This is a genomic window from Pedobacter sp. AK013 (genome assembly GCF_014205835.1).
In the GTDB taxonomy this organism is placed as follows: domain Bacteria; phylum Bacteroidota; class Bacteroidia; order Sphingobacteriales; family Sphingobacteriaceae; genus Pedobacter.
The window spans coordinates 1-57,671 of record NZ_JACHCQ010000016.1 but is presented as its reverse complement, the minus strand read 5'-3'; the positions used below and the strand labels follow the sequence as shown (position 1 = coordinate 57,671).

The window sequence follows — 57,671 nt, the reverse complement described above, 5'->3', positions numbered from 1 at the left end:
CCAAATAATGCAGCTCTTGCATCTTCTAATGTACTCCACATATTTACATCGCCGATAGCACGCGTAGAGTTTACATCTAAAATTTTCTTGCAACCTAATAAGGGAAGCAACAGGCTAATGAGCATTATATAACTTAATCTTCTCATTTCTAAAAACTATTTAAAATCAACTTTTAATCCGGCAGCAAACATCGTTGGCAAGGAAAGTCCGTAACCGGTATCAATACCGCTGGTATTAACCAGTTCTGGATCACGGCCAGAGTATGATGTTATGGTGAATAAATTACTCGCAGACACAAAGACATAAAAAGACTTAAATCTTGTTGCCTTATTTGACCCCAATAACTTATCAGTCAGGTCGAAGCCAAGGCTAATGCTTCTAAGCTTTAAAAAAGAGGCATTTTCCAAAAACAGATCCTGCTCTGACCGGTAGGGAATAACCGCACTCCAGGGGTTGTAGGTAGGATATAAAGCTGCATTGCCCTGTTCCTGCCAAAAGGTAAACTCCTTTACCGAATTGATGCTATTCTCTGCTTCCAGGTTAATGAAATTGAAGCGGTTAGCCATATTTTGATTCAGTACCTTTCTGCCTAAATTAAAATAGAAACTGGTTTGCAAGTCCCATTTTTTATATTTAAGGCTGTTGTTCCAACCTCCCGAAACTGCGGGTAATATATTACCTGTTAAAATTTTGTCTTTATCGTCTACGTTATAATCGCCATTTATGTCAGCCCATTTCGGATCTCCTGCCTTTAATTCGGTGCCTTTATAGGTCATTTTATTTCCCGTAGCTGGGTTTACAGGAACCTCGTCATCGGCATTGTATATGCCATTGTTTTTTAACACCCAAAACTGATCAGCGGCCTGGCCAACCTGTAACTTTCTGTCACCTATTATGATTTCGGATAAACCGCCAGGTAAAGCTTTTAAGGTATTGCGATTAAAATTCAGATTGATAGAAGAGTTCCAGTTAAAACTTTTCTTTGCAGCAGATTTTAAAATATCTGCAGATAAAAATAAATCGACCCCTTTGTTATTAATGTCCATACCTGGCTGAAATAACCCTGTGTAGCCATACTCTGCAGCACCCGGAATGTTAATCAACTGGTTTTTTGTTGTTGTTGAATAAAAGCTCAGCTCTCCTACGATCCTGTTTTTAAAAAAACCAAAGCTTGCCCCCGCGCTTAACTGCTCGTTATAACTCCATGGTATGTCATAACCCAGGTATCCATATAAATAAGACCTCATTAATGTGGCAGTATTCAGGTAGGAAGGAATTCTGAGATCATTTTTCCAGCCAGCTTCTGATGCATATTGTGTTCCCAATGAAATGCGATCGGTCAGTTGAGCAATACCAATGCGCCCCACGCTGGCTTTGAGCGTTAAGGCCGAAATTATGGGAGACTTTGAGAGTTTATGTTTTTTGATGTCCCAGGCGCCAGAAAGAACCGGAGAAAAGAACCAGCGGTGAACCGGTTGCATATTGGATGCGCCATCCGTTCTGAGCAATAAACTTGCACTGTAAAAATCTTTAAACTTATAGGTTGTGGCAGCATAAAAAGCTAAAAGGTTTGTAGCGGTTTGGTCAAGAAACTTGAAAGTTAGCTGGTCTTTAAAAGCCCCATTAGAGCTAAAACTACCCGCTTTGAGCAAATTCACCTTTAAATAGTCACTAACTCCCTTATAGGCATAAGAATAGCTGTATCTATCTTTATCCCATTGTATAGAACTACCTACCGAAAAATCAAAAGCGTGTTTCGACTTCAGGTCTATTTTGTAATTGAGTGAATGATCATAAACCAGGCGCTGGCTAAGGCCAAAATAGTTGGATGCATAGTTCGAATTGTCTAATAAGGTACTCGGATAAAACAGGTCTCTTCCCCCTTCATTGTAACTCACCCCGAAACGTGTATTGTAGTCGATTTGTAAAGGCAGCTTGATGGCCACATTTAAAAAACCATTCGCAATATTATTATAATTCTTATCGAACCCTTTGTCAAACTCATTGATGAACGAATTGTAACTGTCAATATTTGGTGCCGGAGCCTCTGTCAGGTCTGGTAAATATCCTACCTCGGCAAGCCGGTCCCTGTTATATCTGTTCCGGTTCCGGTCTAACCTGGTACCTTTTATGTTAGCGCTTACCACTATCCAGCTTCTTGGTATAATATTCAGGTCAATAGACGTATAATATTTATTCAAAGACGTCTCGTCTGCGTTACCCGAGCTTTTTTGAGTTCCAACGTTAAATTTAAAAGTAGCTCTCTTAGATCCTCCAGACATCAGCGCATCGGCATTGTATATTAAGGCATCTTTATAGTAAGCATCTGCCCAGGATGACTCTCCATAATATTTGGTGGTAATTGAATCCCGTAAAAAACCAGGATAAGACTGTAACTGTGCAGGAGTAGCATACCGGCTGTAAAAGCGTTGTCTGAAACTATCTTCGTAGCCCCCGTTTAATGTCGTAATTGAAGGTTTTGCAGCAACACCAAAAGAAGAGTTAAAACTCATATTTGATGTTGTCGATCCGGCTCTTGTTCGGATATAAATTACACCGTTCGCTCCACGGGGTCCGTAGATTGCTGTTTTAGACAAATCTTTTAATACTTCTACCGACTCTATATCAGCAATATTGAGCCCTGCAAGCAGATTAGTTGAAGGGCCAATTCTATTAAAACTATAATCAGGACGTTGTATATCATAAACATATGGGTTTTCGTATGAAAGAACAGGCAATCCATCAATAACCACTAATGGCTGGTTTTTTAACACATCTTCCTGAGTAATCAAAGGGGTAGACGTACCACGAATAAACATATACTGGTAGGTGCCTGGCTCACCACTGGCCTCGGTAGCATATAATCCTGAAGCATTTCCTTTTAGATATTGCTGTATACTATTAGCAGGAAATTTAGATTTTATAGGTACAGAAACGCTCTGAAACCCCTTTGACTTGGTCGGTTGCTTTTTCATCAAGACTTTCGAAGTATCTTCTAAAGGCTTTTTATTCGAAAGTGAATCAGATTGAACTTTTTGAACCGCACTTGCAGTACTTAAAAAGCTCAACAAAAAAACACACAAAACAACAATAATACGCATAGTTTGTTCGTTGATAATAAAAGTTTTTAGGACGGTTAGCTCTAAAAGATATTTTTGAACATTTTAGATTTAACTGGTCTATATTGGTTAGTTATTTATTCGGAGGTAAGTTAAGTCTCCGTGTGATGAATGGTTCTGAATTAATCTGCGCCCAATTTGATCGGTATTTATCTTGTTCCCCGCTGTTTAATTTGCTATTGCAAATGTGATATACAGTATTGTGAAAATTTAAATTTTCAGTCTTTAATATTTCCGATCGTAAGGGCGAAGATCAAAGCTCTTCAACATCTCATCTATAGCTTTTTCAGGCTATTTACCCAATAGACACTACTGATCTGATTTAATACTCTGTTTATTTTAAAAAAAATAAATATTTATCGATAGGTATTCGAAAAGTAACCTGCGATGAGACAAAGTTGATCAGCCCCGGGTATACAACCCATTACAATGCAGGCATTTACCTTGTGGACATATCTTTTGTTAATTCTATATTTGTTTTTAGCACACATTCCTAAGGCGATCGTCATGCTGAATTTATTTTATTAGCAGTTTTTATTGTTTTAAAGGCCTAATAGCTACTTCGTGGTCAGCATCTTTCCTGCAAAATACCCCCTGAGATAAATTACCTTCAGTGAACTCGCTTAAGGCTCGGTTTAATCATAGCTTTCCGCTTTGCTACAGGTCAGGATGACGATCAGAAAAGAAAGCCATTCGTAAAACATTTTCAGAACAGATTATTAATTGAACTCATGTTAGTAACTACAAGACAATTGAAAATTCTATTTCTACTCGTAAAAAAACTCACCATGACGAATTCGTCTAATCAAGGACATTCATTAAACAGTTTTTAATTAATAATTATCGAGTTCAGGTTTTATATGCGTAAAAGGTTACGCCTGATGCAATTATTATGCTTTTTGTTTTACAAAATATGGGCTATTCTATATTTTAGTTTCTTTATGGGAAAAAGTTTTAAACCTTTATCAGCTAAGTGCAGGTGCTCTAGGGTATCCATTCTATTATTTATTGTCTATATTCATAATTATTCAACACTGATGCATAAAAATCTATTTATATCCTTCCTTTTTACCTTCGCTACTTTAAATTGTTTTTCTCAGGTCTCTGCAGTTTTAAAGACCGCCGTGTCACCTTTTGGCGATCAGGAGGTGAGCCTGGGTATTTCTGAGGTTAAACACCGCGAAGAACTGGATATTTCATTTCTAAACGCACAGAAACCCGATAGGTTATTGCATAATTTCAGGCTTACTGCAGGCCTCCCCTCTACTGCCAAACCACTTGGAGGATGGGAAGCGCCCAGTATTGGCCTGCGCAGGCATTTTGTGGGCCACTACCTTTCTGCGGTTTCCCATCTGGTAGAAAAGTACCACCAACCCGAACTTACATCGAGGTTAAAATACATGATCGATGAGCTTTATAAATGCCAGAAAGCTTTTGGAAATGGCTACCTGAGTGCCTTTCCAGATAAAGATTTTAAAACCTTGGAGACCAAGTTTACAGGGGTTTGGGCGCCGTATTATACCTATCAAAAGATTATGCAAGGTATGCTTGATGTTTATATCCACACGCAAAACAAAAAGGCTTACGAAATACTTTTGGGGATGGCTGCTTATGTAGATAAGCGGATGGCAGCATTGCCCAGGGAAACACAAGAAAGAATGATGTATACGGTGGATGCAAATCCTCAGAACGAGATGGGTGCAATGAACGAGGTTTTATATAAACTATATGCTATTTCCAAGGATCCAAAACATCTGGCACTGGCAAAAATTTTCGATCCTCAATGGTTTTTCAATCCACTTGTACAGAACCGCGATATCCTCTCCGGGCTTCATTCCAATACCCATTTGGTGCTGGTTAACGGATTTTCTGAAGGTTACAATACTACCGGCGATATCCGCTATCGTGAAGCGGCGATAAATTTCTGGGAAATACTGATGAAAGGCCATGCATACGTTAATGGCACCAGCAGCGGCCCCAGACCAAATGTTACCACCCCAACTTCCCTTACCGCCGAACATTGGGGTGAACCGGGGCATCTTTTCACGCTTACCAAAGAAATTGCAGAGAGCTGCGTTTCGCATAATACGCAAAAACTAACTTCGAGCCTTTTTACCTGGACAGCTGATGCCAAGTATGCAGATGCCTACATGAACATGTTTTATAATGCGGTGCTCCCTGCGCAAAGCCATAGTACCGGCGCATTTATTTATCATTTGCCGCTGGGCTCGCCCCGAAACAAAAAATACCTCAAGGAAGAAGATTATGCCTGCTGTACCGGTTCCTGTTCTGAAGCTTTCGCCCAGCTCAATACCCGGATTTATTACCACAATGATTCGGCACTTTATGTAAACCTTTACGTGCCCTCAAAGGTTGAGTGGAAGGGGAAAAGTATTAGCCTGGAGCAAAAAGGAGAATTGCCAAAAGATTCCCTTGTAAACTTTCTGGTCAAAACAAAAAAGAGCATTGGTTTTTCACTTAAACTGTTCGTCCCATCATGGGCCCAGGGTACAGAAGTATATATAAATAAAAAGAAGTTATCTGTTAACGCAAAAGCTGGATCTTATTTAGACCTCAACAGGATCTGGAAAGATAACGACCAGGTAGAACTTATATTTCACTATGGTTTTCAGGTAAAACAAATGCCAAACAGTCCACAGGTAATATCCATTTCCTATGGTCCGGCTTTACTGGCCTTTGAAACGGGAAACGAAGTGATTTTGAAAGGTGAGGCAGATGATCTGCTGAAAAACCTTACTGTATTGGATCGCAGCAACAATACCTTCCGACTTAAAAAATTTAATAAGGATTATGTACTCAGACCGCTATATGATATAGATGCGCAATCTTATGGTGTATATGCTACGCTAAGAGATTTTTAACGATGTTGTGATTGATTACAGAAGCAATTTTCTTTGTAACCTGTGGCCAATAACTTAATATCAAATAGGAGAAATACCTTATAGCTTTTCCCCATACCTAAAACCTGTTTTTGCTTCTGGTAGTTCTCTCCTATTTTATTAAGAGGCTGTATCATAAAGTGTAAATTGTCATCCTTAGGGATAATTTATTGTATAAAAATCAATATTAGTGACAGGTGAATTTAAAAGAAATAATATCGTCATTTCGACTGAAGCTTGCCGATTTTTCATCGGTAGCGTAATGGAGAACCCGAAGGCTCTGCGAAGCAAAATCTTTAAACTTTTGGTAACATAGTTCAAAGATCTCTCCACTCCGCTTTGCTTCGGTCGAGATGACGATTTTTCCACTGGGCCTGTCAATGGTAGCTTGTCGAAGGGCCTCCTTTAAATATCTTAATGGCGTTTCGATACTTCGTTGAGCTCAGTACAAGCTGAGCTCAACGTAACAAGTTAGAGCTGAAATTACCCCCTATGATACAGTCTCTGGTAATCTTTTATTTATCAACTATCAATCTTATTGGTGTTAGTTTATTCAGGTAAACGAAATAAACGCCTAAACGATAATTTCCTGATAAACCCACCTGCAATTCACGGTCTGCAGCGCGATAGCTTCCGCTCTGCATTACCCTACCTACTACGTCTCTGATGGTTACCGTAATATTCTGATCTCTGAGATCTGGCGTAAGCCTCACTTTGAAAGACTGCTCTTTAACCGGATTCGGATAAATGATATTGCTGGTTGAAGACTCTGGAGTAAGCGGTTGTGCCGGGATTACACCTGAACGGAACTGCGTACTTGAAAGACTGCCCGATTGGCCAGAACCAGCTGTAGCAGGCTCTGTTCCGTACACCAGTTGCCCCTTATAATACAAGGTAATATGTGCATTGGTGTCCATCGCGGCTTTAGGCAAATACGAATGATCATTCGACTCGTTAAACGCAGACCAGTTGGTTTTATTAATGCGGAACTGGATATTTCCGGTACTGCTTAAAGGATAAAGCTTTCCTGCTGACCCATCGATAGATAATTCGAGGTGGCTGTCGGCCCCGTTTAGCGAAGGATTAAGTTCTGTAAATTGCCCTTTGATCTTGTTATTGCCCAGTTTGGCATAATCAACCGTCATATTTAGTCCGGCCGTTCCGTCTTTGCTAAACCAGTACCTGGCAGTCAGATCACTATAATCAATAGTGCTGTTGCCTGTATTTTTAATGGCTACAAAAGCACTTATGGCATTGCTGTTTGTTGTGAGGTTCTGATTTTGATAAAGTACATTCAGTTTCACAGTAACAGGCACCAGAGCCGGCTCTTCTCCAAATATCAATTTACCGTTGCGGTACAAGGTTATCCGGTTGTTTGTTCCATAACTACCGGTATTGGCCTGGTAAGAGTAATCGTCTGCTTCTGAGAAATTGGACCAGTCCTGGTTGGCAAACCTGGTACGGATTACCCCGCTGTTGCTGTTTGCGTTTAACTTTCCGCCAGATAGAAAACTATATTCCATGTACCCTAACGCTCCCGAAGCAGGGTTTGGTATTTGTACATACGTCATTTTCACGTTGCTGTTTCCCATTTGGGCATAATCTATCCAGGTATTTATACCCGCATAATTTTCTGCTGTAAACCAGTAACGCATGGTAAGTTCATTGTAATTTACCCCGATCGAATCTTGGTTAACCAGGCTGAAATTAGGCCTGATCACATTGTTGGTAAGCTGGCCACCATCGCCATCCATAGATTGTACCTGGATATTGAAAGGGATTACATTAAACGGCTGGGTTACACTGGTTGCAGCATAGGTATTGTTTCCTTCCTGTTTTGCCGTAATAATCGCAGTTCCCTTACCTACCACCTGCAGTTGATCATTTACGATCTTTGCAACCGTGGTGTCTGAACTCGAATAGCTCACCGGCAAATTAGCATTTGTTGTGGCACTTAGTGTTACATCGGCATCTCCTATTCTTTTGGCAGGTAAGCTGGCGAAACTAATGGTTTGTTCAACTTGATGAACAGTTAAGGCCTGGCTTACAGGTGCGGCAGCCACATATGTTGCATTGCCTGCCTGGGTAGCCGTAATGGTGGTAACACCTGCTCCTTTAATCTCGATCCTATTATTGGCAACCCTTGCCACAGTGGTGTCTGAACTCGCATAACTCACTGCCAGGCCTGAACTCGAAATCGCACCAGCGTTAAAACTGGTATCGGTAACCGTTTTTTCTGGTAAAGCATTAAAGGTAATGGTCTGTGCCACTTTATTAACGGTTAATACCTGGCTTACAGGTGTGGCAGCCGCATATGTTGCATTGCCTGCCTGGGTGGCTGTAAGGGTAGTAACACCTGCTCCTTTAATCTCGATCCTATTGTTGACAACAGTTGCCACTGTGGTGTCTGAACTGGCATAACTGATTGCCAAACCTGAACTGGAAACTGCACCAGCGTTAAAACTGGTATCGGTAACCGTTTTTTCGGGCAAAGCATTAAAGGTAATGGTTTGCGCAGTTTTTAAACTTTCAGCAATCTCCACATCACTTAATGCCCTACTGTAGATCTTAAACTCATCAATTGAGCCTTTAAAAAGGGGATCATTAAACTGTGATTTACCCAGGTAATTCAGCGTAGTACCCGTAGTAGTACCCGAAGCAGTAAGCTGCGAAGGTTTAATAGTCAGGTTGGTATTGGTTGCTGCCAAAGTGCCATTAATAAACAGCTTTGCCGTATTTCCTGACTGGGTTACCGCCAGGTGTGTCCAGGTATCCAGCGGAAAAGCAAAGTTAGCACTTACGTTTAATTCTGTGCCCCCGTTTTTAACAGCATAACGAACGGTTGATAGCTTTACACCGTTTACGGTTGGTGTTCCCTGCTGAACGGTCAGGAACATATATTGCGTGGTACCTGTACCAAAATCGAACATACGCATCCAGGTAGAGAGTGCATCCATCCTTACCCAACCAGAAACAGTGAAATCGGATAAATTTTTTACAATTCCTGTTGGCAAGGTAGCATAAGAGGTTGCTGTGCCATCAAGTTTTAGCGAGCTACCGAATTTTCCGGCTGCACGGGTTGCTGTTGTGGCCAATGTTCCGTGGGTAGCTCCCCAACTGTCGATGGCGCGGGTGCCGCTTGCTTCATCGAATTTAAGGTAAGTAAGCTGGCCGGCAGCAGGTTTTGCCGTTACCACTGTGCCCGGAGGCAATTCTCCTATACTATCAACTGCCGCAATTACATAGTAATAAGTAGTTCCGTTGCTTACACCGGTATCGGTGAATTTAGGGGTACTTGTACTACCCACTGCAACATAGGGGCCTCCTAATGCGGTTGAACGCTTAATGTTATAGGTAAAACCCTGAATAACATCCCATTCCAAAACATTTTTTGCATCCCCTGCAGCAACAATAAAATTGCTTACCACATTATTTTTTACCGTTAAGGTGATGGTTTGGGTATTGGTAATGCTGTCTTTAACAGCGCCAATAGTTACCGGAAAAGTACCATATTCCGTAGGCGTGCCTGATATTACGCCTGTTGTAGCATTTACACTTAGGCCTGCAGGCAAACCCGTTGCCGTAAAATTGCTTAATGGCTTATTGGTAATGGTATAGCTAAAAGGTCTACCCATTAAAGTAGTAAGCTGTGTATTGTTGGTAATGCCAACCGATAATGTTCTTGCCTGTGATACCGGCCCATACACTTCATCTCCCGCCTGTGAAGCAGTAATGACTGTTGTTCCGGCCGATACAATATGAACATTTCCTTCTACTATCGTTGCAACAGCGGGATTCGAACTGGTGTATTCTACCGGAAGCCCTGAAGAAGCAACAGCTTCTGGATCAAAATCATCACTACCTACCTGTTTTGGTGTAATGGTATTAAAGGCAATGGTTTGGAATACCTTCATGCCCTCTACAATTTCCGAAGCACTTAAAGCCCGTTTGTAAATCTTAAACTCATCAATTGAGCCTTTAAAAAACGGATCATTGAATTGCGATTTACCAAGATAGTTTAAATTTGTACCGGTAGTAGCACCCGTAGGGGTAAGTTGTGAAGGATTAATACTAAGTGCCGTATTGGTTGATTTCAGCACGCCGTTGATATACAGTTTGGCTGTGTTTCCGGATTGGGTAATTGCCAGGTGTACCCAGGTATTCAACGGGAAGGCATAAGGAGCAGTTATGCCTAATTCTGTCCCTCCGTTTTTAATTCCATATTTAATGGTCGATAAAGTTACCCCATTCGCTGTAGTGGTTCCTCCCTGCACGGTAAGGTACATATACTGGTTAGTACCGGTACCAAAATCAAATACACGCATCCAGTTGGTAAGGGCATCCATTTTTACCCAGGCCGAAATGGTAAAATCAGTTACATCACTAACAATGCCTCCAGGTAGTGTAGCATAAGAAGTGCTTGCCCCGTCCAGCTTAAGTGCGTTTCCTGTTTTCCCAGTATCACGTGTTGCTGTAGCCGTCAGCGTACCATAAGTAGTTCCCCAACTGCTCACACAACGGTTTCCGCTGGTTTCGTCAAATTTCAAATAAATCTTCCCTACATTCCGAGAGGCTGAAACTTCCGGACTGGATGCAACACCATCTGGCGAAGCAACGATATAGTAATAAGGTGTTCCATTCAGAACAGCGGTGTCAGTAAAAGTTGTTGTATTCACTGTGGTAATATCGGTATAAGGCCCGCCAGGTGTTGTTGAACGTTTGATGGTATATGTTAAATTCGCAATTGGATCCCATTCCAGGATGTTTTTTCCATCGGTGGCCGAAGCAGTCAGGCTTATCGGAACAGTTCCAACGGGTACAAAACGGAAAGGAAAAGTATAGGGAACCGGATCGTTATCATTTCCAAGTACAGCAAGTATCTGATTGCCACCTTTATACCAATACCCGTTTCCGGCATTTTGTGCCCGTTGAACCGCATACGAAGTACCGTTACCATAAATATTAAATGAATTGTAAGCGTCGTTGTAGGCAATAACATTACGGCCAAATAATGCATCCTCATAGATATAATTGTTAAATGCTGGAAGTGGTGAGCTTAGACAAATAATTTTATACCTGCCGTTCGCTTGCTTTTTCACATTCCACATTTGAGTTAAGGGATTAGGATTCGACACATCAAATAAAGGCCTGTTCGTCTCGTTCTTCGTCCATAACGAATCGCTGTCAAGCGGTTTAAGATAGTAATTCCCGTCAGCAAATGTATTCGTATAGTAGTACATGGTGGCCTTATACCGTTCCATTGCATTCTCCAATATGGTAACATAGTCACTGATCTGAAAAACCGTTGATTGGGGATTGTACAAGGCTTGCACATGGGTAATGCTATCGTTTAACTGTACCTTGGCCGCCACCGGAAATTTACCTCCCTCAACTGTTGTACTCGTTTGGGTGGTATCGCGTAACTTGATGGCTTCAGCCAGTGTTTTAAGGTAAGCAGAAGACATGTCTGATTGCGTAACCGGTTCTATTCTATAAATCTGGTTAGGATTATCAACCCATCTGTTCAGGTTCATTGCGGCACCGTTTAAAGTGCTTGAACTGGCAACCTCAAGCGCTTTCTGGCTCTGTTTTCCCACAATATTGAAAGTTCCGTTTTCTTTATCTTTAATAGACCAGATCTGGGCTGAATCTGTAGCCGAGTAACTCCGCTGCTCCACAAGCGCATTATTGGTTACGGCATTGCCCACCACGTCCATTGCTTTTCCACTCCGCAGGTTGATGATCTTATAATCGGTACCGGATATAGGCGTTATTCTCCAATGCTGGTTACTTGAAGAAGAATAGGTGTTTTGTCCCAATAAGGCCCCTTCAGCCATAGAACCGTTTTTAACTTCTACTGCCTTATTGCTATGTGTGGCTATAATTCGGTACACCCCGTTAAAACTATCTGAATTTAATACCTGCGGAACAGGTGGTGCCTCTGGTGTATCTGAATCTGCTGGTGAATCAGGACTTGTACCGGCTGTATTTACCGCACAAACCTTGTAATAATAGGTCTGTCCGTTGGATACGTCTGTATCCAGGAAACTATTTCCGGCAAGGCCAGAAGCAACAGTGGTATAATTTCCATTTTCGGATGATGCTCTTTTAACCGTATAGCTATCTGCACCGAAAGAAGAAAGCCAACGGAGATTCATCTGGTTATTTCCGGCATATGCATACACGGAATGCGGTGCTTCAGGCAAGGTAACCACTCCACCTTGTCCGCCGGTAACACTTACATTTTTGAATACAGCGGTATTTAAAACACCGTTTGCATTCGAACAAACTGCCAATCCGATATAAGCCGTACCGGTAAAACCTTCATACCGGCCCTGTACTTCAGTAGCCCAGCTGGTACCATCTGGTGAGTAGTACGTATTAATTACATCACCTATGCGTTCAATTTTCACCCAATAATCATCCTGGGGGATTGCTCTTTCCGCTTTTTCCCAGTTAGAGCCCCCCCTAACCTCCGTCCACCCATGCATAAATGACTCGGCACGCTTGCCAGATTTAACGGCAATCCATATCCGCTGTGTAGAATTAGGGGTAAGATCTGAACGCAGCATTACACCTGCCCTGGCATTGAGCGCGCCACCTCCGGCTGTTTCTACTTTGGCAATGATAGAACAGTTTCCCGTCACTTCTTTATACACGAAGTGAAATCCGTCAGCCCCATGGGTCAATATTTCTGTCCCGCTTCCCCTTACCGTCCATACATTATTATTGTAGGCGCTGCTGCCGGCTGGTGAAGCAGATCCAATGTCAAGATCCGTTAAGCCGCCAGTTCCCACTTTTGTAGCTGAAGGGACAATTTGGGTTTGTGCCGGAACCGTAGCGGTAGAATTGTCTTCAGATTTATAAAACCAGGTATATACGGGATCAAACCGCCTTGGGATGGCATTAAGCCTTTTAGTGATGTAAGGGGTAGGTATATTTTTACGTAAATTATAGGCACTTTGCAGTAGGGTTAAACCCCACCTCCCTCCATCCCATCCATAGGGCGCAGCATTAAAATAGTACCAGTCTGTAGTACCAAAGGGTACAAAGCCAATGGGTTTGCCCGTGTTGGTCTTAGCAAAATATTCCCCTAAAACAAGTAACCTGTTATCCAGTTCAGAATAAAGGTCTATACCTTGCTTCCAGAACACTTCTGCGGTAAAGGCCATGCCACTCCACATACCATGAGAATGCCCCTGGTCTCTTCCACTTTCCCCATGTTCTCCACTGGGCAATGTATTTTTAAATCCGGTAGAACCGATGTACCTCATCAGGTGAACAATATGCGCCATTTTTGCCGGATCATCAGAAAAGGCAGCAATAGCGGCTCCGCCGGCTATACTCAATGTGCCTTTATTGGCAGGCCCTAAAGCATAACCTGCACAACCGGTACGCGGCCAGTATACATTGTTAAACAGGTTTTTTACCGCGGTAGTATTTTCGGCTGTCCAGCCGCTCCAGGTTCCACGAAGAATAGACGCGGCACCGCCATAGGCATAAGCATAATCGCCTAAATCGAGGTTTGATTCAATTCCCCCAAATTCTGTCTGGGTAGTGGCCCAGGCCATTAGAATGTCTCTCGATTTTTTAGCATATGCCTCATTGCCCGTTAAACTCCACATCATGGCCTGAAAAAATGCAGCAGTCATATCGCCTCTCCACTGATTAAGATTTACATTCGGATTGCGGCTAACCGTGGCAAAAGGGCTTGGCATGTAGGTCAGCTGCGACTTACCATCGGCAGCCAGGATATCATAAGCCTGTTTCCAGGGATAATCTCCGGCTTGTACATGGGCTTTCAGGGTATTCAGATCGGAAGCTGATAGCGGAATACCCGGGTGCACGAAGGTCTGGGACCGTGCGGTGAAGCAGACACTCAAAATGAATGAAAGCAACATAAAAAAGTACTTGTTCATCATATTCAATAGTTTAGGTTGTTAATTATTTAAAAACCTTAGTTCGATTAATATTTACGCGTTGTGATCCATTTTTAGTCTCTTTTTCCTAACGCGATCGTCATGCCGAACTTGTTTCAGCATCTTTCCTACTAGATAGACCCTAACCACGAAGTAGCTACAAGGCAATTGAAAACACTACTTCTACTTGTAAAATAAATTACCTTCGGTGAGCTCGCTAAGGCTCGATTCAGGGTGACGACGGTGAGTTGAAAATATCTACAAAAGATCTTTAAAGACATGTTATTAATCGAGTTCAGGTTAAAAGGTTGCAAAAAATGAAGCGCCACATAAGGCTTTTAACGGGTTCTTCGCTAAAAAATAGCATCTGATCGGTTTTATCAGTTGAAAGGTGCCAAAAGCGGCATAGGCATATCACCTTCGCGTGTGAGTTCAGGAGGATCATTACAGGCAATAGCCTGGGCATGAGGTGTTTTAAGTGAGATCATCTGTTAATTTTTTGGACAATAGTTTAGCATTAGGCACTGATGATGAGTCAGCCCTGTTTCATTTATCACATAGACAAATGAAACACAAAAGACTGTTAAACAGCCTTTTGCGTTCATATATTCTTATTTATTTATCCACGATCAGTCTGATTGGTGTCAGGTTATTCAGGTACACGAAATAAACACCTAAGCGGTAATTTCCGGAAAGGCCCACCTGCAGATCACGATCTGCAGCACGATAGCTTCCGCTCTGCATTATCCTGCCCACAACATCCCTAATTATTACTTTAATGTTTTGATCTCTCAGATCAGGTGTAAGCCTTACTTTAAAAGACTGCTCTTTTACGGGGTTAGGATAGATGATATTGCTGGCTGAAGACTCCGGAGCAAGGGCTTGTGCCGGGATTATACCTGAACGGGGCTGCGTACTTGAAAGATTACCCGATTGGCTGAAACTGGCTGTACCTTCGTTAGTGATCTCCGTATCACTTAGTGCCCTGCTGTAAATCTTAAACTCATCAATTGAACCTTTAAAAAGCGGATCATTAAACTGTGATTTACCCAGGTAATTCAGCGTAGTGCCTGTAGTAGTGCCCGAAGCAGTGAGTTGTGAAGGGTTGATGGTGAGGTTGGCATTGGTTGCTGCCAAGGCACCGTTGATATACAGCTTTGCCGTATTTCCTGACTGGGTTACTGCCAAATGTGTCCAGGTATCCAACGGAAAGGCAAAGTTAGCACTTACGTTTAATTCTGTCCCCCCGTTTTTAGCGGCATAACGGACGGTTGTTAGCTTTACACCATTTACAGTTGGCGTTCCCTGCTGAACGGTGAGGAACATATATTGTGAGGTATTGTTCCCGAAATCAAATACACGCATCCAATTGGAAAATGCATCCATCCTTACCCAGCTTGAAACCGTGAAATCGGATACTGTTTTTACAATTCCTGCTGGTAAGGTAGCATAAGAAGTAGCTGTACCATCGAGTTTGAGCGAAGTTCCATCTTGCCCGGCTGCACGGGTTGCTGTTGCGGCCATTGTTCCGTGGGTAGCCCCCCAGCTGTCAACAGCGCGAGTGCCGCTGGCTTCATCAAATTTAAGGTAAGTAAGCTGGCCGGCAGCAGGCTTTGCGGTTACTGCTGCGCTGGGAGAACCTTCACCCTGACTGTCAACCGCTGTAACCACATAATAATAAGTAGTTCCATTGCTCACACCGGTATCGGTATACATATTGGTCGTTACATTTGATAAAGTGGTATAAGGACCACCCGGTGTAGTTGAACGTTTCACATTAAAGCTAAAACCCGGAAGAGCATCCCATTCAACCACATTTTTTGCATCCCCCGAAGCAACAATAACGTTACTGACCATATTCTGTACCGTTAAGGTAATGGTCTGCGTTCCCGGGATACTGTCATTGACGGCGTTAATAAATAGCGGGAATGTACCGTACTCGGTTGGGGTACCGGATATGATCCCGTTTGAGGCATTCAGGCTTAAACCAGCAGGTAAGCCTGTTACCATAAAATCGCTCAGTGCATTGTTGGTAATGGTATAGATAAATGGCTTGCCTATCACAGCAGTTGGCTGGGTATTATTGGTAATGGCAACCGACAATACTTTTAATTGTGGCGTTGCAGGCCAGTAAACCGAATTCCCTGCCTGTGAGGCCGCAATAACGGTTGTTCCGGTACTGAGAACGCGAACTTTGTTATTTACAATTTTTGCAACTGTAGTATCTGAACTGGTATAGGTTACCGCAAGCCCTGATGTTGTAGTAGCAGCAGGATCAAAATCAGCATCGCCCATGAGTTTAGGCGCAATGGCATTCATCGTGATCGACTGGCTGGTAAATGCCGAGGCAATCTCTGCTGTACTTAAAGCCCTGCTGTAAATCTTAAACTCATCAATTGAGCCTTTAAAAAGCGGATCATTGAACTGCGATTTACCCAGGTAATTCAGCGTAGTGCCGGTTGTGGTGCCTGAAGCGGTCAGCTGAGAAGGCTTAATCGTGATCCCGGTATTGCTGGCCACCAAAGCCCCGTTGATATACAGGCTGGCCGTATTTCCGGATTGGGTAACGGCAAGGTGCGTCCAGCCATTCAGTTGCAAAGGGTAATTAAAACTGACGATCTGATCTGATCCCCCATTTTTAATTCTATAGCTAATGGTTCGTGTAGTCACACCATTTACCGTAGAGGTCCCGGCCTGAACAGTCAGGAACATATATTGTGTAACTGGGGTAGCACCAATACCAAAATCGAATACCCGCATCCAGGTAGAAAGCGCATCCATCTTCACCCAGGTGGAAATGGTAAAATCATTTAAGCTACTCACAATACCTGCCGGTAAGGTAGCATAAGCATTGGCCGAACCATCCAGTTTAAGGGCTTTTCCGGATTTCCCGGTGCCCCGGCCTGCCGACGATGCTAACGATGCATGTTTAGCTCCCCAACTATCAAAAGCAGTGCCGCTTATTTCGTCAAATTTCAGGTAAATAAGCTGGCCAACATTAGGTGAAGCCGTAACTACAGGGCTGGAAGCCGTGCCATCCGATGAACTTACCTGATAATAATACGTAGTTCCGTTATTCACACTAACACTATCGATGTACCTGATGGGATTGGCACTGGCGCTGATCGTAGCAATAGTGCTATAAGACCCACCTGCTACAGTGGAACGTTTTACGACATAGGCAAGGTTCGGAATAGGATCCCAATCCAGGACGTTTTTACCATCTCCTCCTGCAGCTTTCAGGTTTAAGGGGATAATTCCCACAGGCACTAAACGGAAAGGGAAATTATAGGGTATAGGATCGTTCGTATTGCCACCTATGGCCAATATTTTATTACCGCTTTGGTACCAGTAGCCGTTTCCGGCACTTTGCGCACGCTGAATGGCATACGAGGTTCCGTCAAAGTAAATATTAAATGAATTCCAGGCATCCGAATAGTTATTGGCACCAAACTGTACGCTCTCGTTTATATAATTCTTATATGATACCGGCGCACTCAGACAAGCAATTTTATACCTGCCATTTCCCTGTTTAACAACATTCCAGACCTGTAACTGGGGCTCAGGACTTGCTACATCAAATAAAGGTATATTGGTATCGTTCTTGGTCAGTAATGAATCACCGGTTAAAGGTTTAAGATAATAATAGCCATTGGCCAGCATATTCGTCTGATAATATTTAGCCGCTAAGTACCGTTTCATCGCATTATCCAGAACGGAAATATAACTGCTTATCTCGATAGCTGTAGATTGTGTATTATACTGAGACTGAACATAGGTAATACTATCATTTAACTGCACATTGGCCGTTACCGGAAATTTACCTGGCACATTGGTGGCACTCGTCTCCGTAGTATCGCGTAATTTTATGGCTTCTGCAAGTTTTTTCAGGTAAGCCGTTGACATTTCAGAAGCCGGAACCGATTCTATTTTATAAATCTGGTTAGTATTATCATTCCACCTGAAAATGTCTATTGAGGCGCCCTCAGCAGTACTTGATCCTGCAACCTCCAGCGATTTTCCGCTCTGTTTTCCTACAATGCTGAACGTCCCGTTAAACCGGTCTTTAATCGTCCATACCTGGGCCGCATCGCTTGTCGAATAGCTGCGCTGCTCTACCAGTGCACCGTCTGTTATGGCATTGGACACAACATCCACGGCCTTTCCGCTCTGTACATTAATAATCTTATAATCGGTACCGGATATAGGGTTGATGAGCCAATGCTGGTTGCTTAAATAAGCATAAGTTCTCTGTCCCAGCAAGGCACCTTCGGCTGTTGATCCGTTTTTAACCTCTACTGCCTTATTGCTATGCGTGGCTATAATACGGTACACGCCATTTAAACTGCCTGAGTTTAATACCTGCGGAACCGGGGGGGCTTCAGGAGTAGCTCCATCTCCAGGTGAATCCGGACTGGTGCCTGCAGCATTTATTGCACAAACCTTATAATAATAGGTCTGGCCGTTTGACAAATTACTGTCGTGAAACGTATTTCCTGAAAGGCCGGTGGCAATGGTAGAATAGGTACCATTCAGAGATGAGGCGCGCTTAAGCGTATAGCTAGCGGCACCAAAGGAAGATAACCACCTTACCCGCATCTCTTTATCTCCAGGATAGGCATATACCGAAAGTGGTGCTTCGGGTGCAGTAACCACTCCTCCCTGCCCACCGGTAACACTCACGTTGCTGAAGGTAGCGGTATTTAAAGCTCCATTGGTATTGGAGCAAACCGCAAGGCCAATGTAGGCGGTGCCGGTAAAGCCTGTATATCTGCCCTCATGCGCCGCCGCCCAGCTTACACCATCAGGCGAATAATACGTGGCAATCATCTCCCCAACACGTTCAATTTTCACCCAATACGGAATGCCGGTTACAGGCCTGGACGATTTTTCATAATAAGCACCACCCCTTAGTTCTGACCATCCATGCATAAACGATTCGGCTTTTACCGCCGGAGTTATCCCAATCCAGGCTCTTTGCGCTGCATTAGGGGTCAGATCAGAGCGGAACATCAAACCTGCCCGGGCATTCTGGGCACCACCTCCGGTAGTTTCTACCTTAGCAATAATAGAGCAATTACCGGTCACCTGCTTGTAAACGAAGTGCAAGGCATCTGCTCCATGTGTCCACATATCTCCACTTCCTTTTACCGTCCACACATTGTTATTGTAAGAACTGCTCCCGGAAGGAGAAGTGGCCCCGATATCAAGGGAGGTTAAGCCCCCAGCTCCAACTTTTGTCGGAACCGGAACAGTCTCGGTTTGCGCCGGAACAGTAGCCGTAGAATTGTCTTCCGACTTATAGAACCAGGTAATTACCGGGTCAAAGCGCCTTGGCGTAGTATTAAATAGTTTGGTCAAGTAAGCCGAGCTTTGGTTTTTACGAACTACATAGGCCCCGTGAGCGATAGTAGGTCCAAATCTTCCCATGTCCCATGGAACGGTGACATCATTTAAATAATAGGCATCAATAGTACCATAAGGGACGTAAGGGATGGGTAAACTTATATTTTTCCTGGCAAAATATTCGGCATTGGCCATAATCCGGTCTTCCAGGTCCGAATAAATGTCTATACCCTGTTTATAGAGCACTTCTGCCGTGAAGGCCAGGTTATTGAATGTCCCATGGGCGTGTCCCTGATCTCTTAAACTTTCACCGTTCTGGCCACTGGGCAGGGTATTTTTAAGTCCGCAAGAGGCGATATATCTCGAAAGGTAGAGGATATGGGCCATTTTAGCAGGATCGTCGGAAAATGCAGCAATTACCACACCTGCGGATAAACTCAGGTTACCTTTATTAGAAGGCCCTAATGCATAACCACCACAGCCCGACGGTGGCCAGTACACATTATTAAACAGGTTTTTTACCGCGGCTGTGTTCGCCGCAGTCCATCCGCTCCAGGTCCCTCTGAGGATCGATGCCGCTCCCCCATAGGCAAAGGCGTAATCACCCAGGTCCAGGTTTCCCAACTGGCCTCCAAACTCCGTTTGGGTAGTGGCCCAGGCAATTAAAATATCCCTGGCTTTCGCAGCATAATCCTGATTTCCGGTAAAATACCACATCAGCGACATATTAAAAGCGGCCGTCATATCGTTTCTCCAACGATAAAGGTTTAAGTCTGGGCTACGGGTAACCTTAGCAAAAGCCTGATAAGTGTAGGTCAACTGAGACTTACCATCGGCAGCCAGCACGTCATAAGCCTGTTTCCAGGGGTAATCTCCGGCATCAATGTGTGCTTTTAAGATACTCAGATCGGAAGCCGATAGCGGAATACCCGGATGCACGAAAGTTTGGGATCGCGCAGAGAAGCAGACACTCAAAATGAATGAAAATAGGATAAAAAAGTATTTGTTCTTCATAGTCAATGGTTTAGGTTATCAATTATTAAGGACTTGCAAAAAAATGGAGGTACATATTAGGTTTATCGGATTCTTTGCTAAAAAAGGGTGTCTGACCTGTTGAATGGTGCGAAAAGCAGCAAAACGGCATATTACCTTCCGGTATGCATTCAGAAAGATGCTTACAGGCAATAGCCTGGGTGCGATGCGTTTTAAGTGAGACCATTTGTTAATTTATTCGAGCAATATTTAGTATTAAGCGTTGGCACGTAGCACCCTATATGTTTCCATATAGACAAAATTATTATTTACCCATACTCTCTTTGTAAGCAATATTCTACAAACAAAAATTAATAACCAGTAAAACATAACATTATATGATATACATTTAGCTTTGATGGCCCGAAAGTACAGCAGGCAAATTATGCTCATATTATATATTTGTTAATCTATTGATTTGAACAAAGCATGCCATGGCTTTCCAGGTATTGGGCTTGGAAATGGTTAGGCCAGTTTAAAATATGAATCGGAGTATCTATCGCCACGCGGCTCAATAAAGCTACATCCTATATATAGATGAGCCACAATATTATTCGATATTTTACTACAAAGCAGTCTAGCACCCTGCAGGTACCAAAAAGCATTTTACAGACAAACCTGCAAAACGATCATCGAAACAGGTAAAGTGGCCTTATTTCGCTGAGGTAGTCATCAAATGTGCCTGTTATCTGTTATTTACTTTAGACCAAATGGTCAAAAGTTGCAGTAGCATTAAGCTTGTAGCGGGTAGTTACATAACCTTTGCAAAAACACAATTGAGCTGATGAGAAGATCTAAAAAACTGATGAACAGCGTAAAATAGTTTCATAATGGAGAGTTGAAATTTGGTTAAATATTTGGTTAATTGGTTCAAACAAGCGAAATTTTTCGCTTATTTACCATAAGACAATAGCTATGCTTTTCTATACTCTTTCCACGAGTTTTTTTTAAAAAAGAGGCCAGCCCTAATGAATATTTAATTTCAGCAGGGCCGGTTATTTTTTAAACAGGAACAGTCCTGGCATTTCATTTTGCACCGTAATTAATGCGGGTTACAGTGAATGTTATAAAAAACGGAGCGGTTATCCAACCAACTCCGTTTGTCGTCATCCAAAACGAATAGCACCTCAAGCGCTACGTTTATTTTTTATCATGCGAAATGTCTTGTTCAATGAAATATCTTGCAAAAAAAGACCTCATGCGTTTCTCAAAATAAAGTTTTGCAGCCCCTTCATAATGATGGTTCTGTCCGGGAAGCAATAACAAATCGAAATTTTTATCCGCTTTAATCAATGCATCAACCATCCGGTAAGTATTGGCAGGGTTAACATTATCATCAACCTCTCCCGTAACAAGCATTAAATGGCCCTGAAGTTTGCTGGCCAAATCTTCATTTATGGGCATTTTATTTTCTAAGCCCTGGTAACTTTCGCCCCAGGCGCGTAAATAAATCCTGTTATCATGGTTCCCTGAAGAGGCCACTCCTACTTTATAAAAGTCTGGGTATTTACACATGGCAGCTATGGTCATCATGCCACCGCCCGAATGTCCAAAAATCCCCACCCTGTTCAGGTCGAAATAGGGAAACCGAGCTGCTAACTGTTCAATGGCATATTTATCATCATCTATTCCATTGTCGCGAAGGTTTCCATATCCAAATTTATAGTAATGTACATCGCGGATTGGAGATCCTCCCCTGTGCCCAACCGCTATTACGATAAATCCCAGTTGCGCCAACGCAGCGTTATTATACTTATCCAACACCGTAAAATCGGGCCACACGGTTTCAATTTGCGGACCAGGGTAAACCTGCGAAATAACAGGGTATTTTTTATTCGGATCAAAATTGAAGGGTTTCCATATCAAACCATACAGATCTGTCACATTATCTTTTGCTTTAACGATAAAAGGTTCGGGGTGTTTCCAACCGTAAGCGTTTAAGCTATTCAGATCAGGCTTAAATATTTCTGCTACAGGCTTACCATCTATCTTCCTAAGCATGGTTACCGGCTCCAGGTCAATCCTTGAATAATTATCTATAAAGTACTGGCGATCGGGTGAAATATAAACCTGGTGTGTTGCATTTTCAGGTGTCAGCAACTGCTCGCTTTTACCATCAAAAGAAACTTTATAAAGCTTGGCGTAATAGGGATTTGCATGAGCTTCTTTTCCGAAAGCGTTTAGGTAGGCATAGCCCCTGGCTGTGTCTATTGCAAGTATTTTGCCCGCTGTATAGTTGTCTTTACCCATGCGGTTGAGTAATTTACCATTACCACTATAGCGGTAATACTGCCCCCAACCACTGCGGTCACTCCACCACAGAATTTCTGTGCCTTTTTTAATAATGGATACATCAAAAAAATCTTCATTAATAAATGGTTTACTTACCTCATTAATAACCACACGTACATTACCTGTTGCTAAATTAACGGCACATAGCGCTATCTCATCCCTTGTCCTTTTCCGCCGTAAAACAAAAATTTCCTGCGTGTTATCTGGTGCAGAAACAACCTCCAGCTGCTGATCGGGCCACTGTTGTAAATCAACCTTTTTCATATTGCCTTTTAACGCATCGCCAATGTACAGCTCATACTGTGCCACATACTGATCTCCGGGAAGTTCATATTTATAGGTGTATACTAAAGGCCTTGGTGTAAATCCCGAATGGATTACAGACATGGTCTGTACCTTCCGTTTATCTACCCTCAATGCATAAAAATATCTTTCATTTATCCATTTAGCAATGGATGGATAAGTTTTATCAACCTTATAATCACCTTTTTCATCTACGCAGAATGAATAATAGGGTTCTGCATCGGTACTGAGCTGATGCTCATCGTAATGATTGTCCTTAGCCGATATATAAAGATTATGTGCGCGGGTATACAGCTCCCATTTATTATCAGAGGAAACACCAATGTTCTGATAAGATTTTTTCTGTTGTAACCTGTCCTGACGTTTAATTAGTTGCTTCTGCTCATAGTAATAATCATAGGATTTACCGGCATAACTGACCCGTACACTTTTTTCATCGGCTGAAAATTCAGGCGTATAAATCACTTGAGCAGGATTTACTTCTCCCTTCGTTAACGCTTTGAGTTGATCGATGATTAAAGGTTTATCAAAAAGCTGCTGCTTTCTACCACTGGCCATATCAACAATGTAATGAACATTGGCCAGCAAACTACCGGAAATTGCATCATTTACTTGATTTAATTGATTGGATATTGGTGCCGATCCGTTCGCCACGAACCAAAATTTATGACTATTCTTAAGAAAAAAAGGAATGATTTTTAATGTACCTATTCTCTTGGCCAGGTTCGGCGCATCATATTTTTGTGCGGCTAAATAATCGGCCTGTTGTGCAATTACCGAAATACAACCAAGCAGGCAAATTACCAGTATGGTACTAATTCGCTTTATCTGCATATCTTTTTTTCATGTCTTGATACAAATGAACCAGGAAAGGATTAGTAGAGCTTTTACTGATTTCGTTTGAAAGTTCTTCGATTTGAGGAAATTTAAAACCCTTTATTGTACGGACAAATGTGGGGTAGTCAAAAAGAATCCTTCGGTTATCTTCAGAAAAAGTGCTTAAATTTTTAAGCAAAAGCCTGCGTACTTCTGGTTCATTTTTTTCACCCGCCGCAATTGCAATATCCATTAATGCCAACAATTGCGCTTTATCGGGCATTTGGGTTTTGCCAATCTGTGCTTTGTAAGCTTCATAATTGTTTTTATCAAAAGGTTTCACCTTAAAATAAAAACCGTTTAATGTCCAGGAAGCAATTTGTCTATAAACAGATGATAACTTTTTATCTACAGTATCTTTAGTATTTTGTTCGGCAAAATCTTTCCAATGATTAGTGAGGTACAAGAAATTTGGGCTAAAGAGGTCTGACAAGTACATGGTATACCTGTTTTGGCCAAATAGAAACCAATTTTCCGGACTGGCTTTTTGCTGTGGTGTTAACAAGGCCATTAATTCGTCGTTAAGTTGTTTCGCCCTGCTAATTTCCATTACTTTTACCTTTTGTTTAATATAGGCACGCATCAATTCAGGCATGCGTTCGCCACGCTCGTAACGGGCATTTAAAAGCGCTTCGTCGCTATCGGTAGAAAGCCCTTTTTGTGCATTCGCTAAAAATTCTTTAACTGGCATCCCTCCAACAAATTTATTTTTTACTTTACCTGCTGTATCGAGTATTATATATGAGGGGTACGCACCTACAGCATAGAACTTCCGCAATTCTGGCCCTTCCCCCTTTTCCATATCTACTTTGATGTTGATGAAATTTTTGTTGTAAAAATCAGCAACACTATCTTTCGTAAATACATTGGCTTCCATCTGTTTACACGGCACACACCAACTGGTAAAACAATCTACAAAAACCGTTTTTTTCTCTTGTTTGGCTTTGGCTAAGGCTTCTTTTAAGCTAAGTTTTTCGAAATTGATCTGCCTGTTCTGAGCATAAGTTAAACTACCGGTTAAAACCAGTAGCGCAGCTATAATTAGTTTTTTCATTCTATTTTGCATTTAGTTCATTATTCATCATCATTTTCATTAGCTGAAAATGTTCCCTGGTTAATAAATCAGCATGTTCTTTGGCCATTTTAGCAATATGATCAGCTAAAGAAGAGGTGTAGCCATTTAAAACAACGCTGATTTCGCTGAGGCCAGAGCCAAGTTTATTTTTTGCAGCTAAGCTGATCAATCCCCGCACTGCTGTAGCCTGTATATTGCGCTGGTAGCTGTTTAGCGCCTTGTTCTTATCAAAATCTAAAAAAACATACCTATTGATAGCAGTAAATAAATCTTCGGTACCAAAAACGTCTTTCTGACCTGATTTTTCAGCGTCGATCAGATTTTGGATCAAATCGGCACTTACCAAATAATTTACTACCCTTACTGCGGTTTTCGTTACCAGGGTTTCTGTATTAGAACCATCTATGGCTTGCGCCCTGTCGTTCCGGGTCCAGGAAGGAACGCCTTTCAGTACATTGTTATATAAAAAAATAAAGGTAGCCTGCTGCCTGGCCTTAGGTGTATAAACAAAAGGAACACTGTTATAGCCTTTCATTACCGTGTAACGTTGTTTCCCACCAATATTGGGTAATACGCTGGTTACATACTGGTCGTAAGACATAATAAAATTTGCTGCGAGCAACATGTAGGTATCCCAGGTATCGTCTTTCATTTTGGCAGCAATTCCGTTTAATTTTGGATAAAAAGCAACGAGTTTATCAATGCCCAGCTGAGCAGCCTCGATATTTTGTGATGATAAATCTTTTGCCAGTGCCAGCGGGCTGCTTTTATCCTCTGCTGAGTAATAATAAAGGGGATTGATCTTACCTGAAGTTAAAAAAGAGGGCTGATTTTTACCTTCCTGAAACTGCCGGTAAGCCCAGTTAATAGCAAAGTGATCATAAGCGCCTATGCCCGGAATAAGCAGATTGCCATTAAACGTTTTGGTTGGAGGCATCAGGTAGTTAAACTCAAGATCGTCGGTAACTGAAGCTGTGAAACCATTTTTAGCTACCCAATTAGGATCACTAACCTGCTGAGGTGTAAATGCAGCACTTGCTGCATAGTTTGGCAGCATGCCCAATACCAGCGCCATAGCCTGGGTAGCCTTGAACTTTAATATGTCCTGACGCACCGCAGGGGCATAAGCATCTTTTTGAATGCGCACATCCTGCAACCCGCATTGTATAAAATATTTCTGCAATAAATTATCTATCACCGTATCTGAAAAAGTTATTTTAGCTGTTTTTATTTCGCCGGTACGCGGATCGTCAACCATTTCTACAGCAGCTAGCGGTGCTACACCGCCCCAGGCTACAACAACACTGCCTTCTTCCATTAAAACCTGCCCGCCATTTTCAGGGAGCACCACCCTGATCACGTTTTTAAATCCGGCGGTTTCAAAACACTTGTTCCATGCCAGTATGCCATCTTTAACTGCAGCCTGTAAAAATTTAGGAATTGATGAATGCAAATAAACCACTATAGGCCTTTGCGGCGAAACCAAAACACCGGCCTGGTATTTAGCTACATCTTCTGGTTTTACCTGAATATTCCATTTTTTGATCATATTCACCTTTTTCGCCGCATAGCCTGCTATGCCAAAATCAGTAAAGGAACGGGTATCAAAACCTATTCGCCTATCTGCTATTTTAATCGGCATCGGCACATCAGCAAGTTGCTGCAGTACCAAAGCCAACTGTACGGTAATTGCCTGATCTATTGGCTTGCCATTGTAATCGCGGCCAGGGTTATTCTGGGACCGATACACATTGAAAGCCACGCCATTGTTAATGGCCATTACGCCATCAACCCCCGATCTTGAAGCATCTGGATTGGCAATGAGATTATAATTCTTGAAAGAGAAAAGCTCACCACCATCAATCAGTTGTTTAGTGATATCTATAATGTAACTTCCGGTATCCTTACCTAAGGCTTCAATTCTGAAGGTATAATTAATTGGCGCCAAGGTTGAGCCACTTAGTAAAGTTGCCATCGCATCATTGTCTATCGCCTGCTCGCTGTAATTACTTTTAATCACATATAAATTTTCATCTCCTCCCTTAGTGAAACGTAAAACGCCAGAAGATTTAGAAATCGTGGAAGAACCATAGCGGATATCTCCCACAACCAAAAGGTCTTTGTTCAGTTGTTTCGAGCCAATTTGCAGGTAATATTTGTCGTCTAGCTGGTAAACAGGGAAAGTGCCGGCAACCACTTTCATCTTCTCTTTAAAGAATTTATCAAAGCTTAGTGGATTACCTGTTTTTGGTTGTTGTGCGGTAACTTGCAAAGCCAATGTTATACAGAACATCAACGTGGATAATATTTTTCTCATTTTTATATTACTGGTTATGAACTTTGTTGTGATTGATGGTCTGCCTTCCATTGCTGGATCATATCAGAAATAGCTTTAAGATGATCTTTGGAAACCTGATCCTTTTTTTTGGGTAAGGCTGAATCGCAAGATTGCTTAACCTTTTCTATTTGTTGCTTAAGCAGAACTGCAACATCGGCTTCGAAACTTGCAGGATTATAAACAGCCGTTAGTAGTTTATTTACATAAGAACGCTGTAGCATTTTCCTGTAGGCAGGTATTGGTGCAGAATTGTCAACATCTGCAAAAAGCCCCTGATAAATATCCTCCAAAAATTCGCTTACGGTATAAGGGTTTTGACCGACAATACGCTGATTTTTCGAAATAGCAGAAAATTTATAAAATATCTTACCCATAAATGTTTCATAATCTGCAGATACCTGTCCGTCAAAAACAAACCGGGTTTTATCGGTAATATTCTGGGGGAACATCCAAGACGGTTCCTGAAAATAATAGGTATTGATGAAAGCCATTGCTTCTTTTTGTGTAGACCTGCTTACTGGTACATAGTTGGGTTTGGCTTCTGCTACCAGCGATTGATCGGCATATCTGCCGCCGATGTTTTTCAAAACATGAGCGAGGTATTCATTATAACGACTGGCTACTGCACTGTGCATTTTTTTCATCATCGTAAAGTTTTGGTCGTCATCGCTTTCCAACCATTCTTCCATATTTTTCATGATGAGCTTTAAATTTTTTATGCCCAGGCTACCTGCCTGCATAGCATTGCTGCCCATATCTTCAGATTGCACCCGGGGATCGTAAAAATCGCCCTCAGGAAAATAAAACAACCTGGGATCAGACCGTTTTTGCGTAACCCAATTTTTCAATGCTTCTGCTTCTGTAAAGGCATCATTATCTTTAGGGAAATATTTATACCCCCACGATATGGCAAATTCATCATACACACCAATTTTGGGGAATAACTCTTCTGCAGTAAAACCATCTTCTGGCTGCGCTACATAGTTAAACCTCAGATAATCCATAATAGATGCTCCAAACCCGTTTTTAGCTACGTAATCGCGTTTACGCACACTATCTACATCATAACTGCAGCTACCTGCAAAATCATGTCGTAAACCCAAAGTATGGCCAACCTCGTGGGTGATTACCGTTTGGGCAAGCCGCCCCATGATATCTTTAGACAGTGGTAATTTTCGGGCATTGGTATCGTTGGCGGCACACATCACAAAATACCAACGCTGCAACAAATCGGTAATATTATTAAAAACGGCCACATGCGAACTTAAAATTTGACCGGAACGCGGATCTACAACCATAGGGCCATAAGCATTGGCCGTAGTAGAAGGCTTATAAGAAATAACCGAGTAATTGATGTTATCAATAGCGAAAGATGGATCTTCAGCGGGTGTTGGTTCCAATTTAGCTACAATTGCATTCTTAAAACCGATTTTCTCAAATACCTTTTGCCACGCATTTACGCCTTTAATAAAATAAGGTTTCAGGTATTCGGGTGTATTTTTATCGATGTAAAAAACAATCTGTTCTGCTGGTTCAACCAGTTCGCCATGCCTGAATTTTTCCAGGTCCTGAGGTTTTGGCTCCATTTTCCAGCGGGCAGCCAACAACTTTTCTTCTACCTTTAAAGGATTACTTATGTAATCTTTAATCGGTTTAACGAAATAACCTACCCTTTTATCGGCAAAACGCTGTTTCATCGGATTTTTGGGCAGCAAAAACCAGCTTGCACCGATTTCCCACGCTGTTGGCCCTGTTTCCAAAGGAACTTGAGTGTCTGGCTTAGATTGTGGTTCTACAGGTTCTGCAGAATTTAACTCAGGTTTAAGGGAACCCGCTCCATAAGCACGGAGCGAGCGGAAGACAGTGTTATTTTTGTAGCTTGTAATAGCCAACTGCTTAGAAAGATTAGCTTGATAGGCCCCTAACCCAAGCTCTTCTTTTGCCCCGTTAAGTGATAATATGGGCAGATCGGCATTAAGTGCAGGGGTAACATCGATTAAATTAGCATGGTCGGCCCGTGCAACGGTATTCAAGGTAAAAAAAACAGCCCTTTGCTTATCCTTCAATAGCTGGTAATAATCACCGCCATCTTTTTTGGGTGCAATATAGAACTGCGACTGCTCTATAAATATTGTACCATTGGTATTTTTGTTGAATTTGAATACCCCTTCATTTACCACATCGCCTGCAAATCCAAAACGTTTTCTAGGATCCCGGGCTACCTGCGCCGATCCTTTGTTGATCACGATCATTGCCAGAATATCCCGGTTGAGCAAAGAATCAGGCAGTTCCAGGTAATATTTATCTTCCTGAAGATAGATATTGAAAATACCCGTATGCTTTACAGCAGATGATTTTATGAAGGTTTCAATTGTAGGAAGTTCAGTGTTTTTTTGTGCCTGTGCCTGCATATACAGGCAAAAATGTGCCAACAATAATAACCTTATAACTCTTTTCATTTATATATGTGTTTAGAAAATGGTGCCGCGCATTAAAAAGCAGCACCATTTTGTTAATTAATCCTCTCCGGATTTACAGACCTCGCGATTTGTTACCGATAACCTGGGGGTCTACCTGATAGGTGTTAATGAAATAATTTCTAACAAGGTTGTACCGCTTTTTGATCAATCCATTGGTGTCTTTTGTTGGATTTAAGATACCTACCAAACTTGTATTGGTGTTTGGAACAGAACGATTTAAATCAGCCTCCGATAAAGTGACCATAGCCATTACGTATGCTGCCCAGTCAGTTGTAGCGCTAGAAGAAATATAGGTTCCCACAATCCCTTTACCGTATGCAACCGCCTGGCTGGCGTTACTTGAACTGTAATCTGCGCTTAGGATAAAATCGTTGGTTGCTTTGATCAGTCCACGATCATTAATACTTTGAAAGAAAACCTGATTTACCCTCGCCAAAAAAAATAACTTTTCCGCGGCGCTCATCTGATTTACCGTCGCATCTCCATAGTTGATATAGATATTATCATAACTATAGAAAGCTGGAATTTTCTTGGCGTTTCTTGTAGGTGTATAGACTGGGGTAAATACATAAGTGGTGTAAATAGAATCGACTTTACTACACAATAATAACTTTACGGGCATAAATTCCTTGAGAAAAGATTTGGGATAAAGCTTGAACAAGCTTTTATCTAACAAATCTAATTGTGCTGCAACCGCATTAGGGTCTGCAGCGGCAACATCTGTTCCAGTCCAAGGGCTTGGTGCATCGCTCGGTGTAGGTCTTCTCCACCCGGTAGGCGTCCAATAAGCATCTCGCTCTGTAAATTTATATAGTAAATAGCTCCCGTAGTTATTATAGTAATTTACTATCGTTTGATCAAAGGAGTTATTCCCCTGTGGTAACGTGTAAATCATGTTAACTCCAGATGGTGTTAACGACTCTTCAGCTTTTTTACAGGAGCTGACGCCAGCAAAAATGGCTATTAAAAGAAATATGTTCAAATAATTTTTCATGATCAAAAGGTTAAGATCTGTTAAGGTTATCTAGGATTTTGAACCAGGCTTGTATTCGCCGACATGGCAAAAGATGGAATAGGCAAGGCAAATAGCAGACTATTAGCCGCCAGGTTATAGGTGGCAGTCACATTATCTGTACCGGTAAAAACATGCGTTACACCTAGCCCCCATCGTTTAAGGTCAATAAAACGATGGCCATCTTCTAAACACAGTTCTCTTCTTCTCTCTTCCTGGCAAAATTTATAAAGCGCCTGCGCATCAGAAATGACTACTGGTACATAAGCGGTATTTCGAGTGTCATAACGACTTCTTCTAAGTGTATTCAGATCACTTAATGCCGCGTCTTTATCTGAAGTGTTTCCGCTATTCAAGTATTTTCTTGCGTACGCCTCCGCACGGTTCAAATAAATTTCTGCTACCCGCATTCCCTTTGCTCCTGATGCGGTCGTATTTAGCATATTTTTACCTGTCCTGTAAGCGAACTTACTGCCACTTGACGTAAAAAATTGAAAGAAATACTGATAACGTAAGTCACCATAGTTTGACGTTCCCGTCCCCTTATCGTACTGTGCAATCAGATCAGCCGATACGGTAAATGGTGGGATGGAGGATAAGAAATCTGCAGCAAACATACTTGGATAAACGCCCTGACAAATCCAGAGTATTTCTGGATTAGCAATATTATAGATGCCGTTGGGGGTAATTGATCCACCGGCACCTACTTGGCTGGCTAAAAAGGTTAATACCGGTCTATTTTCCAAAACACGACCAGCGCTTTGGATAGCCTTATCCCAATCGCCATCTGCCCCACGATAAAGGTAAAAGCGAGAAAGCAAGCCAGCGGCTACATCAGCGCCTACACGATATGAATTTACTGGCGTGTAATTACTGTTTCTTAACAGATCTTCTGCGGAGACCAAGTCTTTCTCAATCCGATCATACACCTCCTTTAAGGTATTTCTCGTTAAACCGCCATCACGTACTTGGCTACTTAATACCAGTGGCACACCTAATGCAGTGTTGGGATCTACGCCAGGCGCATTGTACATCTGACAATATAAAGTAGCTAGCTTCAGATAATAAAACGATCTTAAAAAAAGACACTGTCCTAATAGGGCATTTTTATTGGCAACAGTACCAGAAACTTTATCTAAATGATCGATGACTACATTACAACCCTTTATTTTTGCATAAGCGTTGCTGTAAACATTTTGTGCCGTTAGCGCAGTATTAACGCCATCAAACATCGTCGGATTAAAAGTGTACATCAAAGTAGCCTCTTGTACCTTCGCAAAGTAGGTAGCTACAGGAGCACCGTTAGTGTATACTAGAGGATTATTTTGAACATCGTCAGTTAAAGCATCAAAGGTTTCCATTGCGGCAATATAAGGATAGGCATCGCTATACATTAAAGCTTGCAAGTCCTCTGTAGAACCTGGGCGCATTTCATCCTGACTATACTCCTCTAGAAATTTCTTACATGAACAAAATGTCGTGGCGAGGAAGATGAGGTTATATAAAAATATCTTTTTCATTTCTTTAAAAACTAAGGTTTAGGTTTAGCGTATAACTTCTGGTGCGTGGTTGCCCCCCAAACGCAACTTCGGGATCTATTCCCCTAAAATTGGCATTATTGATCGAAAACGGATTAGACACACCACCACCTACAGCTATGTTTTTACATTTCAACTTTTTAACCACTGTTTCTGGCAAGATGTAACTCACATTCACGTTGTTACAACGCAAGCTTGTAGCGCTTACTACTCTATCCGTGCTATAGTTATAAAAAGTATATAAATTGTTCCCAGCTCTATTATCGCCGTTCGGTAAAGCTACATTAGGAAGTGTACCGTTAGGAAGTGCCGGAACAGTGGCGTTAGGGTTAGATGGTGTCCACCTATCTAAGATTAAACGTGAAAGATTTTCATACTCTGTTGGCAATCCACTATTGGTACTAGCATAGTTATATAAAGGTGCCAAAAAGCGGCTGCCACCTACTTGCAGGTAAAACGAACTACTTAGCGTAAGCATCTTATATCTAAAATTCATGCCCAGACCAGAAGTAAAATCCGGATCTAATTTCCCCATGTATTGCATAAAAGATGTAGGATCATTGGGATTGGCACCCGGTGCTAAAGAAAGATCGATCATAGGCTCGCCTGTAGCAGGATTTATTCCGGTAGTTTTGAAAGCATAGAACGCTGAAACCGGCTTACCTACCACATTTAATTGCCCTGAGGCAGCAGTTTGCCAGCTTACTACCTGCGGTCCGGTCTTGGTAATTTCATTGATATTTTTCGAAGTATTCAAGTTTACTGACCAAGTAAAATTTCTAGTTCTAACAGGCACAAAACCTGCAGAAACTTCGTATCCCGAATTCTTCATGGTTCCTCCATTTACATACATAGAAGTTACTCCGTATTCAGATGCTACATTCAAACTTGTAATGAGGTCCTTGCCACTTTTGGTATAGTACTCAAAAGTGCCACTTACTTTATTTTTAAAGAGGCTCCAGTCTAGTCCCAAATTTACACTCAGCGTTTGTTCCCAACGTAAATCGCCATAGGGTAGGTTTTTTACCGTTAGAAGTGCATCACCACTAAACGAATCTGTACTATTAGCAGCTGCTCCCGTAGGGATTTTAATGATCAGATCAGGACTTACATTAGCAGCTATATTACGCTGATACCCGAGTGAACTACGTAAACTTAAGCCACTTAGCCAATTAGTTTGTTCAAACCATTTCTCATTAGCTATATTCCAACGGAGACCTCCAGCCCAAACCGGGTTAAACTTTTCATTGGTAAATTGACCGAAACGATTAGACCTGTCATTTCTAACGCTAACGTTAACTACATATCTACTGTCATAAGAATAGCTAGCTGTTAGGTAAACGCCCATGGTATTTACTTTTCGATCAGTGATGCTTGGCGAATTCCCAACCAATAAGGTATTCACTGTTTTCAACGTGCCTACCGTAAGGGGTAAAGACGCAAAAGATTTTCCACGATCTCTTAGATAACCATAACTTGTAGCTTGATAGCCATCATATTGAGTAGCATTGGTTTCTATACCCAACATGGCACTAAAAGCATGTTTTTTAGCAAATACTTGGCTATAGGAAAGACTATTACGCCAGCCCCAAGTACGATTGGTGCTGTTAATCTCATTAAACTCGCCACCCACCGGCAATCTTGAGTTGATATAGGCCGCATCCGTAGGCTTAAGACCGTATTCGGCGTACCTCAAAGTTTTCGAAACATATTCTGTTTTTTCCGTTGCATAGGTAGATCCGTTAGTAGCAGAGGCGCTGTAACTGAATAAGGTTTGAAATCTCAAATTTTTCAGGATTTGATAGTTCACATCCATTACTGCATTTGTAGTCAAGGTATTGTTCACGTTACCCGTTTCATCCCTTTCATTGATAAAATTGAACAAATAGCCAGAACTGTTACGATAAAAACTTAGCTCTCCATTAGGATTATAAGCCGCAATTGCCCGGTTTACTTTAGAGGCGTAATCATAAGGTGATAGTTGATAAAAACCGTTGGTGACATTCTTAGAAGCAGATAAACGCAAACCTAAGTTTAGGTTTTTCCATAGTTGTGAAGTCATGGATAAGTTGCCTGTGAAACTACGCGTATCATTACCGATAGCGGTACCATTATTTGCGTTGTAACCAAAAGAAGAATAATACCTGGTGGATGCATTACCGCCAGAAATACCTAAGTTATGCGAGGTACTGATCGGCGTTCTAAACAACAGGCCGAACCAGTCGGTATTCACCGTTTCCATAGCAGCCACTTTGGCATTAAACTCGGCCTCATTGATCGTTTTTAAATACAAGTATTCATTTATCGCACCGGCGTAACCAATGCTGTTATTCACCGAAGGAGAAGTAAGCCCCCTGTCAAAGATTTCTCGAGATACAGCCACCCGTTCTTTAGAATTCATCAGGTTCAGTTTCTCATAACTCACCTTATCGGTTATACTGAAATTAGTGGAATAATTAATGGTTGGCGGTCCAACCTGTCCTTTTTTTGTCGTAATAACAATTACGCCATTAGCAGCACGTACCCCGTAAATGGCTGTGGCCGATGCATCTTTCAACACGGTTATTTCTTGTATGTCATTTGGATTTAACCAGCGGATAGAGTTTCCTACGAAATTTCGAATATAATCGAAGTTATCTGTAGTTATCCCACCAGCGGTATTCAGTTCCTGTGCTTTAAAAGGTAGCGGATCTTCCTGGATAATGCCATCTACCACCCATATTGGCTCTTGCGTACCGATTAACGTTGAAGTACCCCTCACCCTAACATTTTGCTTGGTACCGGCTAATCCACTTGGACTGGTTACTACCAAACCGGCCAATTTACCTTGCAATGCCTGCTCTAAGGTATTGATACCGTTAAAATTTAAGTCTTTTGCATTAATAGAAGCAACAGATCCTACTACATCGCTTTTCTTAAGCACCTGGTAACCGGTTACAACCATCTCTTCCATTTCTTTAACGGTTTCTGTAAGTGTTACATTTAAATTCTGGAGGCTGGTTACAGCAATCTCCCTGGATTGCATGCCGATATAAGAAAAAATCAGCGTAGCTTCTTTTTCATCCGATACTTTGATCTGGTAATGTCCGTCTTTATCCGTTACCGTCCTCACATTTAATTCCTTTGAAAGTACGGTTACTCCTGGCAGTGGCCGCCCACCCGGACCGGTTACCTGTCCACTTATCTCCCTGATTTTCGTTACAGGAGAAGATGAACTCCTGGGCGTTTGTACAACTTCTTTCGGTTTTACAATAATGGTTTTATTTTGAATAGAATAACTCAACGGCTGATCCTTAAAACAAGCTGCCAAGGCATTTTCTAGTGAGGCATTTTTTAAATTTATGGTTACAGGTTTTGCTTCGTTAATATGCCTGGAGGTGTATACGAAATCGTACCCTGTCTGTTTTCTGATTTCCTTGAAAACATCAATAATTTTTGCATTACTTTTTGATAGGGTAACAGTTTGTGCTTTACTACTACCTAACTGAAAGGCAAAAATGGTAAACAAAAGTATGGCTACCTTCGTTATAAAGCCCATATTTTGCCTAAAACGACAAGCGATTGGCTTATCGTCTATTGAAATGGATTTTTTCATACATTTGAATCGAATACCAATTGCGAGCGCAATGGCATTCCACTTTGTTTGGTTGTTTGGTTTAGTTGAATATCAATCTTCATTTATACCGCTCCAAATTTACAGCCGGGGGTGCTTCGTCTCACCTCCGGTTCTTTTTAGAACGTGTTTGTGTGCAATTTTATGGCATAACAATTACCCTCCTTCCTTCAATTTTGAAATGTACCCCACCTGTTTCTTCAAGCGATGAAAGCACATCCTGCAGTGGTTTATTTCTCGAGATCGCTCCACCGAAGCTTTCTTTAGTAACCGGCCCATTGTAAACTACTTCTATATTATACCACCTGGCAATATCCTGCATAATCCGTTCTATTCCCTCATTGCTGAACTGAAAATTCCCATTCTTCCATGCAACGGCCTCTTCCACTTCAACTTTATTCACATTTATAAGTCCATTTATTGCAGTTGCCTGCTCGCCAGGAACTAACTTTTTAGCGGTATTACCATCAACAACCCTTACGCTGCCCTCAAGCAATGTGGTTTTAAGCGATGGTTCGTTAGTATAAGCCCTTACATTAAAATGAGTACCGAGCACCTCGATAGATTTATTGTTAACGGTAATAATAAAAGGCTTCCGTTGTTTAACACCATTAACAGATGTGGTTACTTTTGCAACCTCAAAGTAAGCCTCGCCCTGTAGCTTCAAACGCCTCTCGAAGTTTGATGAAAAGTTTGCAGCAAGCAAAATACTACTTGCTGCATTAAGCCAAACCTTTGTACCATCTGGCAGTTCAACCTGGTAAGTACCCCCATTTGGCGTTTTAATCTCCATTTCTTTAGTTACAGCACTAGTTTTGTCTAAAGCAATGCCACTTCCATCCATATATTCCAGATCAGCAGAATCGATTTTTAAACCGAGTTTACGATTACTTAACTGCAAAATTTTACCACTAGACAGCTTCAAAGTTGCCATATTCGTTCCAGGCAAAATCTCGGCTTTAGTTTTATCAGGTGCAATAAGCAAGCTAAACCAACCAGATTGGTAAGCCAGATAACCAAAAACTACCAGCAGTATGGCTGCCGCACTTGTAAACCAGATCGGAAAAAGTTTAGATTTTAGAGGTTTTATTTTTTCGTCTTTAATCCCAGCGCTTATTTTGGAATAAAGACTTTTTTCCAATTCCTGGAAACCGGTATAATCAGTTTCCCGAAGATCCACTTCTTCATCATTAAAAGAAGCATACCATTGCTCGTAGAAGACTTTTTCTTCTTGCGTAGCGGTTCCTTTTTGCCACTTGTAGGCAATTTCAGGTATTGAGTAGGTTTTTTCGCGTTGATCCAATTTATATGCCGATTTAGCATATAGTCACACCAAGGCGGCCTTACCCTACATTGAATTTAAAATAAATTTTATTTTGAAAGAAGATATACAATTAATGGTAATCCAACGCCCAATTTATCCTTCAAAATTTTGAGCGCCCTGGTGATGTGAGCTTCGACTGTTTTTTCAGATACATTTAGTTCTTCGGCTATTTCTGCATTTGATTTATAGTTTTCCCTGCTCATTTTAAATATTAAGCGGCATTTAAGTGGAAGATTATTAATATGTTTATCTAATTCCTGCCTGAGCTCACGTTCAGAAAACCATAATTCCGTCGTATCAATCCCTTGTTCAACAATTTCTTCAAGCGATTTTTTTTCACCCTTATTAAAATGCCCCCTGCTTTGTTTGTTAATAACCTGGTATTTGGTTGCTGCACTTAAGTAGGTATTAAGCGTATACTTTATCTGCAGATTGGAACGCCGTTTCCAAAGACTTAAAAACACTTCCTGTACAATTTCCTCAGCTTCAGCCTGGTTAGCCAAACGATGATAAGCTACCGCAAATATTTTATCCCAAAATCTACGGTATACCTCCGTAAATGCACCTTGATCACCACTCTGTAAATGGGAAATTAGCTGGGTATCCGTAAAAGATTCATAGCTATTCATTGCCGTAGGAAAAGTTTTAGCAAATTAACTTATAAAACATCAAAAATCAACATAAACAGGTGTTATTTCATCACATTAAGTTTACATTACAAGGTTAATCTTGTCAAATTGAAAAGACATCATCATCATTATTAAATACAAATTAAACTCACGCTATTGTTGGTGCAACGAAGAATTACAGGTAGTATCTAAGCTGGGGACTCTAAATCATTAGATGTGGTTGAACAGATTACTGCCTAACATAAATATATCTACATATCAGGATCAAAGCTTATGATACATTAGGCTGCATGACCAATGAAAACGGCCAATCTGGGCCTCACTTGTCAATGATCCCGACCGTATTATCGTAGATGATGAACTACATTTAGTTCACCTCAAATTCTCTACAAAAAAGTTCGTAATTGCAGTAAAAAGCCCCTGCATTAAAGTATTAGAATTGATGCTATGATACCACTGGTAATTAATGCATTGGTATCTTATGCTGGGCAAATATTTCGCGGAGCCTCTAGGAAACCAGTTTGAGATGGTTTGGATCGGTCCACTCAGGTAATCATCGCCCCTAAGAATAATGATTATTAAAACACTAAAAAATGCCTAGATCTATAAAGCTTTTCCGGGTATGTATTGCTATTGGGAATTACTTATAAAATGGCAGTTTCTTTGCTGAGCTCCGAAAGATGGGTACGGATTTCCTGATCGCCAATAGTGTCCAGCAATTCAGTTATCCCATAGTAATTTATAATTTGGTCTATGTTTACATGAATGAGTATATCAGAAGGCTCTATTCCAGAAATCTCTACATTTAACCGGTTTGGTTGAACAGCAGGACCGATCTGGGCATTATCTGCATTTTTAATAATTAGTCTCATCGTGATTATTTTTTTATATCCTTATTAAGTCAGCTGGTATTCGAGGTGTAATTGGACCACAACAAAATGTCGCTCCAGTTTTATTTGATTTCCCATTAAGCCCCTCAAATATTGTTTGCAAGCTAAACTACAGGATATTAAAATAAGTTGGTGCAGCAGAGATAACAAAAGGCAATAATATGCATCTTTTTTTTAGTCAAATAGCAATAATTTGCTATTTTCACAAAAGAATTATAATCACACTTTTGGCCAGTTTATTTACCTTCAGCATGTGAAAAATCAATCAGCAGAGGAATATCAACCACATCAGAACCAAACATATGGAGCCCAAAAACAAGCTTCTTGTTAACTTTAGTCAAATCTATGTTAAACATACCTATTCTATAAGTAGTATATACAGTGGAATAACCCATGAGGTTGATTTATCGTTTAACGCCGCTGAAATTATGCTAACAGGCCACATATCAAATTCTGCTTTTTTGCTTTTATCTTAATTATTAATTGAATATATATGAACAAAAAAGAGGCAATAGCAATTGTTTTTGACGACCATCTTTTATTTGCCGATTCATTTTCAGCATTGGTAGAACGACTTGAGCTTTTTCGCGCGGTTCATACATTAAATGAGGAGAGCGAGCTAAGCCAGTTCCTGATTAAAAACCCTAAGGCGCCTATCTACCTATTCTTAGATCATTATTTAGAAAATAAAAACAGTCTCCCGTTGATCAATGAGGCAAGACGCCTGAATAAAAATGTGATCATTATTATCGTGAGTTCGGTGGCGAGTCCGGTGGCGATTGCTAATATAATGAGTTATAAACCGCATGGATTTGTAAGCAAATCATCAGGTTTTGACACCATATTGGAGTGCCTGAGCACGATAGATGATGGCAAGCAGTACATTAGCCCGGAGATCGAAAAAATAAATTCTGTTTCGGCCAACATCCCTTTTTCAGCAAGAGAGCTTGAAATTTTACAGTATTTTGCTGAAGGATTATCTATCGCCCAAACGGCCGAACGCAGCTATTTAAGCAAACATACCATTGTGGCCCATCGACGGAAAATGATGGCAAAAGCAAATGTAAATTCTATTACCGAACTATTGTCCTATGCACGCACGCAGGAATTGATCTAACATCAAAAAAAAGATATATTAAAAACAGATTTTGCTTTTTTCAAGCAATTACAATCCATAACCATGCCTTCTTTCTTGTAATCAGCCCAAGAAAAAATGGCACGATAAAACCAACAGCTCAGGCAAAAAAATGATAAACCTACAAAGACCATCCATACTGACATTCGTTTTCACGCCCATCATACGGTACCTAAAATCTACACCTTGCTTATTTCTTATCTTATTGTTCTGCCTTGTAATAACATGGCTAAAAGCCAAACTCGGCCTATTGAGCGGGAATTACAAGGGCTACGTTTCCGTAAAGGCATCAGCCTTGTTAACAGATTAAACCAGTTGGGAACATTTTACCGTAGCAGAAATATAGACAGCTGTTTTTATTATGGCGTAAAGGCCAAACGACTTGCCACAGATTTACGCTACCAGAAAGGGCAAACTGATGCAGACCTGTTGATTGCTTATGTATTTTTCAAAAGAAGGTTATATGCAGAATCACTTGAAATTTTAGGTAAAATATTACCCGATTACCAAGAAGCCAATGATACCGAAAAGATCATTCGGGTGTATTTAGATATGGTTGAAGTCCTGAACAAGGGTATTTCTGACAGACCAAAAATTAAATCGCTTTTGCAAAAGGCCATCCAAACCGGCAAAAAGTTAGAGAAGGATAGTATTATGGCCGAGGTATACATTAGCTACTGTAACCGAAATCCAAATCTTTCAATAGATAGCATCAATAGCTACCTGAACAAATCCAGGGAAATTGCAAGTCGATATAAAGATAATGCTATGCTAATTTTCATTCGGCTTTGGGAAGGACGTTTACTAGTTTTAAACAAAAAAATCTCAGAAGCTTTACCGCTCGCAAAGCAATTATTATTAGATTCAAGGCGTATTCACAACCCAGATTTAGAGATTAATTCGCTCTTCTTAATGACAGGATGTTACGAAGAAAAGCCTAAAATAGCGCTTGACTATTTATATCAGGCTTATCAGGTGGCACAAAAAAATGGAAACAGCTCGATAGAACTTTACATTTTACACAACGCATTAGAAACGGCAAATCAATTAGGGGATAAAGACGAAATCATCAAAGTTTATTCTGAGCTGGATAAGTCGTTAACTTCAGAATGGGAAAACTCTAGAAAATTCATGGGTGACTATGTACGGTATAATGCAATAGAGGACGACAACAAATTATTAAGTGCCAAAAACGCGCGACGCGCTTTGTGGTTGCTGATCGTTTCATCTTCCGCAGTCGTAATTGTTCTTATCATTTATTTAATTATGCTCCGCAAGAGCAAGAAATCGAAAGCGCAGATAGATGCACTTAACAACGCAGCCAATATGCAAATTATCGCTATGGAGGAAGCTAAACACCAGGCCATTAGGGAAGAGCAACAACGGCTTGGGCAAGATCTCCATGATGGTCTTGCCTCATCCATTGCTGCTATCAAGCACCAATTAGAGATATTATTGATGGATACCCATGATATTACTTTAAAAAACAAGTTGGGTATACTATTGAGGGAAACAGAAAATGCCTACAAAGCAGCCCGAAACAAAAGCCACGAATGGTTCAGTTCCAAAAACCACCAACAGGAACAACTTTTTGAAGAACAAATTAAACTACTTACCGATAATTTCTTGCCCGAAAGCCGCTACAATAAAGATATCCATATTGACGATAGTGCACTAACAAGTGTTGACGTGGATACACGGATTGCATTACTCCGTATTATTCAAGAAGCAATCACCAATATTATCAAACATGCTAGGGCTAGCCATGTAGGTATCTTAGTTTATGAGGAAGAAGGTAATCTTGTTTTAACGATCAATGATGACGGGATTGGGTTAAATGAAAAAAAATCGAGCAGTAAAAAATCAACTCTAGGCCTGCAATCCATCCGTCGACGGGTTCAATCCTTAAATGGTGAAACTAACATACATTCTAATTCGAAAGGCACAGAAATAACCGTGTCTATCCCATTAGTATAATGGTAATGCATTAATGAACCTATTTCCAGCTGATACTTCAACTTTAGCCATGGTAAAATTGAAGTATCAGCCACTGTTGCAATTCACTTAACCAAAGATCAATAGGATAATAAACAAATGCAATATGAACATCAGTATACCTAAACTGATTAGTTTATAAATAAGTTCAAATCTAATATTCTAATTGCCGTGTGCTACAAAAGCCACATAAGGGTCACTTAGAATTAATGCCCAGCGCGGGTTTTAAATAAAGGAATTACGCAGGAGATATTTGTTAAGCAAAGTATATAACAAAATATTGCCATTTCTTTTAATATATCAGCATGATATTGCTATTATGTTGAACGCCTCATCCCAGTGTTTTAACGTGCTGCGTATATTAATGCATTGAAATATATCAAATTATTAACAAAGCAAAAAGCATTAAAAACGATGGATTATGGCAAGAAATGATTTAAAAGGAAAAGTAATTTTGATTGCCGGGGGTGGTAAAAACCTTGGTGGATTATTAAGCCGCGTCTTTGCCGCAAAAGGCGCAAAGCTGGCAATTCATTACAACAGTAACAGTGCAAAGGCAGAAAGCGAAAAAACATTAGCAGCAGTACAGGAACTGGGTGCCGAAGCCTTCTTATTTCAGGCCGATCTAACCCAGGTTAGCAACATGAGTAGTTTTTTTGATGAAACAATAGCAAGGTTTGGCGGCATTGATATTGCCATCAATACCGTAGGTATGGTCTTGAAAAAACCTTTTACAGAAACAACAGAAGCCGAATATGATACCATGTTTGGTGTAAACTCCAAATCAGCCTACTTTTTCTTGCAGGAAGCTGGTAAAAAAATAAACGATAATGGTAAAATCTGTACGATTGTTACCTCTTTACTGGCGGCATACACAGGTCTCTATTCTACCTATGCAGGTGCAAAAGCACCGGTTGAGCACTTTACAAGAGCGGCCTCTAAAGAATTCGGGGCAAGGGGAATTTCTGTAACAGCTGTTGCTCCCGGACCGATGGACACACCTTTTTTTTACGGACAGGAAAATGAAGATGCAGTAGCTTATCATAAATCTGCCGCTGCCTTGGGTGGATTGACAGATATTAAAGATATCGCACCGTTGGTAGAATTTTTAGTAACTGATGGATGGTGGATCACCGGGCAAACCATCTTCGCCAATGGTGGCTACACCACAAGATAATAATTTCAGAAGGTCAGTACATACTGGCCTTCTTTTCTTTTAAATTAAAAGATTATGATAGCGAAAATTTTTAATTCGATACTTATGCTCATCGCCGTTTTTATGGGACTGAAACAAGGCTGGGCAATGTTTATAGGTAAACCAGAAATGGTAGAAATGTTTAATAAATGGAATTTCGGTAAAACAGGGTTAACGATAAATGGCGCAATCACGATAACTAGCACGTTATTGATACTCTTCCCCAGAACATTTGTTTGGGGCAATTTTTTAATGGCAGCCGGAATTTTGCTCATTATTTGTCTGCATCTATTAGATAAAGACCTGAAAGGCACGCTTATAGAATTGCCTTTTCTATTGCTCAACCTGGTTATCATTTATTTGCAGCACCCGCTTGCAAAGCTCAATTTATAGTAACTATAACAACAGCCAAATGATATCAAAAGACATCACTAACGAGATTATAAAAAAGGGCCATCGGTGCCTAACAAATTGGCGACAAGGGAACTTGGCCTGCCTTGTTTACGGATAATGCCGAAATGCCCGATGATGGCAATGCCATAAGCTTTAAGAAGTTTTCAAATGAGGCCATAAGACATGAAAGATTTACCAGTATTGACAAAATTGAAAATGATAGTAAGGACATCCATGGACACTTTCACAGCGATCAATAGGGCGATTTTAAAACATTTTTTAAGTTCCACCTCAATGCTGATGGTAAAATTTCCCAATTGGACATAGGACAAGCCTAATACCTGATGATTTTTTATAGGTATAAACCAATAAACAATAAAGATGAATTACAATAAGATAGCCGGACAGAATATCCAAAGAATAGATGCCATTAGTGATGGTGTTTTTGCTGTTGCAATGACTTTACTCGTTCTTGATATTAAAGTGCCGATAGCTGATGCAATTCGAACAGAAGCAGAACTTGCAGAAGCGTTTTTTGCATTAATGCCCAAATTCCTGGTATATTTTTTAAGCTTTATGACGGTTGGCATTTTTTGGACGGGGCAATCGACACAGTCCAAATATATTGAAAGAAGCAATAGGAAACTAAACTGGATCACGTTGCTTTTTTTACTTTTTGTTTCCTTGCTTCCTTTTTCAACAGCGTTTTTAAGTGAACATATTACTTTCAAGTTTGCGGTAGGGATTTACTGGTTAAATATCCTTTTGCTGGGCGTTACGCTTTACATCAACTGGAGGTATGCATATAAGAACAACTTTGTGACCATCGCCGATGACCAGAAAGAGTCTGTTGATTCTGCCATTTCAAAAAGAATTATCATCGCACAGACACTATATGCAGCTGGAGCAATGTTCTGTTTTATAAGCCCGTATTTAAGCATTGGTATTATTATCGCAATACAAATTAATTATGCTTTTGGAATAATATCAAACAGAAAAGAGAAAAAATAGATCTTATCCCACAATAAACCTATTATTAAATTGCCCGCAAAACTACGCTCTTTCTCAACCAATCTATCTTGCTTATCTCATGTTCAAACACGCCAGGTGTGCGTTCAGACTATCTTTTCTTATTGTTGCAAACAGAAAGATCTACGCAGCTTGGTGCATTTTTTTTGCTGTGTAATTCGTATTCATCCCCAAAATTTAACTTTGTAATTTTTAACAAGGCCATGCAAGCAAAATAAAAAACATCCCCTTTTTTTACGAATATGCCGTGCATGGCCAGTGTATTTTTAGCTTATTTTTTGGTTATTTTAAACTCCGTTCTTCTGTTCAGTTGATGATCAGCTTCTGCGCATTTAATGCCGTTGGCGCATTTATTTAACAACATCGTCTCCCCATAACCTTTGGCTGTAATTCTGTTTTTATTAATTCCCCTATCAATAATATACTGAACAGCAGAATTAGCCCTGCTTTGAGATAACCACTGGTTATATTGATCGTTCCCCCTGCTATCCGTGTGCGAACCTAACTCAATCCAGATCGTTGGATTATCCTTTAATATTTTCACCAACTTATCAAGCGCTACCGCTGCATCAGGCCTAATGTTCGATTGATCAAAGTCATAGTAAATATTCTCAAGCTTAATGGCTTTATCCAGCTCAATTTTTTCTAAATAAAGATCTTTCTTAATTTCGGTCGAAGCCGTTAAATTATTGGTGGTAACTGTGGTTAAATCTGATCTGTAGTTAGTTTTCTCGCCAGTTAAACTATAATCTGATTCTTTATCCAGGTTAAACTTAAACTTACCGGTTTCATCAGTTTGTACCTTTAAGGTTTGTCCATTAACTTTCAATAAACTCACAATCGCATTTACCAAGGGTAAATTACTTTTTTTATCAAACACAGTTCCGCTCAATTTAAAGGCTAAAATCTGCTGCTCGGTAAAACTGTAAATATCATCATCACCTAAGCCATCCGTCCTGTTCGAACTTAAATAACCTGTTAAAGGAGATGTTTTCAGGTAAGCAAAATCATCTTGCGGCGAATTTGTTGGGTAACCCAAATTAACGGGTGGGGCAATTTTTCCTCCAATCAGGTGTGTTTTAAAAATATCCAGCCCTCCCATACCAATACGGCCATCAGTACTAAAGTAAAAGTTATTTTCACTATCAAAAACAGGGGTGCGCTCATTGCCTTCTGTATTAATTTCTTTCAGGTTTACGGGCAAACCCCAATCTCCCGTATCAGTGCGCTCACTTACATAAATATCCGTTCCGCCAGTGCCGTTTGGCATGTTAGAAACAAAATATAAGCGATTTCCATCTGCAGTAATAAATGGATCACCAACCGAATATTCGTTTACGCTATTATACTTGAAAGGTACAGGAGTTGCCCACTTTCCATCAGCATCTTTTTTACTAGTGTAAATTTCGATATTTACTGTGGCAAGCTTCCCATTTTCATAAACCGGCTTCTTAGGGATTCTGGTTAAGGTAAAGAAAACTTCGTTACCATCTTTATTAAAACTGGCAGGCCCAACATGATAATCGGTATTGGCATTTATATCAAAATTAAAGATACTATCCTGATTTTGATCTTTCCTATAAAGCCTTAAATAATGATTTCCCGTCCAACCGTAAATTACCCGATCTGGTTTTTTGGCACCATCAAACTTTAAAAATGGGCTGCTGCCCGATGTTTGATCTTCAGTTTTATTTCCTCTATCCGATGAGAAAACAATGCTGTTTCCATATACAGTAGCGCCCCAGTCAGACTGAGAAGTGTTTAATTTTTTCTCATTGGTAATGGTAACCGCAGTAGGATTTTTCATCCATAACCTGGCCGAATCGCAGCTTAATATCCATAAACTTTGTTGTTTAGCAGCAACAGACTTATCCAGTTGTGCGTATTTCTGATACTGCTCTTTAGCTTCTGCATATTTAGCGTTCTGCTGCAGGGCTTTTGCATATTGCAAAATATTATTAGGGCTGGTATTTGGCATACCAGCTGCTATAGCATACCAACTCTCTGTCTGTTTATAATTGTTCTGATAGCCATAAGCCCGTGCCAATCGCTCAGCAGCATGTAAAGTTTGCTTTTTTTGATAGGCCTGTTCATATAAATCAATTGCTTTATTAAAATTATAAAGTTCAAATTGTTTATCAGCCTCCAACAGTACATATTGAGCGTGTATTTTAGCTTGGCTTGCAAAAACCAGGGTAGCAATAAGGAAAAGACTGTGTATATTTTTTTTCATTTTTTTTCTTTTATGCTCAGGCAATTAAACTAATGAAGCTAAGTCCATTAAAAATATCTTGGTGTAAACATTCTGGTATTTTTTCGGTTAAACAGGTAGCTAATACTAATCTCATGTGTACCACCACTGTAACCCTGAAGCGGGCCGATAGAAAAATCGTAAGCATATCCAATCCTTAAGTTATCTGTTGGCAAGAATTGCACAGCCGCAACGGCCGAGTTCAGCTGGGTTAAATCGTTCTGTAAATAATTTTTGCTATAGAGTTTCACGCCAGTACGATACGAAGCGCCTACCCAGAATTTATTTGCCAGGATAACAAAAGTATTCAGGTCTAAACTGGTTGGGCCACCACGATCGTCTTTTAACAAAACGGAGGGTTTTAATTGTACATCCTGGTTAATTGGCACCAAAATTCCTGCTGTTAAATAATAATGCGGTTTAGGTTGCGCAATAAATGCGTAGCGGTCAATATCAATATATTGAGATACCAGATTATCTGCGGAAAAACCCGCATAAAAGCGATCGTTCGCAAAGTAAACACCAACTCTGGCATCAGGTACAATGGTACTCTGAACACCAGCAGGTTGATAAACTTCAGGATTATTAGGGTTCAGTACCGAACCGTCTATACCTAATTGCACAGCGCCAACGCCCAAACCAAAAGCCAACCTTGCCGAACCATCATTATTCATACGTATTCGATAGGCATAATTTCCGTAAATAGCCTCATTACGCTGCGCCCCTAACCGGTCGCTTGATAGCTGTAAGGCCAATCCAACATTTCCGTCATTTGCAATCGCATCAACTGCAAGCGACATGGTTTTAGGCGCCCCGTTAATACCCGTCCACTGGTTGCGGTAAAATGCATGAACGTTTAGCTGTTCTTTATAACCAGCATAAGCAGGATTAATATAGATCCCATTAAACATATACTGGCTAAATTGTGCATCCTGTTGCGCATTTGCGAATATTGAGCACAAAAGCAGCATCCCTAATATCTGTAGTATTTTTTTCATCTTTCAAATTATCTTCTATCATGGCTATTAACCATAGTGGCCATGAGGTTTAGTGAACATCTTTTAGCGCTTAAATGCCCTGATTAAAGTGATGAAACCTTTAAATACCTGCCACTCCCCATTAGTACTTTCTTTTACCCTAAGTACATAATAGTAGGTCCCTTCGTTTAACCCTTCGCCTACCCAATCGTTGCGATAGTTATTTGCCTTATATACCTGGTTACCCCAACGATTAACAATTACAAGATCGTTCTCGGTAAATAACTCCAACCCTTTTATCTCAAAAGTATCGTTGTTAGCGTCGCCATTGGGTGTAAAAAGATTTGGAATAAATAATGATGCCCCTGAAACGGCAAGTTTGGTATAAAAACCTCCATTTGCTGCCATATCTGTAGAAAGCAGAATGTTATCTCGGGTATGTACACCAGCAGACGGATTGGTTCCTTTTAAAATATCCCATCTATCTGCACTTACATATCTGGCAATCGCAGCGTTTTCATCTTTAAAAAGATTTCCATTGGTAAAGCTGTTATGTTGCAAAATCATCGATACCGTGGCGGATGGTGTGCCATAAATATGCCATACCCTATCCATTCCCAACGCCGCATTTTTAACTGCTTTACCTGCGCTTGCAAAATCTTGCACACTTACATATAGTTTATTGGCGCTTCGAGGCGTTAAAGTTGCAGGCGTATAATCGCCTTCCACAATACCTACAGGAAAAACAAATGAATCAGCCCCGGCATATTCTTTAATCATGTGCCCCACAATACTGTTTCCGGTTACCACCATGCGGTCTTTGCTATAATTAGCTATTTTTCCACCGCTGTTAAATGCCAGGTTTTGTCCGTTCAGAATAATATCGGCACCATTCACCGCCATATCTATTGTACCGCCAATATTTAATGCAGCAGATAATGCACCGCTTGGGTTACTTGTTCCAAAACCAGGGTCAGTTACATCATTTAACAAAATATTACTTGCATTACGGTGTTCGACGATCAGATTGATGAAGCCTGAGTTATTTCCATCAATATTGCTCGGGCCAGCAGCCATTGAAGTATAAAATGGATTATTCCCAGGATTATAAATCACAATCTTACCAGACCCGCTAAAGGTTGCACCAGGCGCTATCCAAATATTTTTACTGTATATCTCTAAGGTTCCATCAATTTGCCAGCTGGCGTTTGGCCCGAAATAAGTACCCTCGCTAAAGCGCTGCTCAATGGTACCGGCTGATATGGTAACGGTTGAATTATCTACAGTCATACTTCCGGAGCCTGTTTGGGCAAAACCGGTTTGAACCGTGCAAAGCAATGTGATACATAGTGACCCGAGAAGCGTTAAATATTTCTTCATAATTTTCTCCTGATTAAAAAAGATCAATTGGTTTGCACTTTACTTCCAATAACTCCAAACGGTACCATTAAATACGGCAAGTGCCTTCCGATCAGAATCATAGCAAATCATCCCCGGATAGGGACTTTTTACATTTAAATGCGGACTGGATACTTTAGGAAGCACCAAAGCTTTATCTGAAGCTTCTAGCACCAGTACGCCATCTACAGTAGTAGCTCTTGCACCCATTACGGTTTGCTTACCGTTATCAACGGTACCACTATATGGCGCAATAGGCACTGGCCCCGCAATATCCCCCACATCAGAAAGGTTTACCCAGGCTCCATTTTGATACATTTTTACTATTTTGGTCGTCTTATCAAATAAAAATGTACCATTGGCTGGTGTAGCTGGCAAGGCCTCTACCGCAGGCAGGATAATGCCTTTGGTAGTACCAGCTGGAAAGTCTAAAACTGAAGAGCCGTCTGCCGTTTTTTTATTAACAGCTGTTTGGGCACTTAAACTTCCAAAAACACCCAAGCATATTATCATTACAATTGAAAATCTTTTCATCCTTTTCAGATTTATATTTTACAAACAATCTTTAGCCAAACAATTCCAAACTGTACCGTTGTACAGCTTCACGCAGCCTGCTGCAATATCATAGATCAACATGCCTTCTACCGGATTTAGTATGGCTGCTGATGAACTTACTCTAGTGATTACAAAACCTTTATTTTTAGATTCGATAACCACATGCCCGTTAGGCACATTAGCAGGCCAGCCAGTAGCGCCGCCGGTAAAGCCTGCCAGGTCAGAAATTCCCGTGGTACTTGGTAAACCCGCTGCATCAAATAGACCAGGTTGGGTACAGACAGGCGCTAAAAATCCACATAAATCAAGAGGAGATACATAAGTATATTTATTCATATTGGTTGAAGCAACATTAGAACCGTCTCCCATAGATCCACGCACATTCGTACCTATAAAACCAAAGCTCGTAGAGCTGGCTTTAAAGTTGATGACATGATTACCTCCGTCTGCTACAGCGACTACCTTATCATTTAGGCCAAGCTGGTTTGCCCCCGTACCGTTACCCGGCATATAGGTTGGGGCAATTCCATTACCATCACTAACTCCACCTAATTGCTGGTATAGATTGTATCCCCATCCCCATTGTTTTCCATCAGTAGTCAATACATTAACAGATGGGTAATCATTCGTATGCTCAGCCGGTGAGATCCAGGCGATATTGCCACCCAGGGTATTACTGCCTGAAGTAGCTATGATTTCTACCCAATTCCTACGTAGGGTAGTAGTGCCATCCCCCAATTGTCTCTGCGCATTATAACCCATAGCATAGAGCTTGCCGTTGGTCGCCAAAAGATAATAAGAACTTTCTCCTTCATTAACGCCTTCGGTCATCCCTATCATTTTTGGAGTTATTCCCGCAGGAACACTGATTTCTGTAGCGTAATCAGATACTGCAGCAGCAGTATTATCATTATGAAAAGTATTATAGCCCCAGGTATAAAGCTTGCCATCAGAAGTTAAAGCGAACTTAGTATTCACGATACCACGTACGGCAACTACATTGTCCAGGCTCTGGGTAGGCGATCTCATCACACGGTGCCATATTCCATTATTAGCCGTACTGACAGGAGCTCCATCACCATAATAACCACCTGAATTAAAATTCCATACTGCACCGCTACAGGTTGTAATGGTTAATGAGGTCTGATTGGCAACCATCATTTTTACATTAGTTGGGCTAATTCCCGGTGGCAGACCATCTGCCTTTCCATTAACCGATTGCTTACCAAATTTGGAGCCAACCGGGTTCCTTAAGCCATAAGGAAGAAGACTACCTCCCCAAGTATAAAGCCCGTCGGTAGTCAATAAAATATGAGCATTAGTACTACCACCGCTTGTTGTTGCTTTTAACGGAGTACCAGTATAGTTGAACCCTGAGCCTTGGCCAGGAAGTGATGTAGCAGGGTCAATTTTAGTTGGTGTAAGCAGGTCTAATGTAATGCTATTAATATCTACATTAGGTGATGTGCTCGGTCCCCAAATATAAAACGAACCATCTTTCTGTTTTACTATAGTAACTATCTCAGATGCAATAATATTATCATACTCTATGGTATTAGGATCTGTTGCATTGAGATAAGTATTAGTATTACAACCTGTTGTACAAGCTACATCATCCAATGCCGCATAGGTAATATACCTGTTGGCGTTTCCGGAGCCAAAGTTATAGCTGTGTACCCATTTTCCGATCGTGGCATCATAGGTTCCGGGAACAGACACTACATTGCTTGTAAATGCTGCATCATCTGCAATGATCATTTTTACCTGATCTCCACTCCAAAAACCTGCCCCATAAGCAGAAAGGTCTGCCGCAAAGTACATCGCACCGCTGGTATTGGTACGCTGTGCCAGCCACACTCTTGGGATACGCATACCGCCTTTAAAGCCGTTTACCGTAATGCTGCTTAACGTAGTTGTCACATCATTGTTATCTCCCAACAGGAAATAGGTTTTGTCATTGGCAAAGCTGGTACGTGAAGCCGTATTGTTCGGGCTTACAAAATCATTACTGGTAGCCACGGTAAGTATTGTGCCTGCGTTTACAGATGTAGATACTTTCTGCTCAAAAAGCCCGATGTCTTCCCTTGCCACACCAAATACGTTATTGTTGTAAACGGCATTGAGTGTTCTGCTCCATACGGTAGCTCCGTCTGCATTGGTATAGTCATACAGGTTATTAGCGCCTGCTGTAGATAACTGTCCTAATGTAATCCCGTACTTAATAGCAAGATAAGAGTCTACCTGTCTGCGCTCAACATTCGATAAGGTACCGCCACCGTAAACAATGGTTTCTCCTATATGCCCGGTGAAACCAGCATTATCACTACCATTACTTGAAAAAACAGTATTTCCAAACATATGCCCTCCGTATTGATAACCTATTGAAGAATAAGCTACGGAAGTTGACATCAATGCTCCATTCAATCCTTTAACAGTGGCAATGTCTGTATTTCTGTAATACATGATACTTGGTATGGTTGTACTGTATGCAGGAGATACACTTGGATAATTAGTACTTCCATTATACACTCTTCTTTCAATTTGTCCTGTTGGCCAAATACCGAAAGCATCCCAGTTTGTAATACCGGTAGTGGTATTATCCATACCTACACTGAATAATCTTGGATTTGTTCCGCCAGACGCCAAACCTTCTTTAGTAAGCGTAAATACATCGTAATTTAAACTCGTCAATGTACGTACTGTATTATTTCCCAGTGTTTGTGTCCCTAGTGTAAAGTTAATTCCAGGATTAAAGTTGAAATAATTGGAGGCTCCCAGTACATATTTTGGCAATACATTAGTTCCTAACTGCGCAACGGTAGTTCCGTTCCATACGTCTGTCCATCCGGTTACGTCTGTTGCTACACCGGTATTTGCTGCATTTTTATCAGCTCTGTACCAGTAAGACAACCCATTTGCAACACCTCCAGGAGCATTTCCGAAACCTGCAAAGGTGAAGAACTGTCCATTTGCTAAAGTAACATTTGCAGTATTGTACACTAGCCCATTTACAATAACTTCCGTAGCCATCGGGGTAAAGGTATCTGTTCCGTCAAAAACAGCATCCGGAGATTGTACCAGGTACAAGTTCTTCACTCCTTTAGGCCAGGCAACTGTTACCGTTCCTACATTTCCCGAATTCTGTACTTTCCAGATTGCTTCAAAACGGTAATTGGTTACTCCATTGGAACCGGCGGTATAAGAAAATGGTATTTTTAATCCTTGATAAAGTCCGTTGTCACCTGTCATCAGGAATTGCAGGTCATTGGCGATGCCAGTACTGTTAGCAGCGTTATTATCTGCAAATCCTGTTGTAGAAACCACAAGCTTTTGCCCAGCATTTACACTTCCCGATTGCTTTTGGTGCAATGCAGAAGCGTTATCTCTTGCAATACCGAAAATATTGTTGGTATAGCCGGCATTAATTAGCATGTCCCATACTACACTACTAGTTGAAGTAAGGTAATTTTCTGCTAAAGTAACCCCGTTCTTTACAGCAAGGTAAGCGTTTACCCGTGATTGCTCATTGGCTATTAATGTACGTTTGTACCAGATCACTTCCATAATATCTCCCGGGAAAGCACCGTTTACATCCCAAGCTGCATGACCGACTCTTAAATTACGTCCATATATCTGGAATTTATTGGTTGCGCCAAAACCTGAAAAAGATTGATAAGAACCATTCAATCCTAATCGCTTTTCTCCACCTGCAATACTGGACGTTCCTCCGTTGGCAACAGTATTATCGGCTATCGCAGAGAATATATTTGACTGTCCGATGTTAAAGGTGGTAGTTGAAAAATCTGTTGATGTGGTAGTATTAAAAAATTCATACTGTCTGGGTTTTCCTGCACTAGTAATAGAAACACCAGGTTCAGCAGCATAGGTTGCATCATCATCAATCCCTGTAATACGTCCTCCTGCTCCTGCTGTTGTAGGCCTTACTGCCGAGAAAATAGAGGTATTGGTGTTCGGCAGTTCTCCATTGGTAAGGTTCATTGCCGAAGCGTTATTATAAAAGAATTTAGATGTAGTATATCCCGTTGTATATGGATAGAAGTTGTGTGCCCTATCTGCAGGAGAAAGTATCATTCCGCCTACATTTGGGATATGATCTGCATTGGCAGAATTGTCTTTCCATGCTGTGGCAATAGCTCCAGCATCGTCAGATTTTATCCAGAAATCTGCTCCGGAAACTCCTCCTGCAGCAGCATTTATAACATTTACCGTTAAATCGCTCGTACTTGTGCAGGTACCTGTGGTAACGGTCCATCGGAAGGTATAGGCACCTGCTGTAAGCCCCGTAACCTGGGTATTATATGCGGAGGGGGTTACAATAACCGGATCGGTTGCAGTAGCAGGTTTTGTCAACAGTGTCCACATACCCGTAGATGGGCTTGGATTATTACCTGCTAGAATAGTCTGGTTTGCGCCGAGTAAAAACTGATTACTACCGGCGTTGGCATTTACTATATTTTGCGTAACTGGAATTGTAATACTTTTGGTAAGCGTACCCCCTCCGCAAGAGGAAGGACTTGTGTATTGAACCGTAACATTACCATCTCCTGTAAAAGTTAGCAAGCCTGTATTAGAAACTGTAGCAGGACCACTGGTTACAGTATAGCTACCACCAGCAGGTGAACCGGCAAGCTGCATAGTAGAAACTCCACATGCAGTTGGAGTTGGGCTGGTCAGGTCAACCGGTGTTGCACTACATATTTCTAATGGTGCCGTATTAAAAGTATAGGAGTCTTCTTGAGTGTCCACAGCAGAGCCATTACCCATACTTCCGTTAATTCTGTGTCCTACATAACCAAAGTTTGTACTACATTCTTTTATAAGCATGGTGGTATGACCACCTGTCTGTACCGCAATGATTTTATCTGTTGAAACTATTCCTGCTGGCATTGTCGGGTTGCTGTTAAGACCTCCCCCAGCTCCAATCATGCTTTTCGAATTGTTACCCCAGGCATATAATGAGCCAGAAGTTGTGAGTACATTAATGGCCACAGCTCTTTCATCTGAAGCGCCGGGGCTTATCCATGCAATATTATTCATTACCGGTCCGGATGCAGAAGTATATCTGGGCTGTACCCAAGAGGTTTGGGAGGCCCCGCTCCAGTTTCCCATTAAGTTGGACCCACCTGTGCCGCCCGTTCCCATAGCATATAAATTGCCATCGGTCATCAAAACATAGTATGCAGAAGGTTTAGCCGAAAGAGGCCCGTCAACAACCATCCCTATCATTTTGGGCGTACCGGCAGGAGCTGTCATTTGTGTTGCCATTGTACGAGACGCGATAGCCGTGCCATTCCCTAAGTAAGAATATCCCCAGGTCCAAAGTGTACCGTCTGATTTTAAGGCGATAATAGCATTACCGCTTCCATTTGTTCTGGCAGCTATAACATCAGTAAGAAAAGTGGTAGCTGTTGTTTGTACACGAGACCATACCGTAGAAGATCCTGTACTACCATTACCTCGTGTTGGTGCATCGGCAGCTAAGACCCATACATCACCGCTGCACGTAACAATCACCAAAGTGCGATTTGAACCGGCAGTCATCATTTTAACATCTCCCGGAGATACGTTAGGTGGTAAACCATCTGCTTTTCCGTTGACGGCTATTTTCCCAAAAGTCCCTGTACTTTTTATAGTAGCGTTCAAAACTATTGCCGTTACTCCCCATGCATATAGCCCGTCGGATGTTAAAGCGACAAACTGAGCATTACTGGTCACTGGGGTTGTACTTTGAGATCCGTCTGATGCTCCGGTCACTTTGTAGACTTTGGCACTGCCCAATGCGGGGTAATTGGTCGCATTCAAGTCTTGTGGACTTAACACATTAGATATCCCATCGTTGGCCATACCTTCTCCCCATACCTTGAAGCCTCCTGAAGAGGTTCTTACTATTGAAGAGTGATAAGTAGATACAAAGTTATCATACTCTATGGTAGCAGGGTTGTTGTAGATAAGGGTTTTCAGAAAAGCGTTATCATAGTTGGTATTACTGCATCCCTCACCAGGAGCAAAGCCGCAGAGCTGTGCATAACCTGTCAAATTACCGAGAAAGAGCAACATTAATAAAAAGAGTTTTTGTTTTTTCATAGTCTTCATTTTATGGGCCCCCTTCTTCTTTTGAAGAAAGGAACCTCAAAAGATTTCTTTCCCTCTTATTGCTTATTGATCAATAATTGCTCTAGTTTTTTCAAGCGTTCTTCCAATTCACTGGTTTTATTTTGAAGTGCCCGGATCTCTTTATCTTTTTGGCTCAGCTTATCATTCATCTCAATTACATGCAGGTACAATTCTTCCAGTTTTTCCAATTGTTGCATAGAAAGCTGAGTTAAATCTATACTGTAACCATTTTTACCAATGTTAACCTCGCTAACTGGCGTAACGCCCGGTAAGTGCTTATTCTTTTTAATGAATTCGGCTACTTCTTTTAAAGATCTGAATTTGTAGTCTTTATAGATTTTAGAGAAACCATCAAAATAATCTTCAAATACATAATCCGCATAAACACTATTTGTAGTCCAAATTTTACCAGTAGTTGAGATATCCCCAGCTACGTGCAACAGAGGTTGGATGGTGGCTGCACCCACTGTAAACGAGGGAGCCGTAGTAGCGCCTATCGCAAACTCCCCTGTTGGTGTTACCGTAGCTCTTGTAAGCCCATTAGTAATAAGGTTTAATGGCTTAGCTTGTCCTGTAGTTGTTCCTACATTTAAAGATGTTGCGTTGCCCCGTACAGTTAACTGGGCAGCCAAACCATTATCAACAAATAAATCGACTATACCACCACCACCGTTTAAGGTTAGGTTTGCTCTATTCGTTGTACCAATAATGGACTGGCTTGCATTACCGGCATTATTCGTGTTAAATAAGATACTACCATTGGCAGCATTTGAAAACGTTAAAGTCTTCGAATTCATATTAACCGTTCTGTCACTAGCCAACGTACCATCATTGGTGTAAAGATTATTACTTAGCGCAGCAATTGTAGCGGTTTTTAAAACGCCGTTTGCATCAGCCACCACTAGCTTATCTGTTGCAGTATTTCCTGCCAGGCCATTAATATCTCTAATTCGAACATTCCCTGCTCCTACATCAAATTGTTCTGAAGGAGCATCGAAGGCGGTAGCTATACCCACTAAACCCTCACCTGTAATACGCATTCTTTCGGCTCCCGAAGCATTGCTGCCTGCACTTGTTGAAAATACTATCGGTGCCGGATTTGTTGTCAAGTGGGTAGTTATCAATAGTTGCTGAACTCCCGCCCCGGTTGCTGTTAAATTAACTTCACCACTTGGGAAAGACTGCATATCAAAACGATTATAAGTAGATCCAGAACCCGAACTCACATATATATCTGCATCGTTTGTACCTTGTGCCTCAGAGCCAATACGGCCATTTGGATCAAATCTAATAACTCTTTCCGGTGAAATAAACCTAAGGCTGTTTCCAGCTAAAGTTACCGTTCTGTTACTTGTTAGTGAACCATTTGCATTGTAAATATTAACAAAAGATGATGGAGAAATTGATTTTAATACACCTGTAGTTGGATCTGTCACAACAAGATTATCGCTATTTGAACCAGTTTGTAAGCCTTTAACAGCTAAAGTATTAGTAGCATCTGCTACTATAGCAGTTGCTTTAATTAAGCTGCCACCCAACTGGATATTATCAGTAGTTTTAGTTAAACCATTATCTGCGGTTACAGCAGCTGTAGTTCCTGCAGGCCCCTGAGGACCAGTAGCTCCTGCTGGACCTTTTAATGTTCCACCGTCTAATGCCCACGTACCACCTGTTTTAATATAGGTTAAACCAGTTGACGTATCTACATACGTATCGCCATCAACACCTGTACCTGCTCCAGGAACTGTCGTTCCACTTAGCATCGATTTACCGTTCGTTCCATTGGTTCCGTTTGTACCGTTAGTTCCAGCAACACCTTGAGGTCCGGCAACACCTTGCGGACCAACTGCACCTTGTGGGCCTGCAACACCAGGATCGCCCTGTGGTCCTTTAATATTGCCCGTAGAAACCCAGGTTGTACC

General features: G+C 41.1%; 25 protein-coding genes and 1 pseudogene (1 of these 26 running past the window's edge). 6 read left to right on the top strand and 20 right to left on the bottom strand.

Going from position 1 to position 57,671, the window contains the following annotated elements; translation table 11 throughout:
* Together HDC90_RS12400 and HDC90_RS12395 are read right to left on the bottom strand one after the other, a co-directional pair.
* Positions 1 to 146, bottom strand: partial view of a RagB/SusD family nutrient uptake outer membrane protein gene (locus tag HDC90_RS12400; protein WP_184466800.1) — the 5' portion only. The gene continues 1,426 nt to the left of window position 1, outside the view; only the first 146 of its 1,572 coding nucleotides appear in the window; the start codon lies at positions 144 to 146; its stop codon lies off the left edge, out of view.
* 9 nt (positions 147 to 155) lie between these two features.
* Positions 156 to 3,101 carry a SusC/RagA family TonB-linked outer membrane protein gene (locus HDC90_RS12395; protein ID WP_184466798.1) on the bottom strand — a complete coding sequence of 982 codons (2,946 nt, stop codon included), beginning with the start codon at positions 3,099 to 3,101 and terminating at the stop codon, positions 156 to 158.
* A 1,142-nt stretch (positions 3,102 to 4,243) separates the two neighbouring features.
* On the opposite strand from HDC90_RS12395, the gene HDC90_RS12390 reads away from it, so the two are divergent.
* Complete coding sequence (locus HDC90_RS12390) at positions 4,244 to 6,001, top strand: beta-L-arabinofuranosidase domain-containing protein (protein ID WP_221451842.1); 1,758 nt, start codon at positions 4,244 to 4,246, stop codon at positions 5,999 to 6,001.
* Between the two features lie 533 nt (positions 6,002 to 6,534).
* Here the strand turns inward: HDC90_RS12390 and HDC90_RS12385 are convergent.
* From HDC90_RS12385 to HDC90_RS12330, 12 genes are all read right to left on the bottom strand, one after another.
* Complete coding sequence (locus tag HDC90_RS12385; protein ID WP_184466794.1) at positions 6,535 to 13,941, bottom strand: LamG-like jellyroll fold domain-containing protein; 7,407 nt, start codon at positions 13,939 to 13,941, stop codon at positions 6,535 to 6,537.
* A gap of 612 nt (positions 13,942 to 14,553) precedes the next feature.
* Complete coding sequence (locus tag HDC90_RS12380; RefSeq protein WP_184466792.1) at positions 14,554 to 20,298, bottom strand: LamG-like jellyroll fold domain-containing protein; 5,745 nt, start codon at positions 20,296 to 20,298, stop codon at positions 14,554 to 14,556.
* 1,158 nt (positions 20,299 to 21,456) lie between these two features.
* The gene (locus HDC90_RS12375; protein ID WP_184466790.1) at positions 21,457 to 23,745 is read right to left on the bottom strand and encodes a prolyl oligopeptidase family serine peptidase; all 2,289 of its coding nucleotides are present in this window, start codon (positions 23,743 to 23,745) and stop codon (positions 21,457 to 21,459) included.
* Positions 23,726 to 24,841 carry a DUF255 domain-containing protein gene (locus tag HDC90_RS12370; protein ID WP_184466788.1) on the bottom strand — a complete coding sequence of 372 codons (1,116 nt, stop codon included), beginning with the start codon at positions 24,839 to 24,841 and terminating at the stop codon, positions 23,726 to 23,728. The genes HDC90_RS12375 and HDC90_RS12370 overlap by 20 nt, the downstream gene beginning before the upstream one ends.
* A 1-nt stretch (position 24,842) precedes the next feature.
* A complete protein-coding gene (locus HDC90_RS12365) occupies positions 24,843 to 27,179 on the bottom strand; it encodes a zinc-dependent metalloprotease (RefSeq protein WP_184466786.1) in 2,337 nt (778 codons plus the stop codon).
* A 14-nt stretch (positions 27,180 to 27,193) separates the two neighbouring features.
* Positions 27,194 to 29,659: a zinc-dependent metalloprotease gene (locus HDC90_RS12360; protein WP_184466784.1), complete on the bottom strand. Its 2,466-nt coding sequence runs from the start codon at positions 29,657 to 29,659 to the stop codon at positions 27,194 to 27,196.
* A 73-nt stretch (positions 29,660 to 29,732) separates the two neighbouring features.
* Positions 29,733 to 30,674 (bottom strand): putative zinc-binding metallopeptidase, encoded by a 942-nt coding sequence (locus HDC90_RS12355; protein ID WP_184466782.1) that lies wholly within the window; start codon positions 30,672 to 30,674, stop codon positions 29,733 to 29,735.
* Positions 30,675 to 30,700: 26 nt separating this feature from the next.
* Positions 30,701 to 32,212, bottom strand: coding sequence for a RagB/SusD family nutrient uptake outer membrane protein (locus tag HDC90_RS12350; RefSeq protein ID WP_184466780.1), 1,512 nt, complete (start codon positions 32,210 to 32,212; stop codon positions 30,701 to 30,703).
* A 4-nt stretch (positions 32,213 to 32,216) separates the two neighbouring features.
* Positions 32,217 to 35,825: a SusC/RagA family TonB-linked outer membrane protein gene (locus HDC90_RS12345; protein ID WP_184466778.1), complete on the bottom strand. Its 3,609-nt coding sequence runs from the start codon at positions 35,823 to 35,825 to the stop codon at positions 32,217 to 32,219.
* A gap of 160 nt (positions 35,826 to 35,985) precedes the next feature.
* Complete coding sequence (locus tag HDC90_RS12340) at positions 35,986 to 37,146, bottom strand: FecR family protein (protein WP_184466776.1); 1,161 nt, start codon at positions 37,144 to 37,146, stop codon at positions 35,986 to 35,988.
* 68 nt (positions 37,147 to 37,214) lie between these two features.
* Positions 37,215 to 37,796: an RNA polymerase sigma factor gene (locus HDC90_RS12335; RefSeq protein WP_184466774.1), complete on the bottom strand. Its 582-nt coding sequence runs from the start codon at positions 37,794 to 37,796 to the stop codon at positions 37,215 to 37,217.
* A 644-nt stretch (positions 37,797 to 38,440) separates the two neighbouring features.
* On the bottom strand, positions 38,441 to 38,668 hold the full coding sequence (locus HDC90_RS12330; RefSeq protein WP_184466772.1) for a hypothetical protein: 228 nt from the start codon (positions 38,666 to 38,668) through the stop codon (positions 38,441 to 38,443).
* Positions 38,669 to 39,179: 511 nt separating this feature from the next.
* Here HDC90_RS12330 and HDC90_RS12325 point away from each other — a divergent pair.
* The 5 genes from HDC90_RS12325 to HDC90_RS12305 all read left to right on the top strand — a co-directional run bounded on the left by HDC90_RS12325 (position 39,180) and on the right by HDC90_RS12305 (position 44,415).
* The gene (locus HDC90_RS12325) at positions 39,180 to 39,803 is read left to right on the top strand and encodes a response regulator transcription factor (RefSeq protein WP_184466770.1); all 624 of its coding nucleotides are present in this window, start codon (positions 39,180 to 39,182) and stop codon (positions 39,801 to 39,803) included.
* Between the two features lie 243 nt (positions 39,804 to 40,046).
* Complete coding sequence (locus HDC90_RS12320) at positions 40,047 to 41,798, top strand: sensor histidine kinase (protein WP_184466768.1); 1,752 nt, start codon at positions 40,047 to 40,049, stop codon at positions 41,796 to 41,798.
* Positions 41,799 to 42,237: 439 nt separating this feature from the next.
* Entirely contained in the window at positions 42,238 to 42,993 is a 756-nt protein-coding gene (locus tag HDC90_RS12315; protein ID WP_184466766.1) for an SDR family oxidoreductase, read from the top strand.
* Between the two features lie 54 nt (positions 42,994 to 43,047).
* Entirely contained in the window at positions 43,048 to 43,404 is a 357-nt protein-coding gene (locus HDC90_RS12310; RefSeq protein WP_184466764.1) for a DoxX family protein, read from the top strand.
* Between the two features lie 381 nt (positions 43,405 to 43,785).
* Positions 43,786 to 44,415 (top strand): TMEM175 family protein, encoded by a 630-nt coding sequence (locus HDC90_RS12305; protein WP_184466761.1) that lies wholly within the window; start codon positions 43,786 to 43,788, stop codon positions 44,413 to 44,415.
* Between the two features lie 289 nt (positions 44,416 to 44,704).
* Here the strand turns inward: HDC90_RS12305 and HDC90_RS12300 are convergent, their stop codons facing one another.
* From HDC90_RS12300 to HDC90_RS12275, 6 genes and pseudogenes are all read right to left on the bottom strand, one after another.
* Complete coding sequence (locus HDC90_RS12300) at positions 44,705 to 46,666, bottom strand: OmpA family protein (protein ID WP_184466759.1); 1,962 nt, start codon at positions 46,664 to 46,666, stop codon at positions 44,705 to 44,707.
* 47 nt (positions 46,667 to 46,713) lie between these two features.
* A complete protein-coding gene (locus HDC90_RS12295) occupies positions 46,714 to 47,682 on the bottom strand; it encodes a type IX secretion system membrane protein PorP/SprF (RefSeq protein WP_184466757.1) in 969 nt (322 codons plus the stop codon).
* Between the two features lie 63 nt (positions 47,683 to 47,745).
* Positions 47,746 to 49,041, bottom strand: a complete 1,296-nt coding sequence (locus tag HDC90_RS12290) for a gliding motility-associated C-terminal domain-containing protein (protein ID WP_184466755.1) — start codon at positions 49,039 to 49,041, stop codon at positions 47,746 to 47,748.
* 39 nt (positions 49,042 to 49,080) lie between these two features.
* A complete protein-coding gene (locus tag HDC90_RS12285) occupies positions 49,081 to 49,593 on the bottom strand; it encodes a hypothetical protein (RefSeq protein ID WP_184466753.1) in 513 nt (170 codons plus the stop codon).
* An 18-nt stretch (positions 49,594 to 49,611) separates the two neighbouring features.
* Positions 49,612 to 55,719 carry a hypothetical protein gene (locus HDC90_RS12280; RefSeq protein WP_184466751.1) on the bottom strand — a complete coding sequence of 2,036 codons (6,108 nt, stop codon included), beginning with the start codon at positions 55,717 to 55,719 and terminating at the stop codon, positions 49,612 to 49,614.
* A 65-nt stretch (positions 55,720 to 55,784) separates the two neighbouring features.
* Positions 55,785 to 57,671: pseudogene (locus HDC90_RS12275) on the bottom strand (hypothetical protein); the annotation flags it as partial.

What these genes read in the sequence shown, in the direction of transcription:
- HDC90_RS12395 (WP_184466798.1), bottom strand. Translation starts at nt 3,101, where the DNA reads ATGCGTATTATTGTTGTTTTGTGTGTTTTTTTGTTGAGCTTTTTAAGT.
- HDC90_RS12385 (WP_184466794.1), bottom strand. Translation starts at nt 13,941, where the DNA reads ATGATGAACAAGTACTTTTTTATGTTGCTTTCATTCATTTTGAGTGTC.
- HDC90_RS12380 (WP_184466792.1), bottom strand. Translation starts at nt 20,298, where the DNA reads ATGAAGAACAAATACTTTTTTATCCTATTTTCATTCATTTTGAGTGTC.
- HDC90_RS12375 (WP_184466790.1), bottom strand. Translation starts at nt 23,745, where the DNA reads ATGCAGATAAAGCGAATTAGTACCATACTGGTAATTTGCCTGCTTGGT.
- HDC90_RS12370 (WP_184466788.1), bottom strand. Translation starts at nt 24,841, where the DNA reads ATGAAAAAACTAATTATAGCTGCGCTACTGGTTTTAACCGGTAGTTTA.
- HDC90_RS12365 (WP_184466786.1), bottom strand. Translation starts at nt 27,179, where the DNA reads ATGAGAAAAATATTATCCACGTTGATGTTCTGTATAACATTGGCTTTG.
- HDC90_RS12360 (WP_184466784.1), bottom strand. Translation starts at nt 29,659, where the DNA reads ATGAAAAGAGTTATAAGGTTATTATTGTTGGCACATTTTTGCCTGTAT.
- HDC90_RS12355 (WP_184466782.1), bottom strand. Translation starts at nt 30,674, where the DNA reads ATGAAAAATTATTTGAACATATTTCTTTTAATAGCCATTTTTGCTGGC.
- HDC90_RS12350 (WP_184466780.1), bottom strand. Translation starts at nt 32,212, where the DNA reads ATGAAAAAGATATTTTTATATAACCTCATCTTCCTCGCCACGACATTT.
- HDC90_RS12345 (WP_184466778.1), bottom strand. Translation starts at nt 35,825, where the DNA reads ATGAAAAAATCCATTTCAATAGACGATAAGCCAATCGCTTGTCGTTTT.
- HDC90_RS12335 (WP_184466774.1), bottom strand. Translation starts at nt 37,796, where the DNA reads ATGAATAGCTATGAATCTTTTACGGATACCCAGCTAATTTCCCATTTA.
- HDC90_RS12330 (WP_184466772.1), bottom strand. Translation starts at nt 38,668, where the DNA reads ATGAGACTAATTATTAAAAATGCAGATAATGCCCAGATCGGTCCTGCT.
- HDC90_RS12325 (WP_184466770.1), top strand. Translation starts at nt 39,180, where the DNA reads ATGAACAAAAAAGAGGCAATAGCAATTGTTTTTGACGACCATCTTTTA.
- HDC90_RS12320 (WP_184466768.1), top strand. Translation starts at nt 40,047, where the DNA reads ATGGCTAAAAGCCAAACTCGGCCTATTGAGCGGGAATTACAAGGGCTA.
- HDC90_RS12315 (WP_184466766.1), top strand. Translation starts at nt 42,238, where the DNA reads ATGGCAAGAAATGATTTAAAAGGAAAAGTAATTTTGATTGCCGGGGGT.
- HDC90_RS12310 (WP_184466764.1), top strand. Translation starts at nt 43,048, where the DNA reads ATGATAGCGAAAATTTTTAATTCGATACTTATGCTCATCGCCGTTTTT.
- HDC90_RS12305 (WP_184466761.1), top strand. Translation starts at nt 43,786, where the DNA reads ATGAATTACAATAAGATAGCCGGACAGAATATCCAAAGAATAGATGCC.
- HDC90_RS12300 (WP_184466759.1), bottom strand. Translation starts at nt 46,666, where the DNA reads ATGAAAAAAAATATACACAGTCTTTTCCTTATTGCTACCCTGGTTTTT.
- HDC90_RS12295 (WP_184466757.1), bottom strand. Translation starts at nt 47,682, where the DNA reads ATGAAAAAAATACTACAGATATTAGGGATGCTGCTTTTGTGCTCAATA.
- HDC90_RS12290 (WP_184466755.1), bottom strand. Translation starts at nt 49,041, where the DNA reads ATGAAGAAATATTTAACGCTTCTCGGGTCACTATGTATCACATTGCTT.
- HDC90_RS12285 (WP_184466753.1), bottom strand. Translation starts at nt 49,593, where the DNA reads ATGAAAAGATTTTCAATTGTAATGATAATATGCTTGGGTGTTTTTGGA.
- HDC90_RS12280 (WP_184466751.1), bottom strand. Translation starts at nt 55,719, where the DNA reads ATGAAAAAACAAAAACTCTTTTTATTAATGTTGCTCTTTCTCGGTAAT.